45 protein-coding genes and 1 pseudogene (1 of these 46 only partly in view) are annotated in these 57,036 nt (G+C 72.6%); 20 read left to right on the forward strand and 26 right to left on the reverse strand.

Annotation, left to right across the window (positions count from 1 at the left end; translation table 11 throughout):
• The coding region (locus ACIBCJ_RS12610) for a beta-ketoacyl synthase N-terminal-like domain-containing protein (RefSeq protein ID WP_365978000.1) at positions 1 to 3,073 on the reverse strand (3,073 nt) is incomplete at its 3' end.
• 215 nt (positions 3,074 to 3,288) lie between these two features.
• Positions 3,289 to 4,323, reverse strand: a complete 1,035-nt coding sequence (locus ACIBCJ_RS12615; protein WP_365978001.1) for a ketoacyl-ACP synthase III family protein — start codon at positions 4,321 to 4,323, stop codon at positions 3,289 to 3,291.
• Between the two features lie 287 nt (positions 4,324 to 4,610).
• Here ACIBCJ_RS12615 and ACIBCJ_RS12620 point away from each other — a divergent pair, with 287 nt between their 5' ends.
• Entirely contained in the window at positions 4,611 to 5,768 is a 1,158-nt protein-coding gene (locus tag ACIBCJ_RS12620; RefSeq protein WP_365978002.1) for an acyl-CoA dehydrogenase family protein, read from the forward strand.
• 98 nt (positions 5,769 to 5,866) lie between these two features.
• Here ACIBCJ_RS12620 and ACIBCJ_RS12625 read toward each other — a convergent pair whose 3' ends face one another.
• From ACIBCJ_RS12625 to ACIBCJ_RS12635, 3 genes are all read right to left on the reverse strand, one after another.
• Positions 5,867 to 6,037: a hypothetical protein gene (locus ACIBCJ_RS12625; protein WP_365978003.1), complete on the reverse strand. Its 171-nt coding sequence runs from the start codon at positions 6,035 to 6,037 to the stop codon at positions 5,867 to 5,869.
• Between the two features lie 120 nt (positions 6,038 to 6,157).
• Positions 6,158 to 6,928 carry an SDR family oxidoreductase gene (locus ACIBCJ_RS12630; protein ID WP_362094061.1) on the reverse strand — a complete coding sequence of 257 codons (771 nt, stop codon included), beginning with the start codon at positions 6,926 to 6,928 and terminating at the stop codon, positions 6,158 to 6,160.
• A gap of 3 nt (positions 6,929 to 6,931) precedes the next feature.
• Positions 6,932 to 8,305, reverse strand: coding sequence for an FAD-dependent monooxygenase (locus ACIBCJ_RS12635; RefSeq protein ID WP_362513920.1), 1,374 nt, complete (start codon positions 8,303 to 8,305; stop codon positions 6,932 to 6,934).
• 252 nt (positions 8,306 to 8,557) lie between these two features.
• On the opposite strand from ACIBCJ_RS12635, the gene ACIBCJ_RS12640 reads away from it, so the two are divergent.
• Positions 8,558 to 10,162, forward strand: coding sequence for an aminotransferase class III-fold pyridoxal phosphate-dependent enzyme (locus ACIBCJ_RS12640; protein WP_365978004.1), 1,605 nt, complete (start codon positions 8,558 to 8,560; stop codon positions 10,160 to 10,162).
• Between the two features lie 309 nt (positions 10,163 to 10,471).
• A complete protein-coding gene (locus ACIBCJ_RS12645; protein WP_362094052.1) occupies positions 10,472 to 11,872 on the forward strand; it encodes a glycoside hydrolase family 16 protein in 1,401 nt (466 codons plus the stop codon).
• A gap of 114 nt (positions 11,873 to 11,986) precedes the next feature.
• Here the strand turns inward: ACIBCJ_RS12645 and ACIBCJ_RS12650 are convergent, their stop codons facing one another.
• The gene (locus ACIBCJ_RS12650; RefSeq protein WP_362513929.1) at positions 11,987 to 12,892 is read right to left on the reverse strand and encodes an AraC family transcriptional regulator; all 906 of its coding nucleotides are present in this window, start codon (positions 12,890 to 12,892) and stop codon (positions 11,987 to 11,989) included.
• A 156-nt stretch (positions 12,893 to 13,048) separates the two neighbouring features.
• Between ACIBCJ_RS12650 and tkt the strand changes: the two genes are divergently transcribed.
• From tkt to ACIBCJ_RS12685, 7 genes are read left to right on the forward strand one after another with little or no spacing between them, the layout of a single operon-like run.
• Complete coding sequence (gene tkt / locus ACIBCJ_RS12655; protein ID WP_362094046.1) at positions 13,049 to 15,133, forward strand: transketolase; 2,085 nt, start codon at positions 13,049 to 13,051, stop codon at positions 15,131 to 15,133.
• 31 nt (positions 15,134 to 15,164) lie between these two features.
• Positions 15,165 to 16,310, forward strand: coding sequence for a transaldolase (gene tal / locus ACIBCJ_RS12660; protein ID WP_362094042.1), 1,146 nt, complete (start codon positions 15,165 to 15,167; stop codon positions 16,308 to 16,310).
• Complete coding sequence (zwf, locus tag ACIBCJ_RS12665; protein ID WP_365978005.1) at positions 16,307 to 18,085, forward strand: glucose-6-phosphate dehydrogenase; 1,779 nt, start codon at positions 16,307 to 16,309, stop codon at positions 18,083 to 18,085. The genes tal and zwf overlap by 4 nt, the downstream gene beginning before the upstream one ends.
• Positions 18,082 to 19,017 carry a glucose-6-phosphate dehydrogenase assembly protein OpcA gene (opcA, locus tag ACIBCJ_RS12670; RefSeq protein ID WP_365978006.1) on the forward strand — a complete coding sequence of 312 codons (936 nt, stop codon included), beginning with the start codon at positions 18,082 to 18,084 and terminating at the stop codon, positions 19,015 to 19,017. The genes zwf and opcA overlap by 4 nt, the downstream gene beginning before the upstream one ends.
• Positions 19,010 to 20,662 carry a glucose-6-phosphate isomerase gene (gene pgi / locus ACIBCJ_RS12675; RefSeq protein ID WP_365978007.1) on the forward strand — a complete coding sequence of 551 codons (1,653 nt, stop codon included), beginning with the start codon at positions 19,010 to 19,012 and terminating at the stop codon, positions 20,660 to 20,662. The genes opcA and pgi overlap by 8 nt, the downstream gene beginning before the upstream one ends.
• A 1-nt stretch (position 20,663) precedes the next feature.
• On the forward strand, positions 20,664 to 21,545 hold the full coding sequence (gene gnd, locus ACIBCJ_RS12680) for a phosphogluconate dehydrogenase (NAD(+)-dependent, decarboxylating) (protein ID WP_362094029.1): 882 nt from the start codon (positions 20,664 to 20,666) through the stop codon (positions 21,543 to 21,545).
• A gap of 56 nt (positions 21,546 to 21,601) precedes the next feature.
• Positions 21,602 to 23,065, forward strand: coding sequence for a membrane-associated oxidoreductase (locus ACIBCJ_RS12685; protein WP_362504940.1), 1,464 nt, complete (start codon positions 21,602 to 21,604; stop codon positions 23,063 to 23,065).
• Between the two features lie 16 nt (positions 23,066 to 23,081).
• Here the strand turns inward: ACIBCJ_RS12685 and ACIBCJ_RS12690 are convergent, their stop codons facing one another.
• Complete coding sequence (locus tag ACIBCJ_RS12690) at positions 23,082 to 23,675, reverse strand: helix-turn-helix domain-containing protein (RefSeq protein WP_365978008.1); 594 nt, start codon at positions 23,673 to 23,675, stop codon at positions 23,082 to 23,084.
• A 176-nt stretch (positions 23,676 to 23,851) separates the two neighbouring features.
• On the opposite strand from ACIBCJ_RS12690, the gene ACIBCJ_RS12695 reads away from it, so the two are divergent.
• Positions 23,852 to 24,742, forward strand: a complete 891-nt coding sequence (locus tag ACIBCJ_RS12695) for an NAD(P)-dependent oxidoreductase (protein WP_365978009.1) — start codon at positions 23,852 to 23,854, stop codon at positions 24,740 to 24,742.
• 125 nt (positions 24,743 to 24,867) lie between these two features.
• Positions 24,868 to 26,097 (forward strand): serine hydrolase domain-containing protein, encoded by a 1,230-nt coding sequence (locus tag ACIBCJ_RS12700; RefSeq protein ID WP_365978465.1) that lies wholly within the window; start codon positions 24,868 to 24,870, stop codon positions 26,095 to 26,097.
• A gap of 34 nt (positions 26,098 to 26,131) precedes the next feature.
• Here ACIBCJ_RS12700 and ribA read toward each other — a convergent pair whose 3' ends face one another.
• Positions 26,132 to 26,794 carry a GTP cyclohydrolase II gene (gene ribA / locus ACIBCJ_RS12705; protein WP_365978010.1) on the reverse strand — a complete coding sequence of 221 codons (663 nt, stop codon included), beginning with the start codon at positions 26,792 to 26,794 and terminating at the stop codon, positions 26,132 to 26,134.
• A gap of 76 nt (positions 26,795 to 26,870) precedes the next feature.
• On the opposite strand from ribA, the gene ACIBCJ_RS12710 reads away from it, so the two are divergent.
• Positions 26,871 to 27,674 (forward strand): creatininase family protein, encoded by an 804-nt coding sequence (locus ACIBCJ_RS12710; RefSeq protein ID WP_365978466.1) that lies wholly within the window; start codon positions 26,871 to 26,873, stop codon positions 27,672 to 27,674.
• A gap of 95 nt (positions 27,675 to 27,769) precedes the next feature.
• On the opposite strand, the pseudogene ACIBCJ_RS12715 reads toward ACIBCJ_RS12710, so the two are convergent.
• The 5 genes and pseudogenes from ACIBCJ_RS12715 to ACIBCJ_RS12735 form a co-directional block, all read right to left on the reverse strand.
• Positions 27,770 to 28,606 (reverse strand): annotated as a pseudogene (locus ACIBCJ_RS12715) (lysylphosphatidylglycerol synthase transmembrane domain-containing protein); the annotation flags it as partial.
• Positions 28,579 to 29,700 carry a trans-aconitate methyltransferase gene (locus ACIBCJ_RS12720; RefSeq protein WP_365978011.1) on the reverse strand — a complete coding sequence of 374 codons (1,122 nt, stop codon included), beginning with the start codon at positions 29,698 to 29,700 and terminating at the stop codon, positions 28,579 to 28,581. The gene ACIBCJ_RS12720 and the pseudogene ACIBCJ_RS12715, both read right to left, overlap by 28 nt.
• The gene (locus ACIBCJ_RS12725) at positions 29,697 to 31,070 is read right to left on the reverse strand and encodes a glycosyltransferase family 4 protein (protein WP_399282528.1); all 1,374 of its coding nucleotides are present in this window, start codon (positions 31,068 to 31,070) and stop codon (positions 29,697 to 29,699) included. The genes ACIBCJ_RS12720 and ACIBCJ_RS12725 overlap by 4 nt, the downstream gene beginning before the upstream one ends.
• The gene (locus ACIBCJ_RS12730) at positions 31,043 to 31,441 is read right to left on the reverse strand and encodes a 6-carboxytetrahydropterin synthase (protein ID WP_362094010.1); all 399 of its coding nucleotides are present in this window, start codon (positions 31,439 to 31,441) and stop codon (positions 31,043 to 31,045) included. The genes ACIBCJ_RS12725 and ACIBCJ_RS12730 overlap by 28 nt, the downstream gene beginning before the upstream one ends.
• A 115-nt stretch (positions 31,442 to 31,556) precedes the next feature.
• Positions 31,557 to 32,567 carry a zinc-binding alcohol dehydrogenase gene (locus ACIBCJ_RS12735; RefSeq protein ID WP_365978012.1) on the reverse strand — a complete coding sequence of 337 codons (1,011 nt, stop codon included), beginning with the start codon at positions 32,565 to 32,567 and terminating at the stop codon, positions 31,557 to 31,559.
• A 109-nt stretch (positions 32,568 to 32,676) separates the two neighbouring features.
• Here ACIBCJ_RS12735 and ACIBCJ_RS12740 point away from each other — a divergent pair, with 109 nt between their 5' ends.
• A complete protein-coding gene (locus ACIBCJ_RS12740) occupies positions 32,677 to 33,504 on the forward strand; it encodes a CDP-alcohol phosphatidyltransferase family protein (RefSeq protein ID WP_365978013.1) in 828 nt (275 codons plus the stop codon).
• An 84-nt stretch (positions 33,505 to 33,588) separates the two neighbouring features.
• Here ACIBCJ_RS12740 and ACIBCJ_RS12745 read toward each other — a convergent pair whose 3' ends face one another.
• The 6 genes from ACIBCJ_RS12745 to ACIBCJ_RS12770 all read right to left on the reverse strand — a co-directional run bounded on the left by ACIBCJ_RS12745 (position 33,589) and on the right by ACIBCJ_RS12770 (position 43,736).
• Positions 33,589 to 34,863 (reverse strand): MFS transporter, encoded by a 1,275-nt coding sequence (locus ACIBCJ_RS12745; RefSeq protein WP_365978014.1) that lies wholly within the window; start codon positions 34,861 to 34,863, stop codon positions 33,589 to 33,591.
• A 1-nt stretch (position 34,864) separates the two neighbouring features.
• Entirely contained in the window at positions 34,865 to 36,676 is a 1,812-nt protein-coding gene (locus ACIBCJ_RS12750; RefSeq protein ID WP_365978015.1) for an ABC transporter permease subunit, read from the reverse strand.
• A 3-nt stretch (positions 36,677 to 36,679) separates the two neighbouring features.
• Positions 36,680 to 38,188, reverse strand: coding sequence for an ABC transporter substrate-binding protein (locus ACIBCJ_RS12755; protein ID WP_365978016.1), 1,509 nt, complete (start codon positions 38,186 to 38,188; stop codon positions 36,680 to 36,682).
• 124 nt (positions 38,189 to 38,312) lie between these two features.
• Complete coding sequence (locus tag ACIBCJ_RS12760; RefSeq protein WP_362093991.1) at positions 38,313 to 38,879, reverse strand: GNAT family N-acetyltransferase; 567 nt, start codon at positions 38,877 to 38,879, stop codon at positions 38,313 to 38,315.
• A 104-nt stretch (positions 38,880 to 38,983) separates the two neighbouring features.
• Entirely contained in the window at positions 38,984 to 40,177 is a 1,194-nt protein-coding gene (locus ACIBCJ_RS12765; protein WP_365978017.1) for a tetratricopeptide repeat protein, read from the reverse strand.
• Positions 40,178 to 40,208: 31 nt separating this feature from the next.
• A complete protein-coding gene (locus ACIBCJ_RS12770; protein WP_365978018.1) occupies positions 40,209 to 43,736 on the reverse strand; it encodes a CHAT domain-containing protein in 3,528 nt (1,175 codons plus the stop codon).
• A 379-nt stretch (positions 43,737 to 44,115) separates the two neighbouring features.
• On the opposite strand from ACIBCJ_RS12770, the gene ACIBCJ_RS12775 reads away from it, so the two are divergent.
• From ACIBCJ_RS12775 to ACIBCJ_RS12785, 3 genes are all read left to right on the forward strand, one after another.
• Positions 44,116 to 44,475: a hypothetical protein gene (locus ACIBCJ_RS12775; protein WP_365978019.1), complete on the forward strand. Its 360-nt coding sequence runs from the start codon at positions 44,116 to 44,118 to the stop codon at positions 44,473 to 44,475.
• Complete coding sequence (locus ACIBCJ_RS12780) at positions 44,472 to 45,392, forward strand: hypothetical protein (RefSeq protein WP_365978020.1); 921 nt, start codon at positions 44,472 to 44,474, stop codon at positions 45,390 to 45,392. The genes ACIBCJ_RS12775 and ACIBCJ_RS12780 overlap by 4 nt, the downstream gene beginning before the upstream one ends.
• Positions 45,393 to 45,568: 176 nt before the next feature.
• Positions 45,569 to 46,129, forward strand: coding sequence for a pyridoxamine 5'-phosphate oxidase family protein (locus ACIBCJ_RS12785; protein WP_365978021.1), 561 nt, complete (start codon positions 45,569 to 45,571; stop codon positions 46,127 to 46,129).
• Positions 46,130 to 46,244: 115 nt separating this feature from the next.
• Here ACIBCJ_RS12785 and ACIBCJ_RS12790 read toward each other — a convergent pair whose 3' ends face one another.
• Positions 46,245 to 47,288, reverse strand: a complete 1,044-nt coding sequence (locus ACIBCJ_RS12790) for an alpha/beta hydrolase family protein (RefSeq protein ID WP_365978022.1) — start codon at positions 47,286 to 47,288, stop codon at positions 46,245 to 46,247.
• Positions 47,289 to 47,474: 186 nt separating this feature from the next.
• Positions 47,475 to 48,260 (reverse strand): SAM-dependent methyltransferase, encoded by a 786-nt coding sequence (locus ACIBCJ_RS12795; RefSeq protein WP_365978023.1) that lies wholly within the window; start codon positions 48,258 to 48,260, stop codon positions 47,475 to 47,477.
• Between the two features lie 310 nt (positions 48,261 to 48,570).
• On the opposite strand from ACIBCJ_RS12795, the gene ACIBCJ_RS12800 reads away from it, so the two are divergent.
• Complete coding sequence (locus tag ACIBCJ_RS12800; protein ID WP_365978024.1) at positions 48,571 to 49,290, forward strand: hypothetical protein; 720 nt, start codon at positions 48,571 to 48,573, stop codon at positions 49,288 to 49,290.
• Positions 49,291 to 49,315: 25 nt separating this feature from the next.
• Positions 49,316 to 49,705 carry a hypothetical protein gene (locus tag ACIBCJ_RS12805; RefSeq protein ID WP_365978026.1) on the forward strand — a complete coding sequence of 130 codons (390 nt, stop codon included), beginning with the start codon at positions 49,316 to 49,318 and terminating at the stop codon, positions 49,703 to 49,705.
• A 190-nt stretch (positions 49,706 to 49,895) separates the two neighbouring features.
• Here ACIBCJ_RS12805 and ACIBCJ_RS12810 read toward each other — a convergent pair whose 3' ends face one another.
• From ACIBCJ_RS12810 to ACIBCJ_RS12830, 5 genes are all read right to left on the reverse strand, one after another.
• The gene (locus ACIBCJ_RS12810; RefSeq protein ID WP_362093959.1) at positions 49,896 to 51,782 is read right to left on the reverse strand and encodes a discoidin domain-containing protein; all 1,887 of its coding nucleotides are present in this window, start codon (positions 51,780 to 51,782) and stop codon (positions 49,896 to 49,898) included.
• Between the two features lie 164 nt (positions 51,783 to 51,946).
• Positions 51,947 to 53,305 (reverse strand): GH1 family beta-glucosidase, encoded by a 1,359-nt coding sequence (locus tag ACIBCJ_RS12815; RefSeq protein ID WP_362093955.1) that lies wholly within the window; start codon positions 53,303 to 53,305, stop codon positions 51,947 to 51,949.
• 44 nt (positions 53,306 to 53,349) lie between these two features.
• Positions 53,350 to 54,189 (reverse strand): carbohydrate ABC transporter permease, encoded by an 840-nt coding sequence (locus ACIBCJ_RS12820; protein ID WP_362094133.1) that lies wholly within the window; start codon positions 54,187 to 54,189, stop codon positions 53,350 to 53,352.
• 7 nt (positions 54,190 to 54,196) lie between these two features.
• Complete coding sequence (locus tag ACIBCJ_RS12825; protein ID WP_362093952.1) at positions 54,197 to 55,243, reverse strand: sugar ABC transporter permease; 1,047 nt, start codon at positions 55,241 to 55,243, stop codon at positions 54,197 to 54,199.
• Positions 55,244 to 55,298: 55 nt separating this feature from the next.
• Positions 55,299 to 56,615, reverse strand: a complete 1,317-nt coding sequence (locus tag ACIBCJ_RS12830) for a sugar ABC transporter substrate-binding protein (RefSeq protein ID WP_365978027.1) — start codon at positions 56,613 to 56,615, stop codon at positions 55,299 to 55,301.
• A gap of 176 nt (positions 56,616 to 56,791) precedes the next feature.
• Between ACIBCJ_RS12830 and ACIBCJ_RS12835 the strand changes: the two genes are divergently transcribed.
• On the forward strand, positions 56,792 to 57,036 hold the 5' end (the start) of the coding sequence (locus ACIBCJ_RS12835; protein ID WP_362093946.1) for an ROK family transcriptional regulator. Its footprint extends 1,072 nt past the window's final position; the window shows 245 of its 1,317 coding nt (coding positions 1-245); the start codon lies at positions 56,792 to 56,794; its stop codon lies beyond the right edge, outside the window.

The following is a 57,036-nucleotide window of genomic DNA, read 5'->3' on the forward strand; positions in this document are numbered from 1 at the left end:
CACCCTCAGCCCACCCCGTACCATCCGCAGCCGCCGCAAACGACTTGCACCGACCATCCACCGCCAACCCCCGCTGCCGCGAGAACTCCACGAACATGCCTGGCGTGGCCATGACCGTCACGCCGCCGGCCAGCGCCATGCCGGACTCGTGGGCGCGCAGGGAACGCATGGCCGTGTGGAGCGCCACGAGCGACGAGGAGCAGGCCGTGTCGATGGTGAGGGCGGGTCCGGTCAGTCCGAGGTGGTAGGCGATGCGCCCGGAGATGACACTGGCCGTGGTGCCGGTCAGGACGTGCCCCTCCACGTCGGGGGAGGCCTCGTGCATCCGGGGTCCGTAGTCCGGGGCCATCGCGCCGATGAACACGCCGGTGCGCGTGGAGTGGAGGTCGCGCGGATCGAGCCTCGCCCGCTCGACGGCCTCCCAGGCGGTCTCCAGCAGCAGCCGCTGCTGCGGGTCCATGGCCAGTGCGTCCCGGGGCGAGATTCCGAAGAAGGCGGCGTCGAAGTCGCCCACCCCGCTCAGGAATCCGCCGTTGCGGGTGTAGGTGCGCCCGGAGCTTGCCGGGTCCGGGTCGTAGACGTCCTCGTCCCAGCCGCGGTCCGTGGGGAAGGGCGAGATGACGTCGCGTCCTTCGGCCACCAGCTGCCACAGGTCCTCCGGGGAGGTGACCCCTCCGGGGTACCGGCAGGCCATGCCGATGATGGCGATGGGTTCGTCCTGCCGGACCCGGCGGCGCGTCGGTGCCGTCCGGGCGGGGGCGTGTCTCGGCTCCCGGACGACTCCGTTGCGCAGGTCCTCCAGGTAGCCCGCCACCGCTTCGGGGGTGGGGTGGTCGTAGAGCAGCGTGGCGGGCAGGCGCAGACCGGTCGCCTCGGCGAGCCTCGCGGTCACGGCCATCGCCGCCTGCGAGTCGAAGCCGAGGTCCCTGAAGGACACGCCCTTCTCGCCGAGGCCTAGCTCCTCGTCGTCGAGGACTGCGGTGGCGTGCGCGAGGACGAGCCGTACCAGTTCCTTGCCTTCCTTGCCTTGCTTGCCGGCCGGCCGCGCTCCGGCCGCCGCGGAGGCGGGGGCCGTGTCCTGGGGCACCGGCGCGCCGTTGCCGGGGCGCGGCCTGCGCACCCCGGGGCCGGTGCGCGGGAAGGCGTAGGGCGGCAGGTCCACCCGGTGTGCGTCGCTGCCGTCGAAGGCGTGCCCCCAGTCGACGGCCACGCCCTTCACGTACGCCTCGGCCAGTGAGGCGGTCAGCCTGCGCCAGGAGGGCTCGGCGTCGCGCAGGGACCCGATGACGGCACAGGACCGGTCCATGTCCGCGGCGGTCCGCATCAGTTCGCCGGCCAGCACCGGGTGGGAGGAGATCTCCACGAAGACGGTGGGACCGTCGTCCAGTACGGCCCGGACGGCTTCCTGGAGGCTGTCCCCGGACGCCAGGTGGCAGGGTACGGAGCCGTCCACGGGTGACAGGTGCACGGGGTACCGGGGCACGGAGACGACGGAACGCACCGCGTCCCGCAGCGGGAGCGACCCCGCGACGCAGGCGGCGGCCTCGGCCCCGCCGGCCTCCGCCACGATCCGGTGCGGGACCACACCGTGGGAGCGCCACACCTCGGCGAGGCACACCGTGTGCGCGAAGCGCACGGCCCGCGCTGTCTCGGGTGAGCCGGCCGCCGAGAGTCCGCGGGCGCCCCGGACCACCTCGCCGAGGTCCCCGTCGGCGAACTCCGCCATGGCCTCGACGCATTCGGCCATCCGGGCGGCGAAGACGGGCGAAGCCTCGCACAGTTCGGCCGCCGACTCGGCGAGGCGGACGGTGTCGCTGCCGTCCCCGGCACCGGGGAAGACGAAGACGGTACGGATGCCGTCAGGTCCGGCGAGGGGTCCGGCGAAGGTGTGCCCGTCGGCCACGTCCCGCAGCGCGGCCAGCAGTTCCTCCCGGCTGCCGCCGAGGGCGACGGCGCGGTGCGCGAAGACGGTGCGTCCGGTCGCGAGGGACCAGCCGATGTCCTGGGGGCGCACGTCGGGGTCGTCCTCGGCCCGGGCGAGCAGGGCCGCCGCCTGGCGGCGCAGTGCCGCGGGGGTGTGTCCCGACAGCGGCCAGGGGATCACGGCCGGTGCGCCGCGGTCCACGGAGGCGTCCCGGTCGTGCGTGTCCCGGTCGAGGGACGGAGCCGCTCGGACGATGTGCCGGACGGACCGGTCGTCCGTGAGCGTGCCGGGGCCGGTGGCCGCCGCCGTGCCGTCCGGGCCGCCGTCGCCGGGCGTCTGCCCGGGGTGGCGCATGTCGAGCAGGGCCTTGAGCAGGTCGGTGATCCCGGCCGTGGGCCGGTCGCCCGCGCGCAGGGCGTCGGGACCGACGACTCCGTGGACACGGTCGCCGTCCGCCAGCGCGAGGCTCAGCGGCTTGAGCACGACGACGGCGGCGCCGGCACCGACGCTGTCGGGACCGTCGGAAGCGGAAGCGGAAGCACCGTCGGAAGCGGAAACGGATCCATCGTTGGAGGCGGAGGCGGAAGCACCGTCGGAGGCGGAGGCGACATCGCCGTCGGCGGGGCGGGGCGTGCCGTGCGGGTCGGGGGGCACGAGCGGCCCCGCCACCAGGGCGAGGGTGCTCTCGCCGCCGCGCAGGCTCTCGCAGGCCCGTTCGAGGGCGGCCGACGAGGAACCACGGCCGACGGTGAGGCTCGGGCCGGCGAGTCCCAGGACCCAGGAGATCCCGGCCGCGCTCGCGTCCTCCTGCGGCGCATCGACGAACACCCCGGCCGGGGCCCCGTACAGGGCGGCGGGGACGATGGCAGCGTTCTCCAGCGCCTCCCAGGCCAGTTCGAGCAGGAGTCGCCGGCGCGGGCCGAGGGCGTCGGCCTCGCGCGCGGTGAACCCGAAGAACTCCGCGTCGAACGGGCCGGCCTCGCCGCCGTCGGTGATGCGCGTGCCCTCCTCGGTGACGGCCCCGGGAGCGCCGGCGTTCACCAGGCGCCGGAAAGCCGTGAGATCGGTCGCGTTCGGTGCCCAGCACGACATACCGACGACTGCGATGCCGTCCACCTGGAATTCGCCGCCGAACGGTTCTTCAGACACTGACTTCTCCCACCGGAACGGTTCTCTCCGAACAATTTCTCCACACCGGTGGAAACCCTAATCAGGCACAACCATGCGCCGGTAACAATGTGTTCTGCCGCGCATGAGGAGCATCCTGTTACCCGCCCCTTCCCGGACCGCACGGACCGCCTGCGCCGTGCTTTTCCGAGCCGGGCCGACGGGCGCCGTACGGACGGGTCGTCCTTTCCGGTGACCTACGGGGCGTCCCACGAGGGGGCACGCCGGATCTCCACCACGGCGCACGACCAGGTGAACCCGGCTCCGATGCCCGCGAGGAGGCACCGTTGCCCCGGCTTGGCACTGCCCGACTCCGCGAGGTGGGCGAGGCCCGCGAACTGGTCGCCGGCGCCGAGGTGCCCCACCGTCCTGCCCCAGGACCAGGTGGTCGCGGCCGCGTCGATGCCCCACGGCCGCAGGAAGGTCTGGGAGAGGCGCCGGCGCCCGAAGTGCGGCAACACGAACCAGTCGATGTCGGACAGTTCGCATCCGGCGTCGTTGAGTGCCCGCTTGAGCACCTCCGACTGGCTCGCCTTCACGCGTGCGACGCTGTAGGAGACGCCCACCTTGTCGATGAAGGCCTGCTTGGTGGCCTCCAGGTCCATCGGCCGTCGGACTTCGAACGGCTCCGCCCCGAAGGGGTCGTCGCCCCGGTGCATCTCCTCCAGTTCCGGCTCGGAGACGGTGCACAGGCTGCGCAGTCGGGCGAAGCCCGGCCGGCGGGAGAGGACGAGCGCCGTACCCCCGTCGCCGTAGACGGTGCCCGGATCCCCGTGCCACCGGTCGAAGCCCGGCGCGCAGAACCGGTCGCCCGTGGTGAGCAGCGCCGAACTGGTGCGCAGACCGCCGTCGAGCATGCCGGCGGCCAGCTCCATGGCCGCCATGCCGCCGTTGGAGAGCTGACGCACCTCGATGGCGGGGCACCGGTTGCCCACCGCCTCACGCTGGATGTACGAGGCGGGGGCCCACAGGTCGTGTCCCTGGTAGTAGACGTCCGCGTGCAGGATCAGGTCGACGTCCAGGGGTACGGTCCCGGAGCGCCGCAGTGCCGTCCGAGCGGCCCGCGCCGCCATCTCCGGCGCCGGCACACCGTCCGAGACCGCGACGGAGGCCAGGTCCGTCTGCCGGGCGAGCCGTTCTTCGAAGTCACCGCGGTCCACGACGTCCGTGACCTTGACCCGCCCGGGTATGTGGACGCCGACTCCGGTGATGTACAGGTCCTCGAACCTCATCGGCCCATGTCTCCTTTCTGCTCCCGAAGGTCCTGGCACTCGGACCCCGACGTCCGCCGGTCCGCGACGTGGTGAGCGCGGACCGGCGGACGGCGGGGCCTCTCGCGCGCTGGGCCGGTGCGACGGGTCACGCCGTGCCGGCCGGTGCGTTCAGAGTGACAGGAAGACGTGTAATCAAGATGGAGGATGAATGGAGGAACATGCTCTGCGGCCGGTAATCGCACGGTAATCGAGGGCGGTTCCACAAAGGTGCCCGGACAGTGGACGTGCGACCTTAGCCTGACGGAATGGAACCTCAAGACCTGGAGATTCTCCGGCAGTTTGTCAAGGATGAACTCGACAGCGAAAGCCAGCAATTGGACACCCTGTCGGAAAAGCCTGCGCGACTGTACGAGGCCTTCGGCGCCACGGGGCTCGCCAACTGGTGGCTGCCCGAGGAGTCGGGCGGCCGCGGATTCTCCCTCGAGGACGGCGTCGAGATCGTCAACGAGCTCGCGTACGGGGACGCGGGTGTGGCCTTCGGCCTGCTCGTGTCGATCCTCGGCAGCAGCGTGGTCCAGCTCTACGGATCGGACGACCTCAAGGCCCGCTTCCTCGTCCCCATGGCGGCCGGCGGAGGCTTCTGCGCCGCCCTGGGCAGCGAACGCGAGGCGGGAAGCGAGCTGAACAGGATCGAGACGGTCGCCGCGCGGTCCGGGAGCGACCTCGTCCTGAACGGTGAGAAGTTCTTCGCCACCAACGCCGACTTCGCCGATTTCCTGCTCGTCGTCGCGAAGTCCGCCGACGACCCGGACGAGTACCTGGCGGTCGTGGTCCCGAGGGACGCGCCGGGGATCGAGATCGTCAAACGCTGGGACGTCATCGGACTGCGCGCCTCGCACACCTACGCGGTGCGGCTGGACGGCTGCCGGGTGCCCGCCGCCAACCGGCTGCCCGGCTCCGGGCTGCGGCTGCTGGAGACGGGGCTCAACGCCAGCCGTACCCTCATCGCGGCGACCGCGATCGGTATCGCCCGGCGGATCCGCGACCACTGCATGACGTACGCGAAGGGCAAGCGGTTCCGCGGGGGCACCCTGCTGGAGAGCCCGGTCCTGGCGCAGAAGCTCGGACAGATGGAGATGCAGATCGACGTCATGAAGAGCCACTGCCGCCGGGCCGCGCGCGAGTACGACGAGATCATGGCGGGACCGGACGCCGCCAAGGTGTTCTCCCGCAACGGAACACTGAAGTCGGCGCTGACCGCCAAGGTCTTCTGCGGCCAGGCGGGCTGGAGCATCGCGAGTGCCGGCTCCGAGATGTTCGGAGGCCTCGGGTACACGGCCGAGCTGCCGATCGGGAAGCTGCTCAGGGACATGCGGTACGTCTCCCTCGTCGAGGGCGGGGACGACGTGCTGCGTGAACTGCTGTTCAGCCGCTACGTGGTACCCGTGTCACGTCGCGCCTGAGAACCGACGCCCGGCAGGTGTCTCCTCGGCGCGGACACCTCGCACACCGCCGGCCCGGCGCGACGGGAACGTCGCGCCGGGTCGGCGGTGACGCATAGTCAGCAGTACCGTCCGTGGCCGATGGTGAGGGTGTCGGCGGCAGCGCTCTCGGCCTGTGCGTCGGTGTGCTCACCGGGGAGGTCGACGGCGAGGTCCACGCCGCCCGGGGGGTGCTCCGTGTTCGCGTCGAGGATCTCGCTGAGGAGGACCATGGCCGGGTTGGTGTTCATGTCGTGGTTCCTTTCGTCGGGAGACGCTCCCCGGCCCCGTCGGCCGCGCCGGCGGCCGGCGAAGCACTCGGACCGTCCTGCCGCGGCTCCGCGTCGGCCGTCCCCGGTGCCGGACTCGGCTCAGAGGACCTTTTCCATGCCGCCGTCGATGAGGTAGTCGGCCCCGGTGATGTAGGAGGCGGCCGACGACCCCAGGAAGGCGATCAGGTTGGCAACCTCCTGCGGCGTGCCCCACCGACCCGCGGTGATGTGGGCCATGGCCGGGAAGTCCCGCGCGAAGTCCTCGAAGGAGTCGACGCCCCACTCCTTGCTCAGCCGGGGCCCGTACTCGTCCCACAACGGCGTCCTGATCAGGCCGGGAGAGACGGTGTTCACCCGGATTCCCCGCTCGGCGAGGTCGTCCGCCAGCCCCTTGGACCACGCCCGCAGGGCCGCCTTCGAGGACGCGTAGAAGTACGGTCCCTGGCTCGGCCACCGGCCGACGCTGGAGGCGATGCTCACCACCGACTCCCTGAGCTGGGGCAGCAGCGCCCGGGTCACCCGGACCGCCGAGTTCAGGTTGAGGTCGAAGCCTCGCTGCCAGACCTCCTCGGTGAGCCCGTCGAGGCCCGTGATCGGCAGACCCGCCAGCCCGCCGACGCCGTTGACCAGGATGTCGACGCCCTCCGGGAACTCCTCGGCGGCCCGCTCGGCCAGCAGCCCGGCGCCCTCGACGGTGGTCAGGTCCCCTTCGAAGGTGAGGGCGCCGCTCTCCTTGAGCTCCGTGGACACCTCCACGTCCGCGCCCAGGACGCGGGCTCCCTCCGCCACCAGCGTGCGGACCACCGCGGCCCCGATGCCCCGGCCGGCCGCGGTCACCACGGCTGTCTTGCCTGCGTACCCGAGATCCATGGCTCACATTCCCCTATCGGTGTCTGAATCGCGTACTGCTCCGGGGCCGGCCGGAACCGGCAGCCGGGACAGCGTTTCGTGTACGCGCTCCTGGACCGCGGGGTCCAGCAGCGCGGTGGGCGGGTCGAGCAGTCCGAAGACCCGCAGACAGGCGAGGGCCAACGGCCCGTCGTAGGTGGCCGCGACCTGGGTCCGGCCGACGAGTTCCAGCACTTCCAGCGTCTGCGCCGTGCGTTCGCCCTGGACGCCGGGAAAGCTGAGGTCGCTGAGCACCGTCATGCCCCAGACCGGGTCGACGACCTGCTCGGTGAGCCGCCGGAAGTAGGCACCCGGCTCCGCCGCCTCCCCCTCCTCCGTCAGGTGGTCGCGGAGCGCCAGGGCCTGCATCGCGGCGAACGCCATGCCCTGCCCGTAACGGGGATTGAGACTGCACACGGCGTCGCCGAGCACCAGGAGCCCGCGCGGGAAGGAGCCCATCTGTTCGTAACGCCGCCGCAGGCCGGCCGGGAAGCGGTAGCGGCGCACCTCGGAGAGGGGCTCGGCGGCCTCCAGGACCCCGTGGATGTCGGGGGCGGCCAGGGACTTGGCGAAGGTGGTGAAGCCCTCGGCGTCGGTGGGCGGGTGGTCGCCGAGCACACCGTAGAGCGTCACGACGGCACGGTCGCCCTCCACCCGCTGGCAGGCGCCCCCGCGCGGCGAGTCGGGGGAGGCGACGATGTTGATGCAGACGTCCCCGGCGAAAGCCTCGGCGGGTGCCCGTACGACGCGGGTGGCGTACCCCACGTCGACCTTGAGCTTCTCCTCCGCTACCCGCCCGTAGCCCTGCTCCTCGAGCCGGGCCGGGGTGCGCGAGCCCCGCCCCGAGGCGTCCACGACGAGGTCGGCCGACAGCTTCCGGCTTCCGTCCAGCCCCAGCAGCACCCCGTCGACGGCGCTCCCGTCCCCGGAGAAGGAGAGACCGGCGACGTCCTGTCCGCCGACCACGGTCACCCGGGGCAGCGCCTCCACGCGGGCCCGCAGACGGCGTTCCCTGAAGGCGCGGGAGCTGATCACGGTGGAGAGCCCGGACTCGCTCCTGACCAGGGGACGGCCGGCGATCACCCAGCGGATGTCCCGGGCGATGTCCGCGGCGTGGGCGCCGCCGGCCACCATCTCCGCGCCGATCCCGGGGAACCATTCCTCCGCGAGTTGGTGCCCCCGGGCCAGGAAGTCGTGCGCGTGTCCGCTCTGCGGAACCCCGCGCCGGTGCTCGTCGGCGGGAGCGTCCCGTTCCACGACGGTCACCCGGCCGAAGACGTCGGCCAGCACCCGGGCGGCGAAGAGACCGGCGGGGCCGGCCCCCACCACGACCGCGTGGCCTTCTGCGCGAGATTTCATGGCGAGCGGCTCCTCGTAGTCGGTGCGCGGCCTTCCGCACTTCTTTTCGCAGCTGTCGGAAGAACGCAGCCAAAGTAGGCCACACCGCTCACAGCACGCCCATCGCGTGAGCACAATTCCCTACGCGTACCGAGTTACCGGCCCATTACCGCCCGCGGTTTCCCCACCGCCCGGGATTCCCTAGGCTCACGCGAACGTGGTGGCACCGCGGGGGCGGGCGGGTATCCGCTTCCCCACACCGGAGGAGAGATTATGGACTCGGCAGCGACGGAACCCCAGCTCACCGAACCGTATTTGACCACCGTGCTGTCGAATTCGGGCCTCGGCGTCGAGTACGTGAGGGGCGAAGGAAACACACTCTTCCATGTCGGCTCCGACGGCGAGGAAATAGCCGTCACCGACTACTGCGGCGGATACGCGTCGCTGATTCTGGGCCACAACAATCCGGAACTCACGGCTCATGCGAAGGCCGTTCTGGACTCCGGGATCCCGGTGTACGCCCAGTTCTCACGGCACTCGGCGGCCAATCGCCTGGCGGTGAAACTCAACGAGATCGTCGCCCGCGAGACGGGAGCCACCGAGCCCTACTTCGCGCACTTCGCCAGCACCGGTGCCGAGGCGATCGAAACGGCCGTCAAGCACGCGGAGTTCGACCGGGTGCTCAAGGCGTCGGCGCTGATGAGCGAGATCGAGGCGCATGTCGAGCAGGCCCGGACGGCGGCCCGGGAGGGCCGCCTGACGGTGGCCGACTCCGCCTGTGCCAGGGTGACGGCACAGGCGCCGCCGGCGAGCACCGCCGGAACGCCGCAGGAGGCCCTCGAACACCTGGTGGGCGCCGTGGTCCGCCACAACGGCGAAGTGGCGGACCGCCCGCCGGCGCTGCTGGCTCTGGAGGGGGCCTTCCACGGGAAGCTGATGGGCAGCGTCCAGCTCACCCACAACAGCGGCTTCCGTTCGGCCTTCGGCCGCCTCGGCGCCCAGGCGCACTTCGTCCCGGCGAACCAGCCGGACGTCCTCACCAAGACCGTGGACGGCATACGGGCGCAGGGGCGCGTCTGGGACGTGGTGGTCACGGACGGCGTCGCCGACGTCGTCGAGCGCGACTACCCCGTGTTCTGCGCGTTCCTGCTGGAGCCGATCCAGGGCGAGGGCGGCATCCGGGCGCTGGACCGCGACACGGCGGAGCACATCCAGCGTGTCAGTGCCGACGCGGACTGCCCGCTGCTGATCGACGAGATCCAGACGGGCCTCGGCCGCACCGGCGCCTTCCTCGCCTCGTCCCTGGTGGGGCTGCGCGGCGACTACTACGTGCTCTCCAAGAGCCTGGGCGGTGGCATCGCCAAGAGCTCGGTCGCCCTGGTGCACCAGAAGCGCTACCGGGGCGAGTTCGAGTTGGTGCACAGCTCGACCTTCGCCAAGGACGGCTTCTCCACGGCCGTGGCACTGAAGGTCCTGGAGCTGCTGGAGGCGGACGACGGCGCCGCGTACCGGCAGGTCGTGGAGCGCGGGGAGATGCTGCGCGCGACCCTCGACCGGGTGCGGGCCGACTACCCGGAGGTCGTCAAGGACACCCGCGGCAAGGGCCTGCTCCAAGGGCTGGAGTTCCACGACCAGTCCGGCTCCGCCGCCCCGACGATCAGCTCCGCCGCCCAGGGCGGATTCCTGGGCTACGTCGCCGCCGGGTACCTCTTGCAGGCGCACCGCGTCCGGGTCCTGCCGACGGCCAGCGCCCCGAACACGCTGCGGTTCGCGCCCTCCCTGCACCTGACACCCCAGGAGACCGAACATCTGGAAGCGGCGCTGCGCGACCTGTGCTCCATGTTCCGCGACCAGGACGAGCGGCGCCTGACGGGCTGACGGCCCGCCGTCCCCGCTCCCCACGGCACGCCGTCCGGTCCCCTTCCCGGGCGGCGTGCCGTCACCGTTGAACCGGTCGTGGGCGATGCCCAGTCCCCCGAGGCACTCGGAAGCGGTGGCATTTTCGTGACGTTCACGGCGTTCGAGGGCTGAACTCCCCAGCCCCGCAAGGACTTTCTCGGCTTCACCTCTTGACGGCGGCGTCGGCCCGGAGCACATTGGCCGCACTCTGAGAGCGCTCTCAAAACTCCCTCCGGGAGCGCGCTCGGGCGTTCCGCTTCCCACTCCCGCATCGAGAGGCGACCCCACATGAGACAGACATCCGGCAACCCGCCCAGACGCCGGCCGCTGCGCCGGGCGCTGGTGGCCGTCGTCGGCACGCTCGGCCTCGCCGCGGCGGCGACGACCGTCACGAGCCCGTCGGCGGGCGCGGCCGTGCCTCCTCCCCCGACCGGCTGGACGCAGGTCTTCGCCGACGACTTCGGCGGCGCGGCCGGTTCCGGCGTGAACACGTCCAACTGGCAGTACGACACCGGCACCTCGTACCCCGGCGGCCCCGCCAACTGGGGCACCGGCGAGATCGAGACGATGACGTCGTCCCCGGACAACGTCTCCCTGGACGGCAGCGGCAACCTCCGCATCACCCCGCGGCGCGACGGCGCCGGCAACTGGACGTCGGGCCGCATCGCGACCAGGCGCGCCGACTTCGAACCCCCGGCCGGCGGCAAACTGCGCGTGGAGGCCCGCATCCAGGTCCCGAACGTCACCGGGTCCGCGGCCAAGGGCTACTGGCCGGCGTTCTGGATGCTCGGCGCGCCCTACCGGGGCAACTACTGGAACTGGCCCGGCGTCGGCGAGATCGACATCATGGAGAACACCCAGGGCCTCAACACCGTCTGGTCCACGCTGCACTGCGGCACCTCGCCCGGCGGCCCCTGCAACGAGACCAGCGGCATCGGCGGCAACGCCCCGTGTCCCGGGACGACGTGCCAGGCCGGTTTCCACACCTACGGAGTGGAGTGGGACCGCTCGACGAGTGTCGAGGAGATCCGCTTCTCCGTCGACGGCAACAATTTCCACACCGTCCGCGAGAACCAGGTCGACGCGACGACGTGGGCGAACGCCACGAACCACGGCTACTTCATCATCCTGAACGTCGCGATGGGCGGCGGCTTCCCGGACGCCTTCGGCGGCGGCCCGGACGGCGGCACCCAGCCCGGCCACTCCATGCTCGTGGACTACGTCCAGGTGCTGTCGGCCGGTGGGAGCGGTACCACGCCGCCCCCGACGGGCGGTGACCGCGACGCGTACGGCACGGTCGAGGCCGAGTCGTACGACGCGCAGTCCGGCACGATGACCGAGGGCACCTCGGACTCGGGCGGCGGGAGCAACCTCGGCGCCCTCGCCAACGGCGACTGGGCGCAGTACAAGGGCGTCGACTTCGGTTCGGGCGGGGCGACGCAGTTCAAGGCCCGGGTGGCCAGCGGCGCGGCCGCCGGGGTCAGCGGACTGGTCGAGGTGCGCCTGGACAGCCGCGGCAACGCGCCGGTCGGCAGCTTCGCCGTGGGCAGCACGGGCGGCTGGCAGTCGTGGCGCACGATCCCGGCGAACATCGCGAAGGTGACGGGCACGCACGACGTGTACCTCACCTTCACCAGCGGCCAGCCCGCCGACTTCGTGAACGTGAACTGGTTCAGCTTCGGCCACTGAGCGGCGACCGCAGGAGGGCGGAGGGGCTCCACACACCGTGGGGCCCCTCCGTCGCGTCCGGACCCGGGTGCGAGTGCGGAGGCGCACGCGGATGCGGACGCGGGCCCGGTCCGCTCAGCGCAGCTCGGCCCGGAAGGCCGCCGGCGTCTGGTCGGTGTGCTGCTGGAAGAACTTGGAGAAGTTCGCCGCGTCCGGGAAGCCGACGGCCGCGCCCACCCGGCCGATCGGCATCTCGGTGTGGGCGAGCAGCCGCTTGGCCTCCAGGACCACGCGCTTGTCGATGAACCCCTTGGGCGTCTCGCCGGTCGCGGCGCGCACCGCGCGGACGAGGGTGCGGCGGGAGTAACCGAGCGCGTCGGCGTAGGCGCTGACGCTGTGATTGGTGGCGAACCCGCGCTCGACCGCGTCCCGGAAGAGGGTGAACGTGCTGTCGCCCGGCGCGTCCGCCCGCCCCTCCCGCGCCGCTCGGGCGGAACTCGCCGCGAGATGGGCCAGGCGCAGCAGGAACGCGGACAGCGTGTGGCGCAGTACGGCGGTGTGCAGGCTCAGCGGGAGTGTCGTCGCGTCCTCGTACTCGCGCCGCAACTGGTCGAGGGCCGCGGTGAGTCCGGCGAGCCGCGCCTCGTCGGGGCGGAGCAGGGGCGGCAGGTCGTACCGGTAGAGACCGGTGGCTTCCACCGTCGCGCGGGGCAGGAAGCCGGGCTGCATGGTGAGCACCGTTCCGCGGTACTCGCCCTCCGGCGCGAAGCGGTGGACCTGGCCGGGACGGATCCACAGCAGATCGCCGGCCGACGCCTCGTACTCGGCGAAGTCGATCATGTGCCGGACGGGGCCGCCGGTGAAGAGCATGACGACGTGGAAGTCGATGCGGTGCACGCGGTGCAGCGGGGCGTGCGCGTGCCAGGTGCGGCCGGCGCCCATGGGCCCGACCTGCATGCCGACGCCGAGGAGGCTGAGATCGACCGGAAAGGGGAACGTTCTGATCCCGTCGCCGCCGCCTTGGTTTCTTTCGTGCGCCATGTCCTTTTCGTACCGTCCCGCCCGTGCGCCCCCTGGCGGGGCGTGTCCCAGTTTCACCACAGGCTGGCACACCACGACCTTCACTCCCAAAAGTCAGACTTTTAAGTTTGAACGCGTCAGACCAGCTACTTCGCTCCGATCGAGGATTTCTTGAAGATGAGCACGCAGACAGTGGACAGCGCGGACCGCTTCGAATGGACCGAGGCCGACCGGCGTGCCGTCGACACCGCCCGGGTCCTGGCGGCCGACGCGGTGCAGAAGGTGGGCAACGGCCACCCGGGCACGGCGATGGCCCTCGCCCCGGCGGCGTACACGATCTTTCAGAAGGTGATGCGTCACGACCCCGCCGACCCCGAGTGGACCGGCCGTGACCGCTTCGTCCTCTCGCCGGGCCACACCTCGCTGACCCTCTACACCCAGCTCTTCCTCGCCGGGTACGAGGTGGAGCTGGACGACCTCAAGGCCTTCCGCACACACGGTTCGAAGACGCCGGGCCACCCCGAGTACGGGCACACGGCGGGCGTCGAGACGACCACGGGGCCGCTGGGCCAGGGCGTGGCCAACGCGGTGGGCATGGCGATGGCCGCCCGCTACGAGCGCGGCCTGTTCGACCCCGATGCCGCCGAGGGCGAGTCCCCCTTCGACCACACCGTCTGGGCGATCGTCTCCGACGGCGACCTCCAGGAGGGCGTCTCCGCCGAGGCGTCGTCGCTCGCCGGTCACCAGAAGCTGGGCAATCTGGTCTTCCTCTACGACGACAACCACATCTCGATCGAGGGCGACACCGTGACCGCGTTCTCCGAGGACGTGCTGAAGCGCTACGAGGCCTACGGCTGGCACACGCAGCGCATCGAGCCCGCCGAGAGCGGTGACGTCGACGTGCACGCGCTGCACGCGGCGCTCACCGCGGCGAAGGCCGAGACCGGGCGCCCCTCCATCATCGCCATGCGCACGATCATCGCGTGGCCCGCCCCGAACGCGCGCAACACCGAGGCCTCGCACGGCTCCGCCCTCGGCGAGGAGGAGGTCGCCGCCACCAAGCGCCTCCTCGGCTTCGACCCGGAGCGGTCCTTCGAGGTGGCCGACGAGGTCCTCGCCCACACCCGCCGGGCCCTGGACCGCGGCGCCGAGGCGCACGCCGCGTGGGACAAGCGCGTCGCCGCCTGGCGCGACGCCGCCCCCGAGCGCGCGGCGCTCTTCGACCGCGTGGTCGCCGGCCGGCTGCCCGAGGGCTGGGAGGACGCCCTGCCGGTGTTCGAGACCGGCAAGGCGGTCGCCACCCGCGCCGCCTCCGGCAAGGTCCTCCAGGCCCTCGGCCCGGTGCTGCCCGAACTGTGGGGCGGCTCCGCCGACCTGGCCGGTTCCAACAACACCACCATCGACAAGAACAGCTCGTTCCTCCCCGAGGGCAACCCGCTCCCCGGCGCCGACCCGTACGGCCGCACCGTGCACTTCGGCATCCGCGAGTTCTCCATGGCCGCGGCGATGAACGGCATCGCGCTGCACGGCAACACACGGATCTACGGCGGCACCTTCCTGGTCTTCTCCGACTACATGCGCAACGCGGTGCGCATGTCCGCGCTGATGCAGCTGCCGGTGACGTACGTGTGGACGCACGACTCCGTCGGTCTGGGCGAGGACGGCCCGACCCACCAGCCGGTCGAGCACCTCGCGGCGCTGCGCGCCATCCCCGGACTGAACGTCGTCCGCCCGGCCGACGCCAACGAGACCGCGACCGTGTGGGCCGAGATCCTCCGGCGCCACTCCACCCACCCCGCGCCGCACGGCCTCGCCCTCACCCGGCAGGGCGTGCCGACCTACGCCCCGAACCCGGACGCGGCGCGCGGCGGGTACGTCCTCGCCGAGGCGTCCACCGGCACCCCCGACGTCGTCCTGATCGCCACCGGCTCCGAGGTCCGGCTCGCGGTGGCCGCGCGGGAGGCGCTGGAGGCGGAGGGCACCGCCACGCGGGTGGTGTCGATGCCGTCCGTCGAATGGTTCGAGGAGCAGCCCCCGGCATACCGCGAGAGCGTGCTGCCGCCCTCCGTGCGGGCCCGGGTGGCCGTGGAGGCCGGGATCGGCCTGACCTGGCACAAGTACGTCGGTGACGCGGGCCGCATCGTCTCCCTGGAGCACTTCGGCGCCTCCGCCGACGCCGAGACCCTGTTCACCGAGTTCGGCTTCACCGCCGAGCACGTGGCCGCCGCCGCCAGGGAGTCCCTGGCCGCCGCCCGCGGCTGAGCCCACCCCCCCTGCGAAGCAGAAAGAGAAGATGATCACTGTGACCGAAGCAACCGCGACAGCGGGAGCGCTGAAGCGCCTGGCCGACCAGGGCGTGTCCGTCTGGCTGGACGACCTGTCGCGGCGGCGGATCGAGTCCGGCAACCTCGCCGAGCTGATCAGGACGAAGAACGTCGTCGGCGTCACCACCAACCCGTCGATCTTCCAGGCCGCCATAGGCTCCGGAGAGGGCTACGAGGAGCAGCTCGCCGACCTCGCCACCCGGGCCGTCACCGTCGACGAGGCGGTCCGCATGATGACCACCGCCGACGTCCGCGCCGCCGCCGACGTGCTGCGCGAGGTGTACGACGCGACCGGCGGGCGGGACGGCCGGGTCTCCATCGAGGTCGACCCCCGCCTCGCCCACGACACCCGGGCCACCGTCGCCGAGGCCCGTCAGCTGGCCTGGCTGGTCGACCGCCCCAACGTGATGATCAAGATCCCGGCGACCGAGGCCGGTCTCCCGGCGATCACCGAGGTCGTCGGCGCCGGCATCAGCGTCAACGTCACCCTGATCTTCTCCCTGGAGCGCTACCGCGAGGTCATGGACGCCTACCTCGCCGGACTGGAGAAGGCCCGGGCGGCCGGCACCGACCTGTCCGGCATCCACTCGGTCGCGTCCTTCTTCGTCTCCCGCGTCGACAGCGAGATCGACAAGCGCCTGACGCTGCTGGGCACGGACGAGGCGCTCGCGCTGCGCGGAAAGGCTGCGCTGGCCAACGCGCGCCTGGCCTACGAGGCGTACGAGCAGGTCTTCGCGGGCGACCGCTTCACCGCCCTCGCGGGTGCGCGTGCCAACCCCCAGCGCCCCCTGTGGGCCTCCACCGGGGTGAAGGACCCGGCATTCCGGGACACCCTGTACGTGGAGGAGCTGGTCGCTCCCGGCACCGTGAACACGATGCCGGAGGCCACCCTGGACGCCACCGCCGATCACGGCGACGTCCGGGGTGACACGGTCACCGGCGGGTACGCGCAGGCCCGGGCGGACCTCGCGGCCGTGGAGCGGCTCGGCGTGCCGTACGACGAGGTGGTGGAGCAGTTGGAGCGAGAGGGCGTGGCGAAGTTCGAGGCGGCCTGGGACGACCTGCTCGCCGCCGTGACGAAGTCCCTCGACAGCAAGGGAGTTGACGGGGAATGAGCGAGGAGCTTCCCGCTACGGCGGTCCAGGAGACCAAGGCGACGAAGGAAGCCAAGGAAGCCCGGACGGCCCAGGAGGCGGCGGGACCGCCGCAGACCGAGGAGGCCGAGCGGTCCCGCGCCGCGGGAGCGGCGAAGGCGGCCGGGCCGGCGAAGGCCGCCCGGAGCGCGAAGAAGACCGGGACGGCCCGCGCCGCCAAGGGAGCGAAGGGCAAGGGCACCGACGGGAAGGGCGTCGAGCCGGTGGCACCGCTCGACTGGAGCAACCCGCTGCGCGATCCCCAGGACCGCCGCCTGCCCCGGATCGCGGGCCCCTCCGGGCTGGTCATCTTCGGCGTCACCGGTGACCTGTCCCGCCGCAAGCTGATGCCGGCCGTGTACGACCTGGCCAACCGCGGCCTGCTGCCGCCGGGCTTCTCGCTGGTCGGCTTCGCCCGCCGGGACTGGGCGGACCAGGACTTCGCCCAGGTGGTGCACGACGCGGTCAAGGAGCACGCGCGCACGCCGTTCCGCGAGGAGGTCTGGCAGCAGCTCTCCGAGGGCATGCGGTTCATCCCGGGCGACTTCGACGACGACAACGCGTTCGAGGAGCTGCGCAAGGCCGTGGAGGAGCTGGACTCCTCCCGCGGCACCAGCGGCAACTACGCCTTCTACCTCTCCGTGCCGCCGAAGTTCTTCCCGAAGGTCGTGCAGCAGCTCAAGAAGCACGGGCTGACCGACGCGCCGGACGGCTCCTGGCGGCGGGCGGTGATCGAGAAGCCGTTCGGACACGACCTGGACAGCGCCCGCGACCTGAACGCCCTGGTCCACGAGGTGTTCGACCCGGAGCAGGTCTTCCGGATCGACCACTACCTGGGCAAGGAGACGGTGCAGAACATCCTGGCGCTGCGCTTCGCCAACCAGATGTACGAGCCGATCTGGAACCGGTCCTACGTGGACCACGTGCAGATCACCATGGCCGAGGACATCGGCATCGGCGGCCGGGCCGGCTACTACGACGGCATCGGCGCGGCGCGCGACGTCATCCAGAACCACCTGCTCCAGCTGATGGCCCTGACCGCGATGGAGGAGCCCGCCTCGTTCGACGCGCCGTCGCTGCTCACCGAGAAGCTGAAGGTGCTGCGGGCCGTGCGGCTGCCGGAGGAGCTGGGCGAGCACACCGTGCGCGGACAGTACGCGGGCGGCTGGCAGGGCGGCGCGCAGGTGCCCGGATACCTGGAGGAGGAGGGCATCGACCCGGCCTCCACGACCGACACCTACGCGGCCATCAAGCTGGGCATCGACAACCGCCGCTGGGCCGGCGTCCCGTTCTACCTGCGCACCGGCAAGCGCCTGGGCCGTCGGGTCACCGAGATCGCGGTGGTCTTCCAGCGGGCCCCGCACTCCCCCTTCGACTCCACCGCGACGGAGGAGCTGGGCGAGAACGCGATCGTCATCCGCGTCCAGCCCGACGAGGGCATGACGGTGCGGTTCGGTTCCAAGGTGCCGGGCACGTCGATGGAGATCCGGGACGTGTCCATGGACTTCGCCTACGGCGAGTCGTTCACGGAGTCCAGCCCGGAGGCGTACGAACGGCTGATCCTGGACGTCCTTCTGGGTGACGCCAACCTCTTCCCGCGCCACCAGGAAGTGGAAGAGTCCTGGCGGATCCTCGACCCGATCGAGGAGTACTGGGCCTCGCACGACAAGCCCGCGCAGTACGCGTCGGGCGGCTGGGGCCCCCGGGAAGCGGACGAGATGCTCGCACGAGACGGACGGAGCTGGCGCAGGCCATGAGGATCGACCTGACCGACACCACGGCAAGCAAGATCAACAAGGCGCTGGTGCAGGGCCGCCGGGCCATCGGCACCCCGGCCGTGGGCATGGTGCTCACGCTGGTCATCGTCACGGACGAGGAGAACGCCTACGACGCGATCAAGGCGGCCGAGGAGGCCTCGCACGAGCACCCCTCGCGCACCCTGGTCGTCATCAAGCGCCACCCCCGCAACCTGCGCGACCGCACCCGCTCGCACCTCGACGCCGAGGTCCGGGTCGGCTCGGAGGCCGGCACCGGCGAGACCGTCGTCCTGCGCATGTACGGGGAGGTGTCCGAGCACGCCGACTCGGTGGTGCTGCCGCTGCTGCTGCCGGACGCGCCGGTCGTCGTGTGGTGGCCGGTGGAGGCGCCGGACAACCCCGCGAAGGACCCCCTGGGCGCCCTGGCCCAGCGCCGGATCACCGACCTCTACTCGGTCGAGCGGCCCATGGAGGTCCTCGAGCGCCGGGTCCGCGCCTACGCGCCCGGTGACACCGACCTCGCCTGGACCCGGCTGACGCTGTGGCGTTCCATGCTGGCCGCGGCCCTCGACCAGGCCCGGGTGCCGGTCACCTCGGCGGTCGTGGAGGCCGAGGCGGACAACCCGGCCGCCGAGCTGCTGGCCCGCTGGCTGGAGGCCCGGCTGGCCGTCCGGGTGCAGCGGGTGATCACCGACGGGCCGGTCGTCACCGCCGTCCGCCTCGGCACGGCGAACGGCGAGATCGTCATCGACCGTCCCGAGGGACCGCTCGCGACGATGACCCTGCCCGGGCAGCCCCCGCGCTCCCTCGCGCTGAAGGTGCGCGCCACCTCCGAACTCATCGCCGAGGAGCTCAGGCGCCTCGACGCGGACGAGATGTACGCCGTCGCGCTGCGCGGCGAGGCCGGCAAGGAGAACCCTGTTCATGTCTGACACCCCCAAGCTCGACCAGCGCCCGGAGTGGACCGCGCTCGCGGACCACAGCAAGGGGACGCTGCCCCACCCGGACCTGCGCGAGCTGTTCGCCCAGGACCCCGGGCGGGCGGAACGGTACGTCGTGCGCGTCGGCGACCTGCGCATCGACTACTCGAAGAACCTCGTCACCGACGAGACGCTGGCCCTGCTCCAGGAGCTGGCCGCCGCGACCGGTGTGTTCGGGCTGCGGGACGCGATGTTCCGCGGTGAGCGGATCAACATCACCGAGGACCGGGCGGTGCTGCACACCGCGCTGCGCGCTCCCCGGGACGCGGTGGTCGAGGTCGACGGGGAGAACGTCGTCCCCAAGGTGCACGCCGTCCTGGACAAGATGGCCGGCTTCGCCGACCGGGTCCGCGGCGGCGAGTGGACCGGCCACACCGGCAGGCGCATCAAGAACGTCGTCAACATCGGTATCGGCGGCTCCGACCTGGGCCCGGCGATGGCCTACGAGGCGCTGCGCGCGTTCACCGACCGCTCGCTCACCCTCCGCTTCGTCTCCAACGTGGACGGCGCCGACCTGCACGAGGCGGTCCGCGACCTGGACCCGGCCGAGACGCTGTTCGTCATCGCCTCCAAGACCTTCACCACCATCGAGACGATCACCAACGCCACCTCGGCGCGCTCGTGGCTGCTCGACGGTCTGGGAGGCGACGAGAAGGCGGTGGCCAAGCACTTCGTGGCGCTGTCGACCAACGCCGAGAAGGTCTCCGCATTCGGCATCGACACGGCGAACATGTTCGAGTTCTGGGACTGGGTCGGCGGGCGCTACTCCTTCGACTCGGCCATCGGCCTGTCCCTGATGATCGCCATCGGCCCGGACCGCTTCCGGGAGATGCTCGACGGCTTCCGCATCGTCGACGAGCACTTCCGCAACGCCGAGGCCCCCGTCAACGCCCCGCTGATCCTCGGCCTGCTGGGTATCTGGTACGGCGACTTCCTGGGTGCGCAGTCGCACGCGGTGCTGCCGTACTCGCACTACCTGTCGAAGTTCACCGCCTACCTCCAGCAGCTGGACATGGAGTCCAACGGCAAGTCCGTCGACCGCGACGGCAACCCGGTGCAGTGGCAGACCGGCCCGGTGGTCTGGGGCACGCCGGGCACCAACGGGCAGCACGCCTACTACCAGCTGATCCACCAGGGCACCAAGCTGATCCCGGCGGACTTCATCGGTTTCGCCCGGCCCGTGGCCGAGCTGAGCGACGGGCTGAAGGCCCAGCACGACCTGCTGATGGCCAACTTCTTCGCCCAGACCCAGGCCCTCGCCTTCGGCAAGACCCCCGACGAGGTACGCGCCGAGGGAGTGCCGGAGGACCTGGTCCCGCACAAGACGTTCCGCGGCAACCACCCCACCACGACGATCCTCGCCGCCGAGCTGACCCCCTCCGTCCTCGGCCAGCTGATCGCGCTGTACGAGCACAAGGTGTTCGTCCAGGGCGCGGTCTGGAACATCGACTCCTTCGACCAGTGGGGCGTCGAGCTCGGCAAGGTGCTCGCCAAGCGCGTCGAACCGGCCCTCACCGAGGGCGCAGACGTGCCCGGCCTCGATCCGTCCACGGCCGCGCTGGTGGCCGCCTACCGTGAACTGAAGGAAGTGCACTGACATGCAGATCGGTCTCGTTGGTCTCGGCAAGATGGGCGGCAACATGCGCGAGCGCCTGCGCAACGCCGGCCACACCGTCGTCGGTTACGACACCAATCCCGAGCGGGCCGACGTCGACAGCCTGGTCGAGCTGGTCGACCGGCTGGAGCGGCCGCGCGCGGTCTGGGTCATGGTCCCGGCCGGCGCCGCCACCCAGCACGTCATCGACCAGCTGGCGACGCTGCTCAAGCCCGGCGACACCGTCATCGACGGCGGCAACTCCCGTTGGACGGACGACGAGAAGCACGCCGAGGAACTGGGCAAGCGCGGCATCAACTTCGTCGACGCCGGCGTCTCGGGCGGCGTGTGGGGCCTGAAGAACGGCTACGCGCTGATGGTCGGCGGCGAGAAGGAGCACGTCGACGACCTCAAGCCGATCTTCGACGCCCTCAAGCCCGACGGCCCGTACGGCTACGTCCACGCGGGCAAGGTCGGCGCCGGGCACTTCTCCAAGATGGTCCACAACGGCATCGAGTACGCGATGATGCAGGCCTACGCCGAGGGCTGGGAGCTGCTGGAGAAGGTCGACTCCGTGGACAACGTCCGCGAGGTCTTCCGCTCCTGGCAGGAGGGCACCGTGATCCGCTCCTGGCTGCTCGACCTGGCGGTCAACGCCCTGGACGAGGACCACCACCTGGACAAGCTGCGCGGATACGCCGAGGACTCCGGCGAGGGCCGCTGGACGGTGGAGGCGGCCATCGACAACGCGGTGCCGCTGCCCGCGATCACGGCCTCCCTCTTCGCGCGGTTCGCGTCGCGCCAGGACGACTCGCCGCAGATGAAGATGATCGCCGCGCTGCGCAACCAGTTCGGCGGTCACGCGGTCGAATCCGCCAAGAAGTAGGCGGTCTCGAAAGCGCGTTGACGTGATCGGCCGGTTCGGGTCAGAGTCCCCCACTGATGGAGATCAACGACCTGACACCGGCCGAGACGCGCGTCTGGCGGGCGTTCGCCTCGGGCACCGCCGTGGACTTCCGGACCGCGGACGACGAGGACGCCGGCCATGGCGGCACCTGGGGACCCGAACGCACCGTGCGCGCGCGGGTGCTGCGGACCCTGCTCCTGAACGGCCCCCGGGAGGACGACGAGGTGGCCTCGCTCGCCCTGGCCGGGGCCCGCGTCACCGGACGGCTGGACCTGCAGTACGCGACGGTCGACCACCCCGTACGGCTGCGGCACTGCCACTTCGACGAGGCGCCCAGGTTCTACGGGGCCCGGCTGCGTGAGCTGAACCTGAGCGAGTCCGTACTGCCCGGGTTGGTCTCGCACGCGGTCCGGGTGGAGGGCGTGCTGCGGCTGACCCGAGCCCGGTTCGGCGGGACGGTACGGCTGGCGGGGGCCGAGGTCACCGGCAGCGTGTACCTGGAGGGCGCGCACATCGAGGCGCCGCCGGACACCGAGGGGCCGCTGCTCCAGCTGAACCAGGCGGTGCTGGGCGCCGACCTGTGGGCCCCGGGGCTGCGCGCGGGCGGCGAGGTCCGGCTGACCGGCGCCCGGGTGGCCGGCACCGTCAATCTCAGCGACGCGGTGCTGGACCGGCCGGGCGGCACCGCGCTGCACGCCGAGACGCTGGCCGCCGAGGCCGACGTGGTGCTGCGGCGCGCGGAGGTCAGGGGCCGTCTGGAGCTGCGCGGCGCGCGGATACCCGGCCGGCTGGACCTCTCGCACGCCCGGCTGGTCAACCCCGGGGACACCGCGCTGCGGGCCAGCAGTTGCGTGATCGGCGAGCTGTGGCTGCGGGAGGGCCCGGTGGTGCAGGGGGCGCTCAATCTGCGCCGCACCCAGATCGACGTGCTGTTCCTCCAGCCGGAGGTGGTGCCGGCCCGGGTCCAGCTCAACGACCTCGCCTACACCTCGCTCGTGCCGCACGAGCCCGCCGGGCGGCGGCTGCCGATGCTGGAGAAGGGGGACGGCTACCTCCCCTTCACCTACGAGCAGTTGACCGCCGCCTACCGGCGGATCGGTGACGACGACGCGGCCCGGCTGGTGCAGCTCGCCAAGCAGCGCCGGCGCCGGCGCACCCTGCCCTGGTACGGCCGGCTGTGGGGCCACCTGCAGGACGTCACGGTCGGGTACGGCTTCCGCCCACTGCGCGCGGGCGGCTGGCTGCTGTCGCTCCTGGCGGCCGGCTCGGTCGCGTACGGCCTGCACCACCCGCCGGCGCTCAAGCCGGCGGAAGCCCCCGGTTTCGACCCGGTCTTCTACACCCTCGACCTGCTGCTGCCGGTGATCTCCTTCGGCCAGGAGAACGCGTTCTCGCCCCGGGGCTGTTACCAGACCCTGTCCTACGTTCTGATCGTCACGGGCTGGATCCTGGCCACGACGGTGATCACCGGCCTGACCCGCACGGTCAGCCGCCAGTGAGCCGGCGCCGCGCGGATCAGGCCCGGACGGCGGCCGCGTCCAGGAGCGGGCCGAGTTCCCGGGCGACGGTCGTCAGGGCCCGTACGTCGCGTTCGGCCCGGGCGACGAGGATCGCTCCCTCGAGGGAGCTGATCATCAAGGTGGCCAGCGGTACGGACCTCTCCTCGGGCACGCCCATGCCGGTGAGTGCCTCCGCGACCGGCCGGCTCCAGGCGGCGAAGGCGTCGGCGGCCGCCTTCCGGGCCGTCTCGCAGCTGTCGGCGCAGTCGACCGTCGCCGCCGCCACGGGACAGCCCGCGGCGAAGCCCGCCTCCGCGTACTCGTCGGTCCACTGCCCGACCATCGCGGCGAACAGCCCGCCGGGCGTCGGACGTTCCATGCCGTGCAGGAACCGCGCGACCCTCTTGGCGGCGTACCGCCCCGCCCACTGGAGGGCCTCGGCGACGAGCTGTTCCTTGCCGCCCGGGAAGTAGTGCTGGAGCGAGCCCCGGGGAGCCCCGGCGTGGGCGGCGACGTCCCGCATGCCGGTGGCGTCGACGCCGTCCCGGCGGATGAGCTGGGCGGCGCTGAAGACCATCCGCTCGCGCGGCCCCCGTCCGGACGCTGCCATGACCGCTCCCTCACCCTGCCGTCGCTGCCGGACCGCCTTCTGCCGCGGCTGCCCACCGACTCCGCCCACCGACTCTATGACAGCCGTCATGACGCGGGCTACTATGACAACCGTCATAACCCCACTCCCGGCGCGTCCCGCCCACGGCCGCGCGTCACCCGGACGGACGGTGCGCCATGCGGCTCGTCGGCTTCATCGGTCTCGGCATCATGGGTCAGCCGATGGCACTGCGCCTGGCCCGCGCGGGCACCCCTCTCGTGGTGTTCAACCGCACCTCCGCCCGCGCCGCTCCCCTGCGCGCCGCCGGTGCGGAGGTGGGGGGCGACCCGTCCGAGGTCTTCGGCCGGGCGGACCCGGTGGTCCTCATGCTGGCCGACGGCCCGGCGGTCGACGCCGTGCTGGCCCGCGGCACCCCGGAGTTCGCCGCCCGGGTCGCCGGACACACGGTGGTCCACATGGGCACCACCTCGCCCGAGTACTCGCACGGCCTGGAGGCCGACATCCGGGCGGCGGGCGGGCGGTACGTGGAAGCCCCCGTGTCCGGTTCGCGGGTCCCGGCGGAGACGGGCGGTCTGGTGGGGATGCTGGCCGGCGAGGAGAGCGCGGTGGCCGGGGTCCGTCCGGTGCTGGACCCCCTGTGCCGGGAGACGTTCGTGTGCGGCGCGGTACCGAACGCGCTGCTGACCAAGCTGTCCGTGAACCTCTTCCTGATCACTTTGGTGACCGGCCTGAGCGAGGCGTTCCACTTCGCCGAGCGCCACGGGCTCGACCGCCGGCGGTTCCTCGACGTCCTGGACGCGGGCCCGATGGCCAGTGCCGTCTCCCGCATGAAGGCGCCCAAGCTGCTGACCGGCGACTTCACGGCACAGGCGGCGGCGTCGGACGTGCTGAAGAACAATCGCCTGATCGCCGAGGCGGCCCGCGCCGCAGGACTCGCCTCGCCCCTGCTCGACGCCGCCCGGGCCCTCTTCGAGGAGACGGTGTCGCTGGGGCACGGCGACGAGGACATGGTGGCGGTGCTCCGCGCTCTGGAGGCGCGCACCGCGGGACTCGGCCGCCTGCCGTGAGACGAGGGATCCGGTGAGTTCGACGGGGTCCGGTCCGGTGAGTTCCGAGGGGCCCGGTGTGTTCGAGGGGGTCTGCCGGGGGTATGCCGGACCCGTCCGACGAACGATCAAGGAGAGCGATGGCGATGCCACTCCTGCGGCAGGAGGCCGACGCGCGGGCGGCCGGGCTTGATCCCGAGGCGCTGGACCGGCTCGACCTGCACTTCGCCCGGCAGGTGGACGAGGGCCGGCTGCCCGGTTTCCTGGTCTCCGTCGCACGCGGCGGCCGGGTCGCCCATCTGACCGTCCACGGGCAACGGGACGTCGCGGCCGGCCTGCCGGTGACCGCCGACACGCTCTGGCGGATCTACTCCATGACCAAGCCGGTCACGTCCGTGGCCGTGCTGCTTCTGCTGGAGGAGGGCCGGCTGTCGCTGGAGGACCCCGTGGACCGGTACCTGCCGGCCTTCGCGGAGCCGCGGGTGTACGTCTCAGGGACCGGCGAGGACGTCGTCACCCGGCCCGCCGCCGGACCGGTCCGCATCCGCCACCTGATGACCCACACCGCGGGTCTGACGTTCGGCTTCTACCACTCACACCCGGTCGACGCGCTGTACCGGGCGGCCGGTGTGGAGTCGTCGGTGCGGCCGGGCGCGGACCTGGCCGAGACCGTGGACCTGTACGCGCGCCTGCCCCTTCAGTTCGAGCCGGGCACCGAGTGGAACTACTCGGTGGCCAGCAATGTGCTGGGGCGGCTCGTCGAGGTGGTGGCGGGGCAGCCGCTCGACGTGTTCTGCGCCGAGCGGATCTTCGGGCCGCTCGGTATGACCGACACCGGCTTCCACGTCACCGACGCGCAGGCGGACCGGCTGGCCGAGCTGTACGGGGAGACGGAGGACGGCGGCATCGCACCCGTCCCCGGGCTGCCGCTGCGGGGCCGGCCGCGCTTCCTGTCGGGCAGCGGCGGCCTGGTCTCGTCCGCGTACGACGTGCACCGCTTCGCGGAACTGCTGCGCCGCCGCGGCACCCTGGACGGCGTCCGGCTGCTCGCCCCGCAGACGGTGGACCTCATGACCCGCAACCACCTCCCCGGCGGCGCCGACCTCCGCGCCCTGGGCAGCCGTCCGGCGCACGACCGCCCGGGCAACGACGGCGTCGGCTTCGGCCTCGGCGTCTCCGTGGTGACCGACCCGAGCCGTACCCAGTCGCCCTCGGGGCTCGGCACGTACGGCTGGAGCGGAGTGGCGACGACCACCTTCTGGGTCGACCCGGGCCGTGATCTGACGGTGCAGTTCATGACCCAGGTGCGGCCGAGGTCCTCGCACGACGTGTATCCCGAGCTGAAGCGGCTGGTGCACGAGGCCGTCGCGGACTGATCCGGGGCGGCACGCACCGGGCCGTCACGGCGCGTCACGACGGTACGTGCGCCATGGCGTCCAGGTGGGGCAGGTGGTGGTCCAGGCGCTCCCGCTTGGTCCGCAGATAGGTGATGTTGGACGCGCACGGCGGTATCAGCAGCGGCACCTGCTCGGCGACCCGGATGCCGTGCCGCACCAACGCCTCCCGCTTGCGCGGGTTGTTGGACATCAGCCGCACGGACCGCACCCCGAGGTCGTCGAGGATGCGGGCGGCGACGCCGTAGTCGCGGGCGTCCACCGGCAGGCCGAGGGCGAGGTTGGCCTCCACCGTGTCCAGCCCTTCCGCCTGAAGCGCCATCGCCCGCAGCTTGGCGAGCAGCCCGATGCCGCGCCCCTCGTGACCGCGCAGATAGACCACGACGCCACTGCCCGCGTCGGCCACCTGCCGGAGCGCGGTGGCGAGTTGGGCGCCGCACTCGCAGTGCTGGGAGCCGAAGGCGTCGCCGGTGAGGCACTCGGAGTGGAGCCGGGTGAGCACGTCTTCGGCGCCCAGGTCGCCGTGCACGAGGGCCACCTGTTCGTCGCCGCGTTCGTGGTCGAGATAGCCGTACGCCCGGAATTTCCCGTACACGGTGGGCAGCGGTGTCACCACGATCCGCTCCACATCCGTGCGCTGCGCGGCCTTCTTGCCGAGTACACCGATTTTTTCTGTCATGATTCTCGCGTTCCTCAACAGAGTGCTCAGGGATTGCTCAACAGATTGCCCAACGAAAACGAAAGGCCGTGCGGAGATGGACGTTTCACTGGTGCCGGCGGACACGAGCGCGGACGTGCGCGAACGGGGCTCCGGAGTGCCGCGACAGATAGCGGTGCTGCCGGTCGGCAGTTACGAACAGCACGGTCCGCACCTGCCGCTGGCGACCGACACGCTCGTCGCGTGCGCCGTCGCCCGGGAGATCGGCGCGGCCTACCCGGTGCACCTGCTGCCACCGGTGACGATCGGCTGCTCGCACGAGCACGCCGACTGGCCCGGCACCGTCAGCATCTCCGCCGTGACCCTGTACGCGGTGGTGCGGGACATAGCGGAGTCCCTGCGCCGTTCGGGCGTCGAGGCCCTGGTCGTGGTCAACGGGCACGGCGGCAACTACGTCCTGGGCAACGTCGTCCAGGAGTCCTCGGCACGCGGTGAGCGGATGGCGCTGTTCCCGGCCGCCGAGGACTGGGAGACGGCGCGCCTGCGGGCGGGGGTGGTCACCTCGCTGCTCACCGACATGCACGCGGGGGAAATCGAGACCTCCATTCTGCTGCACACGCACCCCGAATTGGTCCGGCCCGGTCATGAGGCCGCCGATTTCGTCGCGGACGACCGACGTCATCTGCTCTCCCTCGGTATGTCCGCCTATACCGATTCCGGTGTCATCGGGCGGCCTTCACTGGGATCGGCGGAAAAGGGGAAGGAACTGCTGGCGAGCCTCGCGGATTCCTTCGGAGCGTATTTCGGACTGCTGACGGCGGATACGCCGGTGACGCGTGCCGCTGTTCCGGACGCCGCCCGCGACGGTGCCGGCTCCGGCTCGGCCGACGGGCGCGCGTAGCGCACGGTGCGGCGGCGGGCGACGAGGGCGACGGCGCCGGGCAGGCTCGCCACCAGGCTGAGCACGCCGTACACCACCGCGACGCCGAGTCCGGTGCCCGCGCCGAGCCCCGCCGCGCCGAACGCCCAGGCGGTGACGCCCTCCCGGGGGCCCCAGCCGCCGACGTTCAGCGGCAGCCCCATGGCGAGCAGGGCCAGCACCGCGAGCGGCAGGAGCACGGCGACGGACGCGCCGCTGCCGGCCACCCGGGCGGCGAGCACGAACATCGTGAGGTGTCCGGCGAGCACGACGGCGGAGGAGCCCGCGACGCCCGGCAGGTTCCGCCGGGACAGCAGCCCCTCCCGGGCCTCGGCGAGCGCCGACCGCAGGGCCCTCCCCCGGCGGGCGGGCGCCCGGTTCATGCGCAGGGCGAGGACGACGGCGAGCGCGCCGAGCAGGGCCAGGACCACGAGGGGGACGAGGTAGCGGACCTCGGCCCGCACCGGGGACGGCATCGCGAGCAGTACGGCGGCCCCGGCGCCGGTCAACACGGCCTGCCCGGCGACCCGTTCGAGGACGACGGCCCGCACACCGCGCCCGAGGTCCCCCGCGCTGTGCCCGTGCCGCACCGCGCGGTGCACGTCGCCGAGGACGCCGCCGGGGAGCGCGGCGTTGAGGAACAGGGCGCGGTAGTAGTCGGCGACGGCCGGTCCGAGCGGCAGGCGGATGCGCAGCCCCCGGGCCACCAGGGCCCAGCGCCAGGCGCTGAACACCGTGGTGACCAGCCCGATCCCCAGCGCCGTCAGCACGGTGGCCGCGTCGATCCGGTGCAGGCCGTCCAGGAGGGCGCCGGTCCCCAGCCGCCATACGAGCACGCCGAGGACGGCGGTGCCGACGGCGGTGCCCAGGTGGGTGCGCAGGGCGCTCACGAGGCTCCGCCCGTCGGCCGGCACAGGGCCAGCAGGTCGGTGTGGTGGACGACCACGCGCAACTCCCCGGCCGTGCAGGCCGCGAGGCGCTCCTCCAGGTACCGGGCGGCCCGCGCGCGCAGTTCCGGGCGCTGTTCGACGGCCGCACCGACCCAGCCCCGCAGCCACTGGGCGGTGAGTGCCGCCTCGTCCGGCCCGAGCCGCCAGGGGCTGGGATGCGCCAGGACGGTGGCGCCGTGCCCGGCGAACGCCTCGGCCGCCACGTCGACCGCGTCCGGACCGAGCATGCCGGTACGCCGCTGGTGGTCGTTGAACGCCTCGGTGATCTCGGCGTCCAGGGGGTGGGCGGGGGTCAGGTCCACGCGCCCGGCGACGGAGAGGCTCAGCAGCGCCGGGCAGCCGGCCGCGGCGCAGGCGGCGGCGAGCCGGCCGGCCTCCTCGGGGGTCAGGACGTCCAGCAGCGCGGACGCGGTCACCAGCGCGGCACCGGCCAGGGCGTCCGGGGTGAGGCGGGCGAGGTCCCCGCGCCGCGTCTCGACGGTGACGCGGCCGCCGTCGGCGGCGGTGCGCGGGGCGCCGGCGGCGGCGAAGTGCAGGAGGTAGGGGTCCCGGTCGTGCAGCACCCAGTGCTGTGGACCGTCGAGCAGCGGGGCGAGCCAGCGTCCCATCGACCCGGTGCCGCAGCCCACGTCGTGCACCACGAGCCCGCCGGCCCGCCGGGGCAGGTCGCTGAGCCTGATCCGCAACGGGTCGAGCAGGTCGTGCGCCCGCGCGGCGGCGTCGGCGCTCTCGCGCAGGCGCAGCCATTCGGGGGCGTAGCGCGCGGGGCCGTCGGCGTCGTCCGGTGCCGTCGCGCCTCGGAGACGGACGGTGTCCCGCTCCGGGGCGGGTCGTCGTCCCGCCGGACCCGCGCCGGGGACGACCGCGGTCACGGCATCGGTGGCTTCGGTGACTTCGGCGGTTCCGGCGGTTCCGGCGGCTCTGGTGACTTCGGCGGTTCCGGCGGTTCCGGCGGCTCTGGTGACTCCGGCGGCTCCGGTGGCTTGGGGCGCGTCCTGGGGGCCCGGTTGCGCCGGGATGACACGCGCGGCGGGCACGGCGGGCTTCCTCGTGCTCATGCCGCCCTCCTCGGTGCGTCCGGCAGCCGGTGCAGCACACCGGCCAGGCGCTGGGCCGTGCTCGCCCAGCCGTGCAGGGCGGCGCGGCGGCCCCGGGCGGCGGCCTTCAGCCGGCGGCGTACGTCGGCCTCGCCGAACCAGCCGCGCAGCTCCGCGGCGAGCGCGACGGGGTCCTCCGGCGGCACGAGGATGCCGGGCACCCCACCGTCGGGGGCGCGTCCCACCGCCTCCGGCAGGCCGCCGACGTCGGTCGCCAGCACGGGGATCCCGCGCGCGAGGGCCTCGGTCACCGCCATGCCGTACGTCTCGGCGTAGGAGGTGAGGACCATCAGGTCGGCGGTGGCGTAGGTGGCGTCCAGTTCGGCGCCGGCCCGCGGGCCGGTGAGCACCAGCCGCTCCTCCAGACCGTGCCGCGCGATCAGCGCCCGCAACCGGCCGACGTACTCGGGGTCCTGTCCGAGTCCGCCGACGCACACGCAGCTCCACGGCAGGTCGGCCACCGCCGCCAGGGCCTCCACCAGCCGGTGCTGGCCCTTGCGGGGGGTGACGGCGGCGACGCACACCAACCGGGAGACGCCGTCGGTGCCCGGTGCCAGGGGGGCGATGTCGGCGCCGGGGGCGGCGACGTGGACCCGGCCCGGGTCGAGTCCGTGGTGGGAGACGAGGCGGCGCACCGCCCAGTCGCTGGTGGCGACGACGGCCGGGACGGCGCGCAGGACCGCGCGTTCACGGGAATCCAGTTCGGCGGCTAGGGCGGGGTCGAGGCCGGTCTCGTCGCCCAGCGGGAGGTGGACGAGGACGGCCATGCGCAGCCGTTCGGACTCCGGGACGACGATCTCCGGCACCCCGCAGGCGACCAGGCCGTCGAGGAGGACGACGGCGTCGTCCGGCAACCGCCGCAGGACGCGGGCGAGTTCGGCGCGGGCGGTGTCGTCCGGCCGGGGCCAGTCGCCGGGCACCGGCAGGCCCCGCACCCGCCAGCCGAAGCCGGGCAGGTCGAGCCGGACGCGGCGGTCGTAGGCGTTGCCGCCGCTGGGCGCGGCCGGGTCGTCGACGCCGCCCGGCATGACGAAGTGCACGGAGCGCAGGGACATGGGGACGGTTCCACCGTTCCTCGTGACCGGCCCGGACGGCCGGGTCGCGGACACCGGGGTCGCGGACACCGAGGTCGCGGACGTCTGGGTCGCGGGATCCAAGGGCACGGACACCGAGGTCGCAGGATCCACGGGCGCGGGCGCCTGGATCGCGGACGCGTCGGCCGCGGACGCCTGGGCGGGAACGTAGGTGAGCCGGGTCCGACCGGCGGCGGCCGGGCCGGTCGTCGCGTCCACGGACGTCCCGGTCACAGCGCACGCTCGTAACTCGCCCAGGCGACGTGCGACTCGTGCAGCGTGACGGTGAGCCCGGCCAGCCCCTTGGCTCCCTCCCCCAGCGCCCCCTTGTGCACGCGCTCGGCGAGCCGGTCGGCGACGACCTTCGCCAGGAACTCGGTGGAGGTGTTGACGCCGGCGAAGTCGGGTTCGTTGTCGAGGTTGCGGTAGTTCAGCTCGGCGACGACCGCGCCCAGTTCACGGGTGGCCAGGCCGATGTCGACGACGATGTTGTCCTCGTCCAGCTGCTCGCGCCGGAAGGTGGCGTCCACCAGGAACGTCGCTCCGTGCAGGCGCTGCGCGGGGCCGAAGACGTCGCCGCGGAAGCTGTGGGCGACCATGATGTGATCGCGGACGGTGATGCTGAACAACGGGCGACCCTCCAGGTGTGGCACGTCTGGTCCCCCGCCTGTCGCTGCGCGGGGTGCCGTCTATTACGGCCCGATGCCCTCCCGTGTTCAGCGGGCCGTGCCTCTTTCCGCGAGGTCAGGCGGCGCCGCGGGGACCTGCGCCGGCGTCCTCCCCGTCGTAGCGGATCCGGTGGCACAGTGCGGGGAGCTGGCCGGAGGCCAACCGCGGCATCACCTCGGGCAGTTCGGCGAACGCGGACTCGCCGGTGACGAGGGCGTCGAGGGTGGGGTCGGCGAGGAGTTCGAGGGCGAGGGCGAGCCGGTCGGCGTAGCCGCGGGTGGCGGCGCGGGCCGGGGAGACGGTGCCGACCTGGCTGCCGCGCAGGGTCAGGCGCCGTGAGTGGAAGGCCTCGCCGAGCGGCAGGGCGACGCGCCGGTCGCCGTACCAGCTCAGTTCGACGACGGTGCCTTCGTGCCGCAGCAGTTCCAGTGACCGGGAGAGGCCCGCCTCCGTCGCGCTGGCGTGCACGACGAGGTCCCGTTCGCCGGCGGCGCCGGCCGGGGATGCGAACCCGACGCCGAGCGCCTCGGCCACCTTCGCGCGGGCCGGGTCGGCGTCGACCAGCTCGACGCGGACGCCCGGGAACCGGGCCAGCAGGGCGGCCACCGAGCAGCCGACCATGCCACCGCCGACCACGGTGACCCGGTCGCCGACCAGCGGCGCGGCGTCCCAGAGTGCGTTGACGGCGGTCTCGACGGTACCGGCGAGCACGGCCCGCCCCGTGGGGACCGAGGGCGGGACCGGCGTCACGGCGGCGGCGGGGACGACGTAGCGCGTCTGGTGCGGATAGAGGCAGAAGACGGTACGTCCGGCCAGACGCTCCGGTCCCTCCTCCACCACGCCGACGTTGAGGTACCCGTACTTCACCGGCCCGGGGAAGTCACCTTCCTGGAACGGCGCGCGCATGACGGCGTACTGGTTCTCCGGCACCCGGCCGCCGAGGACGAGGGTCTCGGTGCCCCGGCTCACCCCGCTGAAGAGGGTCCGCACGACCACGTCGTCCGGGCCCGGCTCCGGCAGTTCCACCTCGCGCAACGCGCCCCTGCCCGGTGCTTCGAGCCAGAACGCACGTGCCCTGCGTGTCATCGGAAGTCCTCCTGAACGATCGGGAAGCCACTCACGTACCGAGGGATGCACAAGCCGCGCACAAGGTAGCGGCGTTGATCGACTCTGTCACACGGCCGGAGGACGTTCGGTGGCCCTGAACAACCCGAACCACACGTACGCCGCGTACGCGTACGACTCGCGCGATGCGTACGGCTCGCGCGATGCGTGCGACCCGTACGACGCGAGGCCCGTTCAGCAGGAGACCGCGGCGGGTGCCGGAGTGCAGCTCGTGCTCCTGGCGCTGCTCGGCACCGCGATCGGCATGGGCACGGCGGGCTGGCTGACCGGCCTCGCGTTCGCCTTCGCCAGCTGGGCGGTCCTCTCCCGCGCCCTGCACCGCTCCCGGCTGCCGTCGTTCGGCCCGGCCAACCGGGTCACCCTCGGCCGGGCCACCCTGGTCGGCGGGGTCACCGCCCTGGTCGCGGACTCCTTCCGCAGCGCGCCGCCCGTCTCCCTCCTCGTCGGTCTGACGGCGGTGGCCCTGATCCTGGACGGCGTGGACGGCAAGGTCGCCCGCCGCACCGGCACCTCCACACCGCTGGGCGCGCGCTTCGACATGGAGGTCGACGCGTTTCTCATCCTGGTGCTCAGCGTGTACGTCGCGATGGACCTGGGCCCGTGGGTGCTGCTGATCGGCGGCATGCGGTACGTGTTCGTGGCGGCGGCCCGGGTGTGGCCCTGGCTGACCGTTCCTCTGCCACCGAGTACGGCCCGCAAGACCGTGGCCGCGCTGCAGGGCGTGCTGCTGCTCCTCGCGGGCGCGAACCTGCTGCCGCACGTGGCGAACGCGGCGGTGGTGGCCCTGGCGCTGGGCCTGCTGGTGTGGTCCTTCGGGCGGGACGTGGTGTGGCTGTGGCGTCGGTCGCGGGTGCCTGCCGCTCCCGGCGGGGTGGTGCGGGAGTTCGCGGACCGGTGACCCGCCTCACGCGGCTCCGCGCGACGTCCGGAGCGCACGCTCGAAGGGGAAGGAGCCGTGCGACGAGTGGTGCGGTGCGGCGGGTCAGTGCCCCCGCCGGGGCAGCACCGCCGCCGCCACCACCGGCACGGCGGCCAGCGCCAGCCACGGCGCGGCCACCGGCAGTCCGGTGTCCAGCAGCAGCCCGGTCGCGGAACTGCCGGCCAGCACGATCAGCCCGGACACCGAGGACAGCGCCCCCGTGTACAGCCCGAGCCGCCCCTCCTCCGCCAGGTCCGGCACCCAGGCGCGGGCGACGGGCGCGACCAGCATCTGCCCGAGGGTGAGCAGGACGACGAACCCGGCGGCGGGCAGCAGGCCGCCCGTCCCCGTCCACCCGGCGGGCCGGGCCAGGCCGACGAGTGCGAACCCGACGGCGATCAGCGTCAGCCCCGCCACCATCGAGCGGCGTGGCGCCAGCCGCTCCCCCGCCCACCGGGTCACCGGCAACTGGGCGCCCACCACCAGGAGCGAGGACAGGGCGAACAGCCAGGCCAGCGGCGCCTGCGAGCCGGCGGCCCGCTCCACCTCGGCGGGCAGGGCGAGGTAGAGCTGGTTGTAGGCGAGCAGATAGGCGCCGTAGGCACAGCACAGGGCGAGGAAGCGCCGGTTGCGCAGGAGGAGCCGCGCACCGCCCTTCACCCGGACCTGGACCCGGCCGGGAATGCGCTGCGGCAGCAGCCGGGCGTGCCCCGCGAGGACGAGTACGAAGACCCCCGCTCCGGCGAGGCACGCGGTACGGAAGTCGGCGGCGAGCAGCAGCGCGCCCAGCAGCGGTCCGACGAAGGCTCCGGCCTGTCCTGCGACGGTGAACAGCGCGAGCACCCGGGTCCGGTCGCCGCCCCCTGCCGCCTCCCACTCGACCGCCTGCCGGGCGACCTCGGACTCGACGGCCGGCGAGAACAGCGCGGCGGCGAAACCGATGAGGAGGACGGCGCCGATGACGGCCCAGGTTCGCTCGGCGAACGCGAGCCACCCGAACCCGGCGATCCGCAGCACGCACCCGGCGAGCACGACGGGCCGGATGCCGTACCGGTCGGCGAGGGCGCCGCCGACCACGAACAGCCCCTGCTGGCTGAAGGTCCGCAGCCCGAGCACGAACCCGACCAGCCACCCCGCCATGCCGACGGACTGCGCCAGGTGCTCGGAGAGGAAGGGCAGTACGGCGAAGAAGCCGATGTTGAAGGCGAGTTGGGTGAGGATGAGCAGGCGCAGCAGCGGGGACAGCGTGGACAGCCGCGCGGTGCGGCGACCGGATACCCGTACGGGCCGCCCGGGCCGCCCGGGCCGCCCGGACTCCTCGGTGGAGGTGGACGTCATGTCAGCGGGCTCCGGCCGGTTCCTTGTCCGTCGCCGGGACGGAACCGGCCGTGCGGTCCTCGTCGGCCCCGGCGCGGGTGGGCGAGGGACGTCGCCCGGACGGCCGGCGCAGCGCGCCCGCGGCGCTGACGGCCAGCGCGCCGAGCAGGGCCAGTACGGCGGCGGGGGCGAGGACGGACCACGGGGCGCGCTCGGCGTAGGGCTGGTTCTCGGCGAGGAGCAGCCCCCACTCGGGGGACGGCGGCTGGGCGCCGAGCCCGAGGAAGCCGAGCGAGGCGAGCGCGAGGGCGACGCCGGGCAGCCGCAGCAGGGCGTGCCGCAGGACCGGCGGCACCACGGCGGGCAGCAACTCGCGCCGCAGCAGGTGCACCGGCCCCGCGCCCAGCCCCTTGCTGGCGGTGATGTGCAGCGTGGCGCGCTCCTGCCGCAGCAGGGAGGAGGTGTGCGCGGCGAGCGGCGCCCAGGCGACGGCGCCCACGGCGAGCGCGGGAGTGGCCGCACCGCTCCCGGCGACGGCGGTGACGAGCAGCGCGACGAGTACGGGCGGTACGGCGTTGACGGTGTCGACGAGCGGCGCGGAGACCCGGGGCAGCAGCCCCAGCAGCACGCCCGCGAGCAGCGCGGCCGCGCTGATGGCGGCGGCGAGCAGCAGCGTGTCCAGCGCCCCGTGGCCGACGCGGGCGAGCAGGTCGCGCCCGAGGGCGTCGGTGCCGAAGGGGTGGCCGAGGGAGGGCGCCCGCAGTCGCTCGCCGGTGTCGAGGGCGAGCGGATCACGGGCCAGCCCGCACCCGATCACCGCGAGCAGCACGCCGCCGTAGAGCAGCGGGAGCAGTCCCCCTGCGGGTGGTGCGGGCCGGTGCAGCGAGGACAGGGCGCCGTCGCGCAGCGCGGGCCCGGTGAGCAGCCGGGCGGCGACGCGGGTGGCGCCGGCGGCGAGGGCGGCGAGCAGGACGAGGGCGAGGGTGCCGGCCTGGAGGACGGGAAGGTCTTGGGCGAGCGCGGCCTGGAGGGTGGTGCGTCCCAGCCCCGGGATGTCGAAGACCTGCTCGACGGCGACGGCCCCGCCGGTCAGCCCGACGACGAACAGCCCGAGGTTGGGCAGCAACGCGGGCACGCACCGTCGCAGGGCCTGGCGGGCGATGGTCCGTCCCGGCAGGCCACGCGCCGCGGCGGCCAGGGCCCAGGGCTCACCGAAGGCGCCGGGCAGCAGATCGTCGAGCAGCCGCCCGAGCACGGCTCCGGCGGGCAGCCCGAGGGCGAGGGCGGGAAGCACGGTCCACTGCGGCCCGTACCAGCCCAGCGCGGGCAGCCACCCCCACTGCACCCCGACGACGGTGGCGAGTACGGAGGCGACGAGGAACTCGGGCAGCGAGGCGAGCACCGCGGACACGCTCCCGCCGTCGCGCCGCCCGCCGAGCCGCCGCCGCGCCCCCCGCCGCAACGTGCGCAGGCAGATCAGACCGGCGGTGAGGACGGCGACGACCAGCGCGGCCCCCATCAGCAACAGCGAGGCACCGAGCGCCTGGAGCACGCCGGGCAGGACGTCGCCCCCGGAGATCCACGACTGCCCCGCGTCTCCGCGCACGAGTCCGCCCGACCAGTCGATGAGGACGTGCAGCGGCCCGCCGTCGATCCCGAGCTGCCGCCGGATGTCGGCGAGCACCTCGGGCGTCGGCTCCCGCTCGGCGGACCTGGCCTTGAGGACGGTGTACGCCGGGTCGGTGTGCGTGAGCCGGGGCAGCAGCCCGATCCCGCACACCAGCCCCACCGCGAGGACGATCCGCCACCCGGCGCCGGCCACCCGCTGCCCCATGGTTCAGCGCCGGGTGCCGGTGCCGACGAGGGTGCGCTCGTACGGGTCGAGGATCACGCCCTGCACGGAGTCGGCGACGCCGGTGATGATGCGCTGGTGGACGAGCGGTACGACGGCGTCGCTGCCGAGGATGCGCGCCTCGGCGGCCATGGCGGCGTCCTGTCGCTTCGCGGTGTCGGCGATCTTCTCGGCGTCGGCGACGGCGCGGTCCACGCCCTTGTCGCAGAGCTGGGCGATGTTGAAGCCGCCGTCGCAGGTGTAGTCGCTGGCGAGGACGGCGACGGGGTCCCCGGTGTCGAGGAGGGTGTTCCGGGCGAGCACGAACGCGTCGAACTTCCCGTCCAGCGCGTCACCTTCGAGCCGCGAGTACTCCCGCACGGTGAGCTTGACGGTGAACCCCGCCTTCTCCAACTGCTGCTTGACCACCTGGGCGACCTCGGGCAGCTCGGGCCGGTTGTCGTAGGTGGCGAGGGTGACGGTGTCACCCTTCCCGGGCTTCTCGGCCGCCGCCCGCCCGACGGGCGCCGTCCGCTTTCCCTCCGCCCAGGTGACGGCGGGCCCGTAGACACCGGCGCCGGGGTCGCCGTACCCCTCGTAGACGTCCTCGGCGAACACCGAGGTGTCGACGGCGGCACGGGCGGCGGCCCGCAGCCCGGCGTCCTCGAAGGGGCCGGAGGAGGCGTTGAACAGCAGGCTGGTGGTGCGGGTGGTGGCGGTGTCGCGCCGGGTCTTCTCGTCGAGCGACGCCGCCTGGGCGACCGGAACGGCCTCGGCGATGTCGAGTTCGCCGGTCCGCAGGGCGTTGGCGCGGGCGGTGCCGTCGGCGATGAAGCGGGCGTCGACACCGGCCGCCTGGGCACGGCCGCCCCAGTAGTCGTCGAACCGGTCGAGGGAGGCGGAGGTGGCGCCGTCGACCTTGGTCAGCTCGAAGGGTCCGGTGGCGTGACCGACGGGATCGACGCGGTCGCTCTTCCCGTACGCCTTCTCGGACAGGATCGCGAGGCTGGGACTCGACAGCCGCAACGGCAGTACGGGGTCGGGTGCGGTGGTGGTGACGCGGACCACCCGGTCTCCGCCCGCCTCGGCCTTGAGCGTGACACCGGCGAGCGCGGCGGGGGCGGGCTGTGCACCGGTGGCGTGGGTGAGGGACGCGGCGACCGCGGCGGGGGTCACCTCGCCGCCGTCCTGGAAGGTGGCGTCGCGGAGGGTGAACTCCCAGGTCTTGTCCCCGTCCCGGCGCCAGGACTCGGCGAGCGCGGGGGCGGCGGAGCCGTTGGCGTCCAGCGCGGTGAGCCCCTCGGTGACCCCGAGACGGCTGAGCAGGGTGGCGTCGGCGCCGTACAGGGACAGGTTCTCGGCGGGCGGGAAGGCGAGGGCGACGCGGAGACGGGCGCCGTCACCGTCGCTCCCGTCACCGGACGCGGAGTCGCCGCCGCCTCCGGACGCGAAGCAGCCGGCTATCAGCGGAACGAGCAGGAAGGGGGCGAGCAGCCGGGGGCGGAGGGAGCGCATGGTCCTCGGATCGATCGGTCGGGCGGGCGGTTCGAGCGGTTCGGTCAGGCAGACGCAGACAGGAGCCGGCGACGCACGAGGTGCGGCAGCACACCGGAACCCTACATGAAAATGATTTTCACGCTTACCTGTCCCCGCCCCGTCCGCCCGTCACCCCGTCCAGGGGGACCTCGAAGTGCACGATCCCCTGTCCGCCCCCCGCGTCCTCCCGCTCGTCGTGCACGACCTTGGCCAAGGACCGCCAGAACGGCTCGGCCCCGGTGACGGCGGGGTCGGTGTGCAGGTACACGGCCCGGTATCCCCCGTCGGCGACCGCGAACGCCAGCAACTCGTCGACAAGTCGACGCGCGAGCCCACGCCGCCGGTGCTCGGGCCGCACGTACACCCGTCGCAACTGCGCGGTCGTCCCGGAGGGGAACCGCTCGGCGACGTGCGCGGGGTTCGGAGGGCTCAGGGGCCCACGGGAGTCGAGCGCCCCGGTGGCGACGACCTCACCGTCCACGTCCACGGCGACCAGGAGGGTGTGCCGGACCGGCGCCAGATAGGCCCCGTCCGGGTCGACGATGTCACCGTGCCAGCGGGGGACGTAGCCCGTACCGAAGTCCCGGTAGACGGTGTCGAGCATGACGGCCCGGGCGGGGGCCACGTCGGCGGGGGTGGCGGTCCGGATGGTGTAGTCGGTGGTGCGCACTTGCACATCGTACGCATTAAGCCGAATCCGCCGATCAACCAGGTCCCGCAAGCTCCGAACACCGCGGGCGAGGGCAGAGGGAACTCGGCCTTCCCCGGCCTCCCTCAAGGTGAGCGCAGCCAGGTCAGTCTTTCCTCGGCGGCGCGCAGGCGGGGATGGCCCGGGCTGTGCAGGCGGCGGTAGTCGCGTACGCAGCGGTCGAGCAGGGCGGCGGCCTCCGCGTGGTGGCCCGCGTCGATCAGTACGTTGGCGAGGTTGTCGCGGGTGACGACGGTGATGGGGTGGTCGTCGCCGTGGAGTGCGACGCGTCCGCTGAGGATCTCGCGGAGGACGGGTACGGCGTCCTCGTAGCGCTCCTGGGCGTGCAGGACGGCCGCGAGGTTGTTGCGGGCCGTGAAGGTGGTCTCGTGGTCGGTGCCCAGCGTCGCCTCCGTCGACCGCACGACGGCTCGGATGTGCGCTTCCGCCTCGGCGTGGCGGTCCAGTCGGACCAGGACGGCGCCGAGGTTGCTGCGGGCCGCGATCGTCTTCTCGTGGTCGCGTCCGTACCGGTCCTCGAGCCGGGGCACGAGGGAGCGCAGGGCGCGCTCGGCCTCCCCGTGACGGCCGCACTTGAGCAGGGAGGCGGCGTGCGCGTTGGTGGCGGACAGGACGTCGGGGTGGTCCGGGCCAAGCTGTCTGATGCGGCGTTCGAGGACGTCCCTCACCAGGGGCTCCGCCTCGGGGGCCCGGTCGAGGTCTTCCAGCACCGCCGCGAGCCGGGTGGCGCTGTGCAGCGCGTCCGGGTGGTCGCGGCCCAGGGTCTCCGCCTGGGCGCGGAAGGTGTCACGCCACGCCGTCTCGGCCAGGTGCAGCTGACCGGTGGTGTGCAGGGCGTCGGCCAGCTCGGCGGAGGCGCGCAGGGTGTTCTCGTGGCGGGCACCGAGCGTGGTCCACCAGGTGCGCGCCACGTGCTGGTAGAGCTCGACCGCTTCCTCGCCCCGTCCCGGGACGGTCACGAGGACCTGGGCGAGTTCGCGGATAGCGGCAAGTGCGTCCGGGTGTTCGGGGCCCAGGGTGTCGATGGCGGACCGGGCGCGCATGGTGTGGATCTCCTCGGCGGAGAGCTGCACGCGGGCGATCTCCTGCTCCGGCCTGCCCTCCGTGACCTCCGTGATGGTGAGGTGTCCGCCGACCAGCCGGCGTCCGTGTCCGGGACCGGGGCCGCCTGAGGGGTCCTGCCCCGGTGCGGGCCGCGGCGGTTGTCCGCCGGCGCCCTCGTCGTCTCCGTCGGCTCGTCGCCGCCACCATCGGGTCATGGGGACCGCCTCCTCGTAGCTGCCGGTGTCGTCAGGCGCCCGCGTGCACGTGGGCCGCCCACAGACTGGGACTGGCCGCGAACGTGGCACGGCACCGCAGGACCGCCCGGTGCAGAGCGTGCGCCGTTCTCGTGTCGTCCAACTCGGTGCCGCCGTCGGTTCCTTCAGTGCACAGCTCCCCGTAGAGGAGCCGGGTGACGCGGACGGCCACCGCGTCGTGCACCGGCCAGAGTGTTCCGACGGCATGGGCGTACCCCGCCAGTTGGAAGGCGGAGGTGATGTGGATGGACTCGTCGGCCAGTTCCCCGCCGCTCCGTGCCGTCTCGCACGCGGACATCACCGCGAGCCGCGCCGCCGGCAGTTCGAGGTGGGAAACGGCACGGACCGTCAGTGGACGGGTCGCGTGGTCGTGCACCAGGAGCCGGCCGTTCGAGGGGTCGCCGGGCTCGCTGACCCCGTGGCAGGCGAAGTGCACGCACGGGTGGCGGGGCAGGGCGTCCATCACCCGCTCGAAGGTGGCCTGCTCCTCGTACAGCACCTCGGTGGGCAGCAGGCCGCGCAGGACCTCCACCTCGCGCCGGGCACCGCCGAGCGGCCGGGCACCGGGTGTTTCGGGAAGGGCCACGGCGAGCATCGGTCCGTGCGGGCGGGGGGCGGCGGCTCTTGCCCGTGCGTAGCGGAGTGCCCCGACGGTCGGAGTGTAGGAGGGGATCACGCGGTCCAGGACCGTCCGTGGTGGCGGCACGGCAGTCGTCGGGATGAGGCGGGGTCCGCCGTCCGGTGCCGCGCCCGGTGCCGCGCCCTGCTCGTCGTGGTGGCCGGCCGCGTGCAGCGGCAGGGAGGCCAGCGCGCCGCCCGGTGACCACCACAGCCGGGGCAGCCGCCCGTCGGGCGTCGGTCCGCGCAGCCCGAGCCGGTCGAGCACGGGTCCGCAGACGTGGTCCCAGGTCCAGGCCAGTACCTCGCCGACGGTCCGCTGGGCGGCCCGGTCGCGAGCGGGGTCGGTCGCGTCGGCGAGTGCCTGGTCGAGACGGTCCGCCTGTTCGCCGACGGCCTGCGGGGTGGCGTGCGGCAGGGGGACGGGAACGACGTCGCCGTCCCTCAGCACCAGGGCGTCGCTGCGGTACTCGCTGCAGTAGGCCAGCACCACGGGGCCCTGGTCGGCGCAGGCCAGCAGGGACGGCAGGGACGGTGCGCCGAGGAAGTCGGCGAAGCCGGGCCGTGTGCGGATCTCGGCGACCAGGTGCTCAAGCTCGGTGGCGAGGGTGTGCCGCAGGTCGGTGGTGTCGGCCGGAAGCCGGCCCTGGGCGGTGTCCGCGGCGTCGGCGGCCTCCAGCGCGTCGAGTCGTCCCCGCAGCCGGGCGAACCGGTCGGCGAGGGCCGGGTGGGCGCCGCGCAGCCGGCCGAGTCCGTCGCGGGTGGCCATGGTCCGGCCCAGCAGGACGCCCCGGCCCTGTTCCAGCAGCAGCACCGCCTGCTCCGGCCGGCCGGCGTTGACCGCGCACGCGGCGGCTTCGGCGGCCAGCCCGCGCACCCGGGTCAGACCGCGTTCCTGGTCGCTGCGGACCAGGCGGCCGGAGGCGGCGTACGGCAGGATCCGCAGGGCCAGTTCGTAGGCGGGCAGGGCTTCCTCCCACCGGTCGTCGTCCGCGGCGGCGGCGCCTTGCTCCCAGGCCGCGAGCACCCTCTTGTAGGCCGGCAGGGATCTGGTCCCGGCTGCCTGCCGGTAGGCGTCCTCGGCGGCCCGGAGCACGGCAGGGTCACCGTCCCGGTGGTGCAGGGCGCGCAACGCGTCGCCGTACGACTTCAGACCGGTGCCGTGGACCGACGTGCCCTCGACGACGGCCCACACGGCGCGGCCCAGCTCACTGAGGGCTTGTTCCAACTCGCCGGGTGCCTCGGTGACGTGGTGCTTGGTGAGCCGTGCGGAGCCGAGGTTGGAGAGTGTCAGCGCGAGCGCCGGATCGCCGTAGGGGATGCGCTGGACGGCCTGCTCCAGCAGGTCGACGGCTTCGTCGAGGTCGGCCGGGTCGGCGGTGGACGCGAAGCGGGCCCGCAGGGCGTTGGCGAGGGCGTTCAGGCGGTCGGCACGGGGCTGGTCCGTCGCAGCCGTCAGCGCGAGTGCCCGGCGAGCCACGTCGATCGCCTCGTCGAGTGCCGTGCCGTCGCCGGTCGCGTCGTGCCAGCTCTGCAGGACCACCCCCAGATTGGTGAGTCGGACGGCCTGGAGAGGGGCCGCGTTCCTCGATGCGTGGAGCGCGTCCCTGGCCAGTCGGGCGGCCTCCCGCAGGGAACTCAGGTCGTCGGTCTGCAGGGCGCGTTCGCGCAGGGTGACGGCGAGGTTGGCCAGGGACGCGGCGTACGAGTCCGTGCCGGGTTCCTCCTCGGTGACGGCGGCGCGGAGGGTGGTGACGGCCTCGTCCAGCAGCACCGCGTCCCCGGTTCGCTGGGCCAGTCTGTGCAAGGTGTTGCCGAGGCTGTTCAGCCTCCTGGCGTGTTCCGGGGTGCCGGGGCGGAAGAGCGGCAGGGCCTCACGCAGCAGGGCCGCGGATTCCTCCAGCGACGCCGGCTCGTCGGTGGCCTCGGCGGCCAGGCGCAGCGCGACGCCGAGGCCGGCCAGCAGTTCGGCGCGGTCCTGGTGGCCGGGCGGGCATTCGGCCAGGGCCGCCCGATGGATCCGCAGCATCTCCGATCGGTGAGCCTCCTCGGGCGCCTGCTCGTGCCAGTCGCGCAGCACCTGGGTGAGGTTCCGCAGGACGAGAAGACGGGCGGGCTCACCGTGGGGAAGGGCGTCCAGCACGGCATGCCACAGGTCGAGCGCCTCACGAAGGGCGCCCGGATCACCGTCGAACCGGTACGCGTCGTGCCGCATGGCGGCCAGGTTGCTCAGATAACCGGGGCGCTCGCCCGAGGCGTCCGGCAGCACGTGGAGTGCGCGCCGCTGGGCGTCCGTCGCGCGCAGGAGATCCGTGGGAGGTGGTACGGCGGTGTCTCCGGGCGGCGGTCCCGCGGCACGAGGTCCCGGTGTCCCGAGGCCCGACGGGGCCGCACCGCGGTCGACGGCGATCCGGTGCCGTGTGTGCAGCACCTCCGCGAGTGCGCCGAGCGACTGCGCGGCGGTCTCCGCCTCCTGGGGCAGGCGGGCCGCCCGGTCGAACGTCTCCACCGCGCGGTCCAGGTCCTCGGGCCGGCCGTAGAGCGCGAACCGTTGCTGGTAGGCGAGGCCCAGGAGCCGTACGTCCTGCGGGCGGACCGGATCGCGGGCCGTGCGCTCACGGCCCAGATCGACCAGGGCCTCCACGTCGTCCGGGCGCCGCAGCAGTTGGTAGCGTCTCTGGAGGGCGACCATCAGGTTGGCGGCCAGCGCGGCCGCCCGTGCGGTGGCCGGGGCCGTCGGGGCCGCCCGGGCGAGCAACTCCCGGTAGAGGGCGATCGCCTGGTCGAGGACCTGAGGGTCACCTGTCCGCAGGTGGTGGGACAGCAGCCGGTCGGCGCGCGATCCCTCGTCCGGTCCGTAGTCCGGCCCGTTCGCCGGCCGAGTGTGCCCCGCCTCGAACACCCATGCCCTCCCCCGGTCTTCGGCCGCCCGGCCGAAGTCTCCTGGCGCTGCGCGGACCCTGCTCACGATAGCGAACGGGCCGTCGCACCCGACGGCGTACGGTGAAGGGCGGCAAAGGAGGCTGGTCGAGAAGACGACCCGCACGGCGGCTGATGACTGACAGCCGACGGCTGACGGCTGACGGCTGACGGCTGACGGCTGACGGCTGACGGCTGACGGCTGACGGCTGACGGCTGACGATCACAGACGGCAGCGACGGCCGACGTACAATCGCGGCCGACCGACATCCGGCGTCCGAGGGGGAACGGTGGAGAGCGCAACCGGCGGGCGAGGCGGGCTGCCAGGCGGACACGCCCGGTTGGGCGAACTGTGCCGGCGGATGACGGACGCGTCGGAGTCGCTCGTGCTCGGTGAGCGAGGGGTGCGGCTCGTCGAGTCCATCACCGCCGAACTGCGTGACGGCCGGGCCCCCGAGGAACTCGACGACTCCTTCGACGAGTTGGAGGAGGAGCTGCTCGCGGCCGGGCACAGCGCGGGTCTGGGCTCCTACCGCACCACCCCGACACCGCTCACGCCCGCCTACCAGCGCCTCCCGGTTTCCGGGCCCGCGCACCCGGCCCTGCATGTGCTGGCGTGTCCGCGGGGGCACTGCGGGCGGGTGGAGGCCCCCGGCGACGACGCCCCGCGACCCGGATGCCGGATCTTCGACCAGCCGTTGCGCACGGTCCCCCTCCGGTGACCAGCGCCTTCCTCAGCGCACTGGGCGGCCGCATCGCCGAACGCTGGCTGGCCGCACTGGCCCTGCCGGGACTACTCTTCCTCGCCGCCGCCACCGCGGCCACGGTGCTGGGGCACGAACACTGGTGCGACGTCGAGCGGCTGCGGGACCGGGTCGACACGCTGTCCGCCTCCCCCGCGGCCCACAGCGCCGGCACGGTCGTCCTGGTGGCCCTCGGTGTGCTGGCCGGTGCCGCGGCGACCGGCGCTGCCGCCCAGTTGCTGGGCTCGGGTGTGGAACTCCTGTGGTGCGCGCAGCCGCACGGTCCCGTACTGCGCTTCTTCACCGACCGCCGCCTGCGCCGCTGGCGTGCGGCCGACGCGCGGTTCCGCACCGCGCTGGTGGCTGCCGGCCGCGCCCGCATCGAGGGATCGGACGACGCCGACCGGCTGACCGGCATCGCCGAGCACCGCTACGCGGAACGGGACCGCATCGCCTCGGTGCCGCCGCGTCACCCCTTCGCGGTGGGCGACCGGCTCGCCGTACCCGCACAGCGTCTGTGGCGGGCCAACGGGCTGGACCTGGCCGCCGCCTGGCCCCACTTGTGGCTCCTGGCCGCCGACGGCACCCGCGGCGAACTGCAGGCCGCCCGTCTCCGGTTGACCGCGTCGGCACGCCTGTGCGCCTGGGGCGCCGGGTATCTGGTGATGGGTCTGTGGTGGTGGCCCGCGGCCCTGGCCGGGGTCGTCGCCGTCGCCTCGGGCGTACGGCGCGGTGGCGCGGCCGCGGACGCCTTCGCCGAACTCACCGAAGCCCTGGCCGACCTGCACGTACGGGACCTGGCGGCAGCGCTGGGCGTCGAGCACGAGGGCGTCGACGACCGGGCGCTCGGCGAGCGTCTCACACGGCTGCTGCGCAAGGAGCCGGGCACCGCATAACCGCGTAGGCGGTCGGGGTGGTGCTGAGGGTGGTGCTGTCGGCCAGGACGCCGCTTCCGACGCCGTCGCCCGCGTCCCCGGGCCCGGACCGGCCCCGCGGCGAAAGGGGGACGGCGTACCGATGATGTCCGGTCCGCCCGGCAGTCGTTGTGTGGACGAGAGCGAGGAGACACACCATGCCCATGGAACGACCCGACGTCCAGCGACCCACGACCGAGCTCGATGCCCGCTACAGCTCCGCACTCAATCCCCGCCCGGGCGCCGCGGGCGTCACCGCCACGGAGTGGGCCGACGCCCGCGGGCGCGTGGCCGCCGCCGAGATCTACTGGGTGGTGACGGTGCGCCCCGGCGGCGGGCCGCACATCACGCCGGCGATCGCGGCCTGGCACGACGGCGTGCTGTACTTCTCCACGGGGCCGGGTGAGCAGAAGGCCAGGAACCTGGCCCATGACGCACACTGTGCGCTGCTCACGGGTTCCAATTCGCTCACCGAGGGGTTTGACCTGGTCGTCGAGGGCGAGGCGGAGCGGGTCGGGGATCCAGCGGTGCTGGAGGAGGTGATCGCCGCGTACGAGGAGAAGTACGGGGCGCACATCACCTCGGCCGAAGGCACCTTCCACGGCATCGGGGACGCCATGCGGAGCGGAAACGCGGTGCTGTTCGCCGTGGCCCCTGTCACCGCGTACGGCTTCGGCCGGGACGACGGGGTCTACAGCCATACGCGGTGGTCGTTCTGAGGCGCCGCGGGGAGACGTAGGGGCGTGGGCGCGACGCACCGGTGTCGCGCCCACGTCCCGGCACGGGCAGCGGGGTTCGGGCTCACCCGTCCGCGTTCTCGTACGGGTGGCTAGGTCAGCCGGTGCCGGGCCTGGTGCCCAGCGCCCCCAGCAGCATCGGCAGTGAGGCGTGCAGTTCCCGCTCCCAGTAGGCCCAGCCGTGGGTTCCCGGGCCGTAGAAGTTCGTCGTCACGTGTCGCGCGCCCACCCGGTTCAGCTCGGCGGCGAGCGCGTGGTTCTGGCGGTTGAAGTCGGCCTCCAGGGCGCTCGTGGCGCCCGGTGGGTCCAGGGGGCCGGTGGTGCCGTCGCCGCAGGACAGGTAGACCGGGATCGGCCTCAGCCGCTTGGCGAGGTGGAAGGGGTCGTGTGCCTGCCATATCCGGCGTTGGGCCACCGGGTCGCCCCAGACGCGGAGCGGGTCGTTGCCCTGGCCGGCGAAAAGGCCCATGATGCGGTCGACCGACTCGGTGTTCAGGAGGGGGTGGGCGGAGCCGGAGTAGGCCGCCGCCGCCTTGAACATCCCGGGATGCCGGGCGGCGTACAGCAGGGCGCCCTGGCCGCCCATGGACAGGCCCGCCACCACACGGTCGCTCCCGGCGCCCCAGTCGCGTTCCAGGAGCCGGCGCAGCTCCTCGGTGTGGAAGGTCTCCCAGGCCGGGTCGCCGCCCTCCCCGTAGTTCCACCAGTCGCTGTACCAGCCGTTCCAGCCGGCCTCGGGCATCACCACCAGGACGTCGCGCAGGCTCTCCGTCTCCGCCACGTCGGTCATGCTCGTCCACGACGTGTAGTCGCCGCAGCAGCCGTGCAGGAGCCAGAGGGTGGGCCAGTGCTGTCGGTGGCCGCCCCGGTCCTGGGGGCTCCAGCCGTCGGGGGTGAGGAGGCGGACGCCGACCGTACGGCCGCCCAGGGCCGTGGACCGGACAAACAGGTCGACCTGTCGGTCCGCGACCTGGGTGACGGCGACGACTTCGGCACCGGCGCCGGGGTGGCGGCCGGTGTCCGGTTGCCCGGCGGCCAGCGCTCCGGGGGCCGTCGGCGCGAGGACGGCGAACAGGACGGCGAGGACCAGGAGGACTCTGGCGCGCGGGGGGCGCAGGACGGTGGGCACGTTCGCGAACACGGCGGCTCCCTCGGTGGGTGGCTGGTCGTGGTGCGGGGGTGCGGTAGTGCGGTGCAGGGGTACGGCAGCGGTGGCCGGTGTGCGGTGTGCGGTCGGGGCCCGTGTCAGTGGAGGTCGGGGCCGGCCGGCTCACGTCAAGGCGGCCCGGAGGGGCAGGGATCGTCCCCTCCGGGCGGCCCGATCTGCTCACGGGATCCGCGCGACGCCCACGTAGAAGCCGCTGCGCTCCCGCACCGGCGCCGGGTCCTCCTTGTACCACTCGGTGGCGAACACCAGGCCGGGCGCGACCAGTTGCAGTCCCGCGAAGAAGGGCTCGACCTCGCTGCGGGTACGCATCCGCAACGGGATCGCACCCTTCTTGTACGCGGCCTCGGTCTCCTGCTTCAACTCCGGGTGCTGGTCCGCGGTGCCGTGCGAGAGAAACAGGTGGCTGCCCGCGGGGAGCGCGTCGATGAGGGTCCGCACGAGGCGGTAGGGGTCCTCGTCGTCGGGCAGGAAGTGCAGGAGGGCGATCAGGGAGAGAGCGATGGGACGGTCGAAGTCCAGGACCTCCCGGGCGCGTTCGAGGATCGCCTCGGGCTGACGCACATCCGCGAGGATGAAGTCGGTCGCGCCCTCGTGGCTGCTGGTCAGCAGCGCTTCGGCGTGGCGCAGGACGATCGGGTCGTTGTCCGCGTAGACGATCCGGGCGTCGGGCCTGATCGCCTGCACGATCTGGTGCAGGTTGGGTTCGGTGGGGATGCCGGTGCCGATGTCCAGGAACTGGTCGACGCCGTTCTTCGCCAGCCAGGCCGCCGCGCGATGCATGAACGCCCGGTTCCGGGCCGCGTTGCCCCGCGCCTCCGCCGGGAGCGTCTCACCGACCTGCTGGTCGACGGGGTAGTTGTCCTTGCCGCCCAGCAGCCAGTCGTAGACACGGGCCGGGTGCGGCTTGCTCGTGTCGATGTGGGGCCTGGGTGCACCTATGGTCACAGGACGCTCCTCCGAACGCTTGGACGCCGACGGGTCGTCAGCCTATCCGGATCGCCCCGGCCCTTCCCGTGGTGCTGCCGGCTGCTGGAGCATGCGGCCTTGCCGGGGTACGCATGGGCGGGTCCGGAGGAGGCTCAGATCTCGCTCAAGAACTTGTCCCGAAGCGTACCCACAAGTAATGATCTTCCCGTTGCGCCCTCGACGTGACCGCCTGACCAGCGGTTTCGTGGGGAGGCGCGGAGGCGCGGGAAACCGGACGCGCCGTAAGACAAACGAAACTCGTAACCGGAGTTCGAAACAGGGGGAAGACGTGACCACGTCATCCATGCACGAAACCTGCCCGACTGCCGTGCGCGACGGCCATGGACGCGGCGGCAGGAAGCGGCTGCGCGAGGTCGCCGCCCTCACCGCGGCCGCGGTGGCCTTGGGTGTGGCGGCACCGCTGGCGAGCGCGAACGCCGCCGAGCGGAGCGCCCCGGCGCCGCACACTGCGGGGTCGGCAACGCCTGCGTTCGCGTCGCTCGCGTCCGCACCCGCCCTCGGGGCACGCGGCGGGCCGGCCGGGTCGGAAGGGCTCGACGGCCTCGACGGACTGGAAAGCCTCGACGACGAGGCCGCTCTCGCCGGGCTCGAGGAGGCGCTCCGTCTCATCACCGAGATTCCCGACGAGGTGCTGGCTCAGGGGCGGGCAGCCACCGAGCAGTGGCTTCGGGACCGGTTGGGGGGCTCCTCGGCCACCGGCGGCCTCGTCCAGCCGATGAGCTTCAGCGCCGGCGGCTGTGCCCGGGGCATCCTGCTGGCCGTGGGGTCGAACATCCTGGCCATCGGCAAGATCTACAAGGTGAAGAAGGCCATCGACAAGCTCGGCGGCATCAAGAAGGTCGTCAAGAAAATCCAGGACAAGAAGAAGCGCGGCAAGAAGAGCTTCAAGAAGGCGATCATGGAGGTCTTCGAGGAAAGCGGCACGGGCATCGGAGCGATCGCCGCCGAGATCCTCGGTGTGGACCAGGTCATCAAGCACTGCTGGTGAACGGCGTAGGTCAAGGAGTCGCATCATGCACACAGTCGCTGTCGCACTGCAGTGGGCGGTCCTCGTCGCGGGTGGCGTCGTTCTGGGCTCGGCCGTGGTGAGCGCGGTACGGGTCGGACTGGCGGGCGCCGGAGCCGGGAGGGCCGTCGAGTACCTCGAACGCCGTTGGTTCGGCGCCGGGTCGGTGCTGCTCGCACTGCTCGCCGGAGCCGTGGCCATGGTCGGCGCCGGACGCCTCACGGGGGGCGGCGTCGGCATCGACGAGGCCGCGCTCGTCGTCTTCCCGCTCGCTCTCGTGGCCTCTTTCGCCGTGCGCAGGCTCACCACGCGGGGCGCGCACCGCACGGCGGCACGGGTGTCGGGACTCGTCGTCGTGCCCGCGCTGCTCGGTGCGGTCATGTCGGCCGCCGGCTGAACGGCCGCCTCACCGGGCCGCCCACCACCGGGCGGCCCCGCCACGGGCCGCGGCAGGGCCGTCGGATTCCCTCGGGGGTGTCCGGCGGCCCTGCCGGTCCAACGGGTGCGGTCGAGGCCGGCGCGTCCCTGCCCGTCGCCGTCCCCCGTTCACGGGCACCGGACACGCCGCCGCACCACTCCCCGGCGGGTCACCCCTTCTGTTCCACCCTCACCCAGTCCACCTCCGCCTGGACTCCCCCGCCCGCGATCCGGTCCACGCTGGACTGCGGCAGCCCCCAGTACGGGCTGGTGACCTTGTTCCAGCCCGCCGGGTAGGCGCCGCCGAGCGCGAGGTTGAGGATGACGTACTGGTTGTGGTCGAAGACCCAGGCGCCGCGCGTCGACTCCAGCTTGTTGCGGGTGGTCTCCTGGACCACGCGGTCGTCGACGGAGAACTTCATGCCCGTCGGCGTCCACTCCACCGCGTAGGTGTGCCACTGGTCGGCCCGGCCGCCGCCCGGGTACACCTGGCGTGCGCCGATGTTGCCGTCGGCCGAGTAGCCGGGGCCGTGCAGGGCGGTGCTGGTCCAGTCGCCGTAGCCGATGTTCTCCATGATGTCGGTCTCGCCGGAGGCGGGCCAGGACACGGAGGGGTCGTCGACGTTGCTGCCGAGCAGCCAGAAGGCGGGCCAGAAGCCGTCGCCGACGGGGAGTTTCATGCGGGCGCTGACCCGGCCGTAGGTGAAGTCGAACTTGGTGTTGGTGTCGATGCGGCCGGAGGTGAAGTCGTAGGTGCCGCCTCCTGCCTTCGTGCAGCCCTTGCAGTGCTTGGCGCGCAGGACCAGGGCGCCGTTCTCCAGGCGGATGTTGTCGGCCGAGTCGACGTAGGCCTGCGACTCGCCGTTGACGGAGCCCATCTCGGTGCCGGTGCGGACGACGCGCCACTTGCCGCGGTCCAGCGCGGTCGAGGTGAAGTCGTCGAAGAACGTGGTGCGGTAGGCGCCGGACTGCTCGCCGGGCAGCGCCGGGTAGGCGGCGGCCGCGCTGCCTCCGGTGCCCCAGACCTCGAACTCGTAGAGCGAGTAGCCGAACTGGGCGGTGGCCGGGGCCGGGTTGTAGAAGGAGCGGCGTTCCTTGCCGAGCATGCGGACGTAGCGGCCGGTCGCGGGTTGCGGGAGGCGGACGGTGTCGTGGCGGCCGGTGGCCTCGCCCGGGGCCTTGACGTCCGCCCGGCGGGCGGCGACTTCGGCCGCCGAGGGCCGGTACACCGTACGCCAGGTGCGGTTGTCGTCGGAGACCTGGAGTTCGTAGTCGACGGCGTAGGCCGCCTCCCAGTACAGGTCCACCGTGTCGACGGTCGACGTGGCGCCGAGGTCGACGGAGACCCAGCGGTCGGCGTTCCAGTCGCTGGACCAGCGGGTGGCGTCGCCCCTGAGGTCGGCGGGGCGGCCGCCGTCGGTGACGAACGCCGGTGAGTTGCCGGCGTGCTGGTAGACGTTCGAGTACGCGGGGTGGTTCAGGGCGAGGTTGGTGCGGGCGCTGGACGCGGGGGCCGGTTCGCCGCCGTAGACCTTGAAGGAGTAGAGGGAGTAGCCGTAGGGGGTGGCGCGTTCGATGCCGCGCATGCGGACGTAGCGGGCCCGCACCTCCTGCGGGTAGGTGTGCGCGGTGACCGATCCGCCGGAGCCGGCCGTCTCCGTGTAGAAGGGCTTCCAGGCGGTGCCGTCGGTGGACGCCTCCAGGACGTATCTCTTGCCGTAGGCGGCCTCCCAGTCCAGCGTCACCCGGTCGACGCGGATCGTCGTCCCGAGGTCTACGCGGATCCAGGCGGTGTCGGTGAAGTCGCTGGACCAGCGGGTGCCGCCGTTGCCGTCGAAGGCGAGGCCGGGCGCGGTGCCGGCGTTCTCGCTGGCCGAGGCGGTGACCGCGGCCGGGGCAGCAGCGTAGGCGGCGGCCGCGCGGTCGGTGTCCCAGGCCGCCGCCGCGGCGGACGGTTCGGCGGCGGCCGGGGTGACGGCGGTGAGGGACGGGACGGCGGCCAGCAGGGTGAGCGTGGTCAGAGCGGTGAGGAGGGTGCGGGGGGTACGGGATGACATGCGGTTCTTCTCCTTGGTCGGTGGGAACCTGCGCGTCGCGCGCGGAGGCGAGTGCGCCCGCTTCGGCATGTAATTGACGTGTACCTGACATCAATGATGATCGACGGAGAGGAGGGGGACCGTGGTGGGCCAGGACTCCCGCGTCCGGACCCACCACGGGGTTCTCAGGCGGCCCTGCGCTCCCTCCCCCGCGCCCGGCCGATGATGTCCGCGTAGTGGTGCCCGCTGCCCTTGATGGTGCGGGCCTGCGTCGCGTAGTCGACGTGGACCAGCCCGAAGCGCTTGTCGTAGCCGTACGCCCACTCGAAGTTGTCCAGCAGCGACCAGGCGAAGTAGCCGGCCAGCGGGGCTCCCCTGCGGGCGGCGGAGGCACAGGCGGCGAGGTGGGCCGTCAGGTACTCCTGGCGCTCGGGGTCGTCGATCGTGCCGTCGGGGCGGATCACGTCGGGGAAGGCGGAACCGTTCTCGGTGACGTACAGCTTGCGCGCCCCGTACTCGTCGGTCAGGCGCAGCAGCAGGTCCTCGATGCCGCCGGCGTCGATCTCCCAGTCCATGCCGGTGCGCGGGACGCCGACGCGGCGGACGGTGCGGACGTGCGGTGCCGGTCCGGTGGGGTCGTCGGCGACGGTCTGGGGGAAGTAGTAGTTCAGGCCCAGCCAGTCCAGTGGGGCGCCGATCAGCTTCATGTCGCCGGGCTGTTCGGGGAGTTCGACGCCGTAGACCTCCCGCATGTCCTCCGGGAAGCCGCGGCCGTGGACCGGGTCCAGCCACCAGCGGTTGGTGTGGCCGTCCATGCGGCGGGCGGCGGCCAGGTCCTCCTCGCGGTCGGTGGCCGCGTGGATGGTGGAGAGGTTGTTGACGATGCCCACCTGGGCGTCCGGGGCCGCCGCGCGGATGGCCGCCGCCGCGAGGCCGTGGCCGAGGAGCAGGTGGTAGGAGGTGCGGACGGCCGCGGTCAGGTCGGTCCAGCCGGGGGCCATCTTGCCCTCCAGGTGGCCGATCCAGGCCGAGCACAGCGGCTCGTTGAGGGTGGCCCAGTGCCGGACGCGGTCACCGAGCCGTTCGGCGACGACGGAGGCGTACGACGCGAAGTGCTCGGCGGTCGCGCGCTCGGGCCAGCCGCCGCGGTCCTGGAGCACCTGCGGCAGGTCCCAGTGGTAGAGGGTGACGGAGGGGGTGATGCCGGCCGCCAGCAGGTCGTCGACGAGCCGGTCGTAGAAGGCCAGGCCCTTGGCGTTGACCGGGCCGTCGCCGCCCGGTACGACACGGGGCCAGGCGACGGAGAGGCGGTAGGCGTTGGTGCCCAGCCGCCGCATCAGCTCGATGTCCTCGTGGGTGCGGTGGTAGTGGTCGCAGGCGACGTCGCCGTGGTCGTTGTTGTCGATCTTCCCCGGGGTGTGCGAGAAGGTGTCCCAGATCGACGGCGAACGTCCGTCCTCCGCGACGGCTCCCTCGATCTGGTACGCCGATGTGGCCGTGCCCCACAGGAAGTCGTCCGGGAGTGCGGCGAAGTCGATGGTCACGAAGGTCCCTTCGGGTTGGGTGTGGGGGCGCGGGGGCGTTGCGGTCACTTGACAGCTCCGGCCGTCAGGCCCGCCACGAGGTAGCGCTGGAGGAGCAGGAAGCCCGCGACGACCGGGACGCTCACGACCAGCGAGGCGGCCATGATCTGGTTCCAGTACACGTCGTTCTGCGTGGAGTAGCCCTGGAGGCCGACCGCGAGGGTGCGGGTGGCGTCGTTGGTCATGACGGAGGCGAAGAGGACTTCGCCCCAGGCGGTCATGAAGGCGTAGACGGCGACCGCGACGATGCCGGGGATCGCCGCGGGCACCACGACCCTGAACAGGGCGCGCAGCGGCCCGCAGCCGTCCACGAGGGCCGCCTCGTCCAGGTCGCGGGGCACCGAGTCGAAGTACCCGATCAGCATCCAGATGGAGAACGGCAGGGAGAAGGTCAGGTACGTGAGGATCAGGCCGCCGCGGGAGCCGAACAGGGCGATGCCGGTGGTGTTGCCGATGTTCACGTAGATCAGGAACAGGGGCAGCAGGAACAGGATGCCGGGGAACATCTGCGTGGACAGGACGGTCACGGAGAAGACGCGCTTGCCGCGGAACTCGTAGCGGCTGACCGCGTAGGCGGCGAACACGGCGATCACGACGGAGCAGACGGTCGCCGCACCGGCCACGATCAGCGAGTTCACGAAGTACTTCGCCAGCGGGACCGTCGACCAGATGTCGATGTAGGGGCGGACGGTGAGGCCGCTCGGCAGCCAGTGGAACTGACTGGAGACGTCCTCGAGGGGTTTCAGCGAGCTGGAGACCATGACGTACACCGGCAGCAGGACGAAGCCGGTGAGCAGGGTCAGGAACACGCGGCGGGTCCACATGAAGGAGCGCGGCGCCGCCATCGGGGACCTAGACATCGGCCGTCTTCCTCTCCTGGGTGTTCCGGGCGCGCCGGGGGGCCCGCGGGCCGCGTGGGGTCCTGGAGGTCAGGAACAGGTACACGCCCGTCACCACCAGCAGGAACAGCAGCAGCAGAACCGACATGGCGGAGCCGGTGCCGAAGTTCCAGGTGACGAACGACGACTGGTAGATGTGGATGGAGATCAGGTCGGCGGCCTCCGGCGCCGCCTTGCCGAACAGGACGAACGGCGTGTTGAAGTCGTTGAACGTCCACAGGAACAGCACCAGGACGAGGACCTGGTTGACGGGACGCAGCGACGGCAGGGTGATGCGGCGGATCTGCTGCCAGACCCCGGCGCCGTCCAGCGCGGCGGCCTCGTACAGCTCCTTGGGGATGTTCTGCAGGCCGGCCATGACGATGAGGAAGGCGAACGGCCAGCCCTTCCACACCGAGACGACGAGCAGCGCGATGAAGCTGTTGTCGCCGATCAGCCAGAAGGAGGGCTTGTCGGTGAGGCCGAGCTGGTCGTGCAGCACGTGGTTCACCAGGCCGTTGTCGTGCTGGAACATGAACGCCCAGGTGATGACGGCCGCGTAGACCGGCAGGGCGTACGGCACCAGGAAGATCGCGCGGAGCAGTCCCCGGCCGCGGAAGGCGTCCTGCATGCAGATCGCGGCGGCGGTGCCGATCAGCCAGCACAGGCCGACGGAGAGGATCGTGAAGGCGCAGGTCACCAGGAAGGAGTGGAGCAGCGCCTCGCCGACGGGGGCGTCGAAGTCCACCGACATGGTGAAGTTGTCGACACCGGTCCACGGGGCGGTGGTCCAGTCGCGGATGTAGAACTGGGTGAGTTCCTTGAAGCTCATCACGATGCCGATGACCATCGGCACCAGGTGGACGAGGAGTTCGAGGAGCAGGGCCGGCAGGAGCAGCAGGTAGGGCAGGCCGATGCGGCGGATCCGCCCGGGACGGCGGCGGGGTCCGCGCGCCGTCCCGGGGGAGCTCTTGCCGACCGTCCGCTCGCCGGGCTGCGCCGAGGCGGTCGTGGTGGTCATGGCGAGGTCCGTGTCCGTGTCGGAGTCGGTGGGACTGTGTCGAGGCTCAGGGCGCTCACTTGTTGGGCATCTGCTGCTGTGCCTTGGCGAGCTTCTCCTTGACGGACTCGGTGGTCACCTGGCGACCGGCCGCGGCGTCGGCGAAGAGTTCCTTGACGGCGGTGCCGACCGCGGTCTCGAACTGCGACTCGTCGGCCACCTGGGGCAGCGCGGCGGCACTCTTGGCGAGGGTCTCGCGCAGGACGGCGGTGGCCTGGGTGTTGAACGCCGGGTCGGACTGCGCGGCCTTGACCGGCGGGATGGAGCCGTACGCCTTGTTGAGGAGCTTCTGCTCGGCGTCGCTCGTCATGAACTTCACGAACTTGGTGGCGCCGTCGGCGTTGTCGGTGTTCTTGAAGACGGCCATGTTGATGCCGGCGACCATGGAGTTGGTGGCGGCGCCGGCGCCGGGGGTGCCGGAGGGGACGGGGGCGGGGGCGACGCCCCACTCGTCGTCCTTCATGCCCATGGTCTTGAAGGTGGCGGAGGCGGTCTGCCACAGCACCATCGAGGTCTTGCCCTTGGCGAAGTCGCTGAGGGACTGGTTCTGCGCGTACTCGGCGTTGCCGGGCGCGACGACCTTGTCCTTGGCCATCAGGTCGACGTACTGCTTGACGGCGGCGACCGCGCCGTCCGAGGTGAAGTCGGGCTTGCCGTCGGCGGTGAAGAAGTCGGCGCCGTGCTGCTTGGCGAGGACGAAGACCTGGTGGATGTTGTTGGACAGGTTGGAGCCCTCGGCGCCCAGGCCCCACTTGCCGTCCTTGGAGATCTTCTTGCCGGTCTCGACCAGCTCGTCCCAGGTGGCCGGGGGCTTGGTGATGCCGGCGTCGGCGAACATCTGCTTGTTGTAGTAGAGCGCGTAGGCCATCGAGTACAGCGGGACCGCGGCCGGGTCCTGGCCCTCGACGCCGGTGGAGCCGAGCGCGGAGTCGACGAAGCGGTCCTTGCCGCCGATCTTCTCGAAGTTCTTCGCGTCCCAGGGCAGCAGGGCGCCGGTGGCCTGGAGGCTGGCGCTCCAGGTGTTGCCGATGTTCAGGACGTCGGGGCCCTGTCCGGAGGTGGTGGCGGTGAGGATCCGGTTGAGCAGGTCGGACCAGGGGACCACCTCCAGCTTGACCTTGATGCCGGTCTCCTTCTCGAACTTGTCGAGTTCGGGCTGGAGGACCTTCTTGTCGACCTCGACACTGGCGCCCTGGTTGGACGCCCAGTAGGTGAGTTCCTTCGGCGAGTCGTTGGATCCGCCGCCCGAGGAGGAGCCCCCTCCGCAGGCCGTGGCGGCGAGTGCGAGAGACATGGTGACGGCGCCTACGGCCGCGGCTCGGATGCTGCGCATGGCTCCTGGGTTCCTTCCGGGAGTCGGTCGGGATGTCCCGACGGCGGCTTCGGCTGTTTCCGTTCCGAAGCCCCTCATGGCTTAATTTAGGACGTGAGTTAAACCCCGAGAGAAAGACTCGTCAAGGTCTCGCGCAGCTTCGGCGCTCGCGCGGGGCCGCGGAAGGAAGGGGTCCGATGGCCAGGCACGGCGGGCGCACGGTCCGTGACCTGCGGCGGGAGAGCCGCAGCGCCGTTCTGCAACGGTTGTATTTCGACGGGCCGATGAGCAGGCTCGCGCTGGGCTCGGCCGCGGGCCTGAGTTCGGGATCCGTCAGCAACGTGGTCGCCGAGCTGATGGCCGACGGGCTCGTGGAGGAGGCGGGCAGCCTCGGCGCGGACGGCGGCCGCCCGCGCACCCTCGTGCGCCTCACGGCCGGCCG

Source organism: Streptomyces sp. NPDC051136, assembly GCF_044455745.1.
In the GTDB taxonomy this organism is placed as follows: domain Bacteria; phylum Actinomycetota; class Actinomycetes; order Streptomycetales; family Streptomycetaceae; genus Streptomyces.

What these genes read in the sequence shown, in the direction of transcription:
- ACIBCJ_RS12650 (WP_362513929.1), bottom strand. Translation starts at nt 12,892, where the DNA reads ATGGCGCACGAAAGAAACCAAGGCGGCGGCGACGGGATCAGAACGTTC.
- ACIBCJ_RS12735 (WP_365978012.1), bottom strand. Translation starts at nt 32,567, where the DNA reads ATGACACGCAGGGCACGTGCGTTCTGGCTCGAAGCACCGGGCAGGGGC.
- ACIBCJ_RS12720 (WP_365978011.1), bottom strand. Translation starts at nt 29,700, where the DNA reads ATGAGCACGAGGAAGCCCGCCGTGCCCGCCGCGCGTGTCATCCCGGCG.
- ACIBCJ_RS12775 (WP_365978019.1), top strand. Translation starts at nt 44,116, where the DNA reads ATGACGGACGCGTCGGAGTCGCTCGTGCTCGGTGAGCGAGGGGTGCGG.
- ACIBCJ_RS12710 (WP_365978466.1), top strand. Translation starts at nt 26,871, where the DNA reads ATGGACGTTTCACTGGTGCCGGCGGACACGAGCGCGGACGTGCGCGAA.
- ACIBCJ_RS12640 (WP_365978004.1), top strand. Translation starts at nt 8,558, where the DNA reads ATGGACTCGGCAGCGACGGAACCCCAGCTCACCGAACCGTATTTGACC.
- ACIBCJ_RS12695 (WP_365978009.1), top strand. Translation starts at nt 23,852, where the DNA reads ATGCGGCTCGTCGGCTTCATCGGTCTCGGCATCATGGGTCAGCCGATG.
- opcA (WP_365978006.1), top strand. Translation starts at nt 18,082, where the DNA reads ATGAGGATCGACCTGACCGACACCACGGCAAGCAAGATCAACAAGGCG.
- tal (WP_362094042.1), top strand. Translation starts at nt 15,165, where the DNA reads ATGATCACTGTGACCGAAGCAACCGCGACAGCGGGAGCGCTGAAGCGC.
- ACIBCJ_RS12750 (WP_365978015.1), bottom strand. Translation starts at nt 36,676, where the DNA reads ATGGGGCAGCGGGTGGCCGGCGCCGGGTGGCGGATCGTCCTCGCGGTG.
- ACIBCJ_RS12825 (WP_362093952.1), bottom strand. Translation starts at nt 55,243, where the DNA reads ATGACCACCACGACCGCCTCGGCGCAGCCCGGCGAGCGGACGGTCGGC.
- ACIBCJ_RS12745 (WP_365978014.1), bottom strand. Translation starts at nt 34,863, where the DNA reads ATGACGTCCACCTCCACCGAGGAGTCCGGGCGGCCCGGGCGGCCCGGG.
- ACIBCJ_RS12820 (WP_362094133.1), bottom strand. Translation starts at nt 54,189, where the DNA reads ATGGCGGCGCCGCGCTCCTTCATGTGGACCCGCCGCGTGTTCCTGACC.
- tkt (WP_362094046.1), top strand. Translation starts at nt 13,049, where the DNA reads ATGAGCACGCAGACAGTGGACAGCGCGGACCGCTTCGAATGGACCGAG.
- ACIBCJ_RS12765 (WP_365978017.1), bottom strand. Translation starts at nt 40,177, where the DNA reads ATGACCCGATGGTGGCGGCGACGAGCCGACGGAGACGACGAGGGCGCC.
- ACIBCJ_RS12620 (WP_365978002.1), top strand. Translation starts at nt 4,611, where the DNA reads ATGGAACCTCAAGACCTGGAGATTCTCCGGCAGTTTGTCAAGGATGAA.
- gnd (WP_362094029.1), top strand. Translation starts at nt 20,664, where the DNA reads ATGCAGATCGGTCTCGTTGGTCTCGGCAAGATGGGCGGCAACATGCGC.
- ACIBCJ_RS12755 (WP_365978016.1), bottom strand. Translation starts at nt 38,188, where the DNA reads ATGCGCTCCCTCCGCCCCCGGCTGCTCGCCCCCTTCCTGCTCGTTCCG.
- ACIBCJ_RS12645 (WP_362094052.1), top strand. Translation starts at nt 10,472, where the DNA reads ATGAGACAGACATCCGGCAACCCGCCCAGACGCCGGCCGCTGCGCCGG.
- ACIBCJ_RS12635 (WP_362513920.1), bottom strand. Translation starts at nt 8,305, where the DNA reads ATGAAATCTCGCGCAGAAGGCCACGCGGTCGTGGTGGGGGCCGGCCCC.
- ACIBCJ_RS12830 (WP_365978027.1), bottom strand. Translation starts at nt 56,615, where the DNA reads ATGCGCAGCATCCGAGCCGCGGCCGTAGGCGCCGTCACCATGTCTCTC.
- ACIBCJ_RS12810 (WP_362093959.1), bottom strand. Translation starts at nt 51,782, where the DNA reads ATGTCATCCCGTACCCCCCGCACCCTCCTCACCGCTCTGACCACGCTC.
- ribA (WP_365978010.1), bottom strand. Translation starts at nt 26,794, where the DNA reads ATGACAGAAAAAATCGGTGTACTCGGCAAGAAGGCCGCGCAGCGCACG.
- ACIBCJ_RS12785 (WP_365978021.1), top strand. Translation starts at nt 45,569, where the DNA reads ATGCCCATGGAACGACCCGACGTCCAGCGACCCACGACCGAGCTCGAT.
- ACIBCJ_RS12615 (WP_365978001.1), bottom strand. Translation starts at nt 4,323, where the DNA reads ATGAGGTTCGAGGACCTGTACATCACCGGAGTCGGCGTCCACATACCC.
- ACIBCJ_RS12805 (WP_365978026.1), top strand. Translation starts at nt 49,316, where the DNA reads ATGCACACAGTCGCTGTCGCACTGCAGTGGGCGGTCCTCGTCGCGGGT.
- pgi (WP_365978007.1), top strand. Translation starts at nt 19,010, where the DNA reads ATGTCTGACACCCCCAAGCTCGACCAGCGCCCGGAGTGGACCGCGCTC.
- ACIBCJ_RS12690 (WP_365978008.1), bottom strand. Translation starts at nt 23,675, where the DNA reads ATGGCAGCGTCCGGACGGGGGCCGCGCGAGCGGATGGTCTTCAGCGCC.
- zwf (WP_365978005.1), top strand. Translation starts at nt 16,307, where the DNA reads ATGAGCGAGGAGCTTCCCGCTACGGCGGTCCAGGAGACCAAGGCGACG.
- ACIBCJ_RS12700 (WP_365978465.1), top strand. Translation starts at nt 24,868, where the DNA reads ATGCCACTCCTGCGGCAGGAGGCCGACGCGCGGGCGGCCGGGCTTGAT.
- ACIBCJ_RS12685 (WP_362504940.1), top strand. Translation starts at nt 21,602, where the DNA reads ATGGAGATCAACGACCTGACACCGGCCGAGACGCGCGTCTGGCGGGCG.
- ACIBCJ_RS12630 (WP_362094061.1), bottom strand. Translation starts at nt 6,928, where the DNA reads ATGGATCTCGGGTACGCAGGCAAGACAGCCGTGGTGACCGCGGCCGGC.
- ACIBCJ_RS12625 (WP_365978003.1), bottom strand. Translation starts at nt 6,037, where the DNA reads ATGAACACCAACCCGGCCATGGTCCTCCTCAGCGAGATCCTCGACGCG.